Consider the following 56174-nt stretch of genomic DNA (forward strand, 5'->3'; position numbering starts at 1 on the left):
CTGGCCAATGTGCTGACCGCGTTCGAACTGCAGCGGCGGCTCAATGGCACGGATGCCGAGCTGATGTCGATCGCCGCGCATCCGGGGGCCGCCGAATCGGATTTCGCGCAGAATCTCGGGCCCGTCCTCACCTACCTGTCGCGGCCGTCGCTGCGCTGGGTGTTCCGGGTGGCCATGCAGACCGTGGAGATGGGTGCGCTGCCGATGCTGCGGGCGGCGACCGATCCCGCCGTCCAGCCCGCAGATCTGTTCGGGCCGACCGGGTTCACCAAGGGCTACCCCGTCCTGAACGCGCCCAGCGAGCAGGCGCTCGATCCGGAACTGGCGGCGCGGGTGTGGGCCGAATCCGAACGGCTCACGGGTGTCACCTACCGGTTCGGCGAATTCGGCGGCGAGACAGCGGAATAGGCCGCATTACGGCGAACGCCCCCTGGGAACTCCAGGGGGCGTGCGAGTTTCGAGCGGTCAGCGGCTCAGGTCCGGGTCCAGATCGTCGTCGGTGAGCAGGGCGCTGCCCGCGACGCGGTCGGTGGCCAGGGCGTCGAGGAAGGCGCGGGCCCACCGGTCGACGTCGTGGGTCAGGACCTGGCGTCGCATGGAGCGCATGCGCCGGCGGCGGGTGTCACGGTCGTCGTCGATCGCGCCGATCAACGCGTCCTTGACGCTGTCCAGGTCGTGCGGGTTGCACAGGTAGGCCTGCCGCAATTCGGCTGCCGCGCCGGTGAACTCGCTCAGCACGAGTGCGCCGTTGAGGCTGCCCTGGCAGGCCACGTACTCCTTGGCGACCAGGTTCATGCCGTCGCGCAGCGGGGTCACCACCATGACGTCGGCGGCCACGAAGAACGCGATCAGCTCCTCGCGCGGGATGGGGCGGTGCAGATAGTGCACCACCGGGTAACCCACCCGGGCGAACTCACCGTTGATGCGGCCCACCTGGCGTTCGATATCGCCGCGCATCTGCTTGTAGGACTCGACGCGTTCGCGGGACGGCGTGGCCAGCTGCACCATCACCGTGTCCGTGGGATCGATGCGGCCGTCGTGCAGCAGCTCCTCGAGCGCGGCGAGCCGGATGTCGATGCCCTTGGTGTAGTCGAGGCGGTCGACGCCCAGCAGGATCGTCTTCGGATTGCCCAGTTCCGCACGGATTTTCGCGGCCCGCTCCCGCACATCGCGGCGACGCGAATACTCGTCCAGTTCCGCGGAGGTGATGGAGATCGGGAACGCGCCCACCCGCACGGTGCGGAAACCCACCTGCACCACACCGAGTTTCGAACGCACGCCCACATTGCCGCGCGACGTCGGCTGCCCGGCCAGCCTCCTGGCCAGATACAGGAAGTTCTGCGCGCCGCCCGGGAGATGGAAGCCGATCAGGTCGGCGCCGAGCAGGCCCTCGACGATCTCGGTGCGCCACGGCATCTGCATGAACAGTTCCACCGGCGGGAACGGAATGTGCAGGAAGAAGCCGATGGTCAGGTCGGGGCGGAGCATGCGCAGCATCTTCGGCACCAGCTGCAGCTGGTAGTCCTGGACCCACACGGTCGCGCCCTCGGCGGCCACCTTCGCGGTGTACTCGGCGAAACGCCGATTCACCTGCACGTACGCCTGCCACCACTGGCGGTCGTAGACCGGCCGCACGATCACGTCGTGATACAGCGGCCACAGCGTCGCGTTGGAGAAGCCCTCGTAGTAATCGGCGACCTCGTCGCCCGACAACGGGACGGGATGCAGTTCCAGACCGTCCTCGACGATCGGATCGAGCTCCACGTCCGGGACGCCGGCCCAGCCGACCCAGGCGCCCTTGTTATTGCGCAGTACCGGTTCCAGTGCCGTGACCAGACCGCCGGGGCTGCGCTTCCAGCGAGTGGTTCCGTCGGGCAGGCGCTCCAAGTCGACCGGGAGCCGGTTGGCGACGACGACGAAACCGGAGCCGGAGCTATCCGGGTGCACGGGTCATTCGCCTCGCGTCGGAGCGATGCCCAGCATCGACAGCAGCATGCGGCATTCGTCGGCGTCGGTGGCGTACGCCGCCACCACGCGCTGCGCCTGGCGAGCGGTTTCGTCGGCGAGCGGCTCCAGATCGTCGTCCGCGATGTCGTTTGCGCCGGTCTTCGCGGCCATCTCATGTCCTCTCGGAGAAGTCTGCTCGGTGCGAGGAGTCCATCGTATCTGCCAGGTAAGTCGGGCTTCGCCGCTGCGTGCATTGCGAGCCCTAACCGCAACGCGACCGGGGACGAAACAATCCGTCGGCCCGGACCTATACGGTGGACGCAAAGAGAGTGGCAACACCTGATGTTAGGGGTCGCAAGCATGCCGTTGGCGACGGTGAACGGAATCTCGCTGAACTACCAGGTCAAGGGAGACCGGTCCAGAGGCACCGACGTCAAGGGGTCGGCGCCGCTGGTCGTCATGATCATGGGCACCGGCAGCGGCGGCCGGGTCTGGGAACTGCACCAGGTCCCCGCGCTGGTCGCGGCCGGATACCGGGTCTGCACGTTCGACAACCGCGGCATCGCGCCCTCCTTCGAATCGCCCGCCGGGATCACCATCGAGGACCTGGTCCGCGACACGGTCGCCCTGATCGAATTCCTCGGTGAGGGCCCGGTCTTCCTGGTCGGCCAGTCGATGGGCTCGCGAGTCGCACAAGAAGTGGCGCTCGCCCGCCCCGATCTGGTCCGCAAGGCCGTGTTCATGGCCGGACACGCCCGGCTCGACCAGTTCCAGAAAACTCTCGGACACGGCGAGCACGACCTCGACGACGCCGGCGTGCGGCTGCCCGCCAAATACGAGGCCGCCATGACCGCCCTGATGAACCTGTCCCCGGCCTCGCTGGCCGACCAGCACGCCGCCCGCGACTGGCTCGACCTGTTCGAATTCACCGGTGGCCCGGTCACCCCGGGTGTGCGGGCGCAGCGCCGCATGGACCACGATTTCGACCGCACCGCGGCCTATCGCGGCATCACCGTGCCCTGCCTGGCGCTGGGCTTCGCCGACGATCGGATGATCCCGCCCTACCTCGCGCGAGAGGTCGCCGATATCATTCCGGGTGCCCGCTACCAGGAGGTTCCCGACGCCGGGCACTTCGGCTACCTGGAGCAACCGGAGGTCGTCAATAAGATCCTTGTCGAATTCTTCGTGGCCTGAACGAAGTGCAGGTAACCGCCCAGCGGTAACGCCTGCCTTGCTAGGGTCGAATCAACGTCGGGGGCTCGTTCCAACACTGCGGTGGCTGGACGATCCGTCTACGTACCCGTACACAGCGCCAGTATCCAGTGAGGTGAAATGAGCACCAATCCCTTCGATGACGAAGACGGCCGGTTCTTCGTCCTGGTCAACGATGAGGAACAGCACTCCCTCTGGCCGGCCTTCGCCGAGGTTCCGGCGGGTTGGCGAGTCGTGTTCGGCGAGGACTCCCGCGCCGCATGCGTCGAGTACGTCGAGAAGAACTGGACCGACATGCGGCCCAAGAGCCTGCGTGACGCCATGGCGGCGGACGACGCGGCTCGTCAGGCGGCCCAGTCCTGACACTCAGCGGTTAGTCCGATACTGCGCGAACGACTTCCGAACGCGGCCGTCGATGCCACGAGCGTCGACAGGCCGCGTCCCGGTGTTCGCGGTCAGCATCGTTCCGACCGGGAAGCCGGCTTTTCCGCGCAGCCGGCCACCCCGGTTATGATGGCTCCGCTTTCCGCCTCCTTAGCTCAGTGGTAGAGCACCGCTCTTGTAAAGCGAAGGTCGTCAGTTCAATCCTGACAGGGGGCTCAGTTCGAGAGAAAGGCTCCGGCCCAGGTCGGAGCCTTTTTCACGCGCTAGCCACAGCCGGAAGGCTGGCGATTGGCCTCACTTTGGACACACTCTGCTCCAGCCGGTCGGCCAGGGCATCGAGATCGTCATCGAAAAGATCCGCGTAGACGTCCAGCGTCATCGCTGCCGACTGGTGGCCCATCATGCGTTGCACCGCCTTGACATTCGCCCCCGCCGACACGGCCAAGCTGGCGGCGGTATGCCGCAGATCGTGAGCCGTGACCCTGGGAAACGTGGGGTCCGCCTTCATGCACCGGGCGACGGCACCGGCCAGCCATGAGTCCTTGGACGCGGGCGGGCCGAGATGCTCACCCTTCCGGTTGGTCCAGAGCAGATCGTCACGGCCCTTGCCCTTGCATTCCTTCGCCAACTCATCGCCAACGAACTTGGGCATGGGCACCTGGCGGTGCTTGTGGCCCTTCAGGGTGCCCACCTCGATCTTGGTGCCGACCATGACGGCGTTGTCGATCAGGGAGATGCGGCGCTTCAGGAACTCGATGTAGCGGACCCGCAGCGCGGCCACCTCACCCCAGCGCGGCCCGCAGTAGCAGAGCAGCAGGATCAACGGCCGGTATTGCTTGGCCTGATCGGCCAGCGCGAACACCTGCTCATGCGTGAGGTAGACGTTCGGCTTGCGGTTGCGCTTGGGCAACTTCACGCCCTTGGCGGGATTCGTGATCAGCCTCCGGTCGGTCACCGCGTCGTCCAGGACCATCTTCAGCACGCGGATGGCGGTCTCGATGGTGGACGCGCTGAGCCCCTTCTTGCCGTTGCGCCCGGTCTTCGGGTCGGTGGCCAACTCCGCAACCCATGCCTTCACGTCGGTGGTCATGATGGCGTTGATCGGAGTCTTACCCCAGCGCGGTTCGACGTGGATACGCCATGCGCTGTCATAGCTGCGGTATCCCGAGGGCTTCATATGGCCCTTCTGGCGCGTGAGCCAGTCCGGGCCGAGTTCGCCCACGGTGATCTTTCCGGCAGAGGGCGGCACGTAGGAGCCGGTCACCTTCTGGACTTCCACGCTGTTGGCGAACTGCTCCGCATCCCGCTTGCGCTTGAACCCGCGCTTGCGTGTCGTCGTCCGATCGGGCTTGCGGTAGCGGACTTCCCAGAGTTCCTTGCCGCTGCCGGTTGTGTACGGGTACACCTTCGCCATCTTCTACTTCCCTCTCGTGGTGGTTGGGGCCGTGACGTGGTTTTTGAGTTCGGCGAGCATTCGCCGCGCCACCTGCCCCTTGTGTTGGGCGCTTGAGTCCTTCCCGGCGCGCTCATCGCGTTCCATGCTGAAGGTCTTGCGCCACAACGTCATTGAGTGCCGTGTCAGCTCGCCGACTGTCAGTCCTAGGGATTTCGCCGCTCGCTGGTCGGCGAGCCCGGTGCCCATCGAGACCGCTACGTCCAGCGGATCGAGCGCGCTGGCGCTGGAGATGATCCGACTTGTCGCCACCTCCACCGAAGGCAATTCGTCGGTGAGGAAGCCCCTGAGCCAGGAGGCGGGCGCGGTGAGCCCGCCATCGAGTCGGACGCTGGTGTCCCCGTCCAGGAGATCGGCAAGCCGTACCGGAACCTGCGACGCCAAGGTGAGTGCGGCGCAGTAGATCGCAACCGATGAGAGCGACGGAGTAGACCGCCCCGACTCGAAATCGCCGACCCGGCCGGTTCTCCACTGCACACCGAATACCTGTGCCGCTTGGGCGACGGCATCGAGCGTGACTCCGCGCTCGACCCGAAGTTGCCGGGCTCGGTGGCCGATGAACTGCCCGAGCGGCATGGCGTCGTCGTGACTCATCGAAACCTCTCTCGTGGTGGGGGCCGAGATAACACGGCATCACACACCATAACACCATCAAGTCACGCGAATAGACGTGACTTGACAATCTGGCTGTATTCGGTGCGTACTGGTGTCAAGTCACGAGATAAGACGTGACCCGATGGAGGGAGTTTCGATGAGTCGATCCAGCCTGCCGGGGTTGTCCGCCCTGCTCACCCCTGCCGAAGTGGGGAAGGTGCTGCACAAGACGGAGGACAGCCTGGCTCAGCTCCGGTATCGCGGGCGCGGCCCCGTGTTCGTCAAGGCTGGCCGCCGGGTCCTGTACCGGCGGGAGGACGTACTGGCGTACCTGGAAGCCAATCGCTACGAGCGTACGGATACCCCGGCGCGGAACCGCTGAACGCCGATTCGACTGAAGGCCAATGTAATTCAGATCGGAGAGGGTGAGTGACCACCGAAACGCCGCGCGGCCCCCAGCAGGAGACCGGGAGCCGCGAACACACCGAAGTGACCAGCACCGAGCCTACCGGCGGCACGGCACCGGCCGAATACTTGTGGCCCGCGCAGGTCGCCCTCATGGCCGATTTCGACCCCGACGACTACGTGGAGAAGTTCCCTGACGCAACGGTTCGGAAGGCCATCTTCACCGCGCATTTCAAGTTCGATCATGAGCGGCCGTTCACCTTTCGCGACTGTGAGGTGCCCGTGCGGGTCGGCGCGGTCGATCACCTGATCGGCGAGACTCCGAGCCGTGCCGAAGCGGCGGCCGATGCGGTCGATCTGGGACTCGATGACCCCCATGAGGTCATGGCCCGGCTGAAACGGCAGCGGGCCGAGCGGTTCCGAGACCGGGACAAGCGGAAAGCGGTGGAGAAGGCCGAGCGCGCCGCCACCATGCCGGAGATGGCCCTGTTCGATTTCGATCGGGACTTCGCCCAGTTGACCGCACCCGTGGCGCTGATTCCGGGCCTGATCGCCACAGGCTCAGCCGTCCAGGTGATCGCGGAGCCGAACGTGGGGAAGACGTTCCTGGCTCTGGGGTGGGCGTGTGATCTGGCATCGCGGGGCAGCGCGGTGGTCTATGTCGTGGCCGACGATTCCACCTACCAGTTCGTCCGGCGGGTGCTCGGGTGGTGCGCGGCGCATGACGCGCAGCCGCGCGACATCTTCCGGTACCTCCAGTTGTTCACTCGTGCAGCGCAATTCGCTGATGACACCGACATCAGTGCGCTGGCCGCCCTGGTGCGGGAGCGTGCGGCTGTCCTGGTGGTGTTCGACACCCAGCACCAGTGCTCGGAAGGGTTGGACGAGAACAGCAACAACGATTCCAGGGCGATCACGGCCGCGCTGGTCCGGCTGACCAAGCTGGGTCCGGCGGTGGCGCTGGTCCACCACACCGGGGACGGCAAGACCGGGCGCGGCGCGAAGTCGGTTCACGGCTACTTGACCACGGTCCTGTCCGTCACCGAGGTGGAGCAGGAGGGCGGGCGCTACCTCCAGGTGCGGGCGACCAAGCAGAAGAACATGGAGCGCGGTAACCCGGTGCTCTACCCGCTCGAGCGGGTAGAGATTCCCGAGGACATGCGGGCGGGAGTGATCGCCGATGCCGACGCCTGGACCCTGGTGGCCCGCACCCGGATGGACCCGTTCGACGTGGCCGGAGGCGACCGGGGCGGGCTGATTTCCGATATCCGGATGTACTGCGCTCTGGCCGCGCTGCGCAGCTCGCCGAATGCCCTGCCCGTCACCAAGGTGGCCAAGTACATGCGGGAGGCTGCCAAGCCAATGCTGGCGGCCAAGGGGCTGTTGCCCGTCGGTGGTCGCCTCCCCAAGGGCTTCACCGACCAGGCGGTGAGCACGCTGCTCATGTCCATGGCCAAGGTGCCGGAAGGGGCGGTGGAGGGTCTGGCCGCCGAGGATTCCACGACGCGCATCACCTACTACGACGCGACCGAGGCCGGTGAGGCGGAGGCGGTCCGATTGGCCGAAGCGCTCGGAATCCGGTCCGAAAACATGGAATGAGCTGCGGATATGACCACCGGTGACGGCGAGATCCGATCAGATCAGAAGACATCGGATCTGATCGGATTTGATCTGATCGGATTTGATCCGATCTCGACGGAAATGCCATCTGAGCTGCGGATATCGAATTCGGCTGAGATCCGATCAGATCCGAATTCGATCGGATTTCAGCGCCGCTCGAGACCATTGCGCGGCTCATCAAAGCCACTGGTGCACAACGTATTTAGGCCAATTCTGGACGAAATCAGATCAAGGCATTTCCTAAGAAAATCACCCTGGGAGGGACGAACTCCGTTCGCCACCCACCTCCCACCCAATGGGTCCGAAACGACGACAACGCCCGAGATCCGATCGACATCGGATCTCACCTGGCAATCGACTGGAGCCGCGCCATGACCACCCAACGGATTCGGATCACCGGGGACACCCCGGACGAACGGCTGCGCACCGTGGCCAGAGGGCGCAGCGCATCGGGCCGCGCTCCGAACGAGATTCCGACTGTCCCCACCCTGCGCGACCTTGCGCAGCCGACCGCCGTGGAGCTGGAGCGGCGGCGCATCGCGGAGACCTACGACCGATAGGCGGACCCAGGGCGACCGCCTATCGCCCTGGGGATACCGCAGCGATTTCCGAGAACAGAACGGAGTTCCATCATGCACACCCCCTACGCCCAACCGACCGCAGACGTTGGCGACTGGTTCATGCCATCCACCTGCCGCCAGTGTCCGGCCTCCGGATGCGGACCCATGTTCGACGCCATCGAGAACGACCCCATCGAGATCGTTTGGCGTGGCGGGAAAACGGTCCGCTGCACCTACCTGTGCCAGGTCTGCGGTTGCACCTGGACCGATCGTTGGCCGACCTGGGGACTGTTCGGCATCGAATTCGATACGGAGATCTGACATGCGCCTGACCAAGCCCAAGCGCATCACCGCAGGGCCGGAAGTGACCCCTGAGCCGACCCTCACCATCGCGCGGGCCGATCCGGTGACCAATGCCGAGACCGGACCCGTCCGGCCGGTGGAGGTGACGGTCACTCGGGGGCTGGTGGCTGCGCTGGACCCGGACGCAGCAGCACCACCACCGCGTCGACCCACTGACATCCGCGACCCACTGGCGCTGCGCCGCAACGAGATTCCGGAGTTCGATCCGGTCGGGCGTGTGGCTGCGATCCTGGGGGAGAAGTTTCTCCCCCGGCTGCGGGCCACCTTGTCGGCCGACGCCATCGGCGAACTGCTGGAGATCAGCGCTGACCTGGAACGGACCGCCAGGTCACTGCTCATGGAGCTGGAGCGCTGCGAACGGGCCGCCACACTGGCCGCTGAGCGATCCGAACGCCCTGGGACACACCCGAATACCCCCGACGCCATGAACGAGACGCTGCGGCAGCAGAGGGCCGAGGAGATCGCGAAGGCCGACGCCGAGCACCAGCACCTTGCCGAGCGTGTAGCCACCGCCCGGTCCGTCTGTGCTGTCGCCAGCCTGGAGTTGGATGTCCGGCCCGAGTACGACGGGAACGGAAACCGTGCAGATGCCTATCGGGTGGTCACCGCGGATTCCGATCACGCGCTGTTGCCCAGCGAATTCGATGCTGCCGCACGGGCCGCTGTGCCGACCTTCATTCGGAGTGGTACGCGGTTCTTCGTTCTCGCGGGTCCGGCCGACATGGATCGGATCGAACGGTGGTTGTCGCACAAGGGGATCGGGGGCGGCGCATGACCACCGACGACCAGCGCGCGCGGATGATTCGGGAGCAGGTTCGCATCTACACCGACATGTTGGCGGTATTCGAACCCAAGGCGGAGGCAGGGGACCGGAAAGCGCAGGCCCTGGTGAAGCGGATGCGCAAGAGCCTGGCACGGCTGGAGCCACACGTGGCCCACGGCCAGCAGGTAGCGGTGAATCCGCAGGTAGAGGAGTGATCCAATGACCAACGTTGATCCGGAAAAAACGCTGGTGGCCCAGGTGCGGCAACTGCGCGATGTGGAGGGGCTGAGCCTGACGGCCATCGCCAAGCGACTCGGGCGCGACAAGGGCGACCTGTCGCGGCTCGCGAAGGCGCACGGCATTCGGTTCGACGCCGCCAGCACGCGGGAGTTGACCGATGCGGCGATCGGGGGCGCGCGGCTGCGACGGGCGAAGATGGCCGCCGCCGCCCTTGAGATCGCCGAGGAACGGCTGAGCAAGGTCAAGGGGGCCGATGCCACCGAAGGCAAGAACCTGGCCTTGACGTTCGCGGTGCTGGTGGACAAGGCCATTGCTCTGGAGAGCCGCGAGAATGCCGAGCACACTGCGGCAGAGCACGCCGAACGGGTCGCGACGATGTTTCCGGGCATGGGGTTCTGACCGCCCATCTCGACAACCACGTCATCCCCGGATTGGGTCGAATGATCCGGGGATGACGCCCTTCTCGAGCTCGATCTCAGGGTGCGGTCGGCGGTTCGGTTTCATTCTCGATGCGCGCCCGGATGCCGTTCACCGACCGCTCGCGCGGGATGCGCTGCGGCCACAGGATCGCAGCCGTACCGACCACCAGAGGCAGCGCGAAGACCAGCACCCATCCGACCGTGAGCCACCCGCCGCTCACCGGGGGAGTTCCTTTCGGATCGGGGTGTCCCGCACGCTCACCGGCTCCACGTCTACGACGGTCACGCCCAGAGGCTCCAGGGCGGATACGTCGGCATCGAGTTCCTCGAGCTGAGTCAGGTAGTCGTCCATCTCCACGGGCCACCCGTCGCGGCCGACCACGAACCAATTCCCCTGTGTGTCCTGGAGGTAATGGACCTGAGCCTCCGTGTGCCGTATCTCGCCGTCCATCTCGCACCGCCTCCCTCTGGCCTTGGTACGCACCCGCCGCCGGGGAAGCCGAAGGGCACGGAATCGACCCGGCGGCGGGGCATTTCGAACGCTATGCGTGTCAAACCAGGCCGACCGGCTTACGGTGATTGCAGGGTGTTCACAAGGTGTTCGCAATGTGTAGACGGTCGCCATGCTCGCGGAAGGGGTGCGCGATGAACGACGCGCCCGTACAGGGGTCGGACCTCCGCGCCGCGCGGGAAGCGGCGGGGGTGGGGCTGCGGGAGTTCGCGCGCCGGACCCACTGGAGTGCGGCCTACATCTCCCAGGTGGAGCGCGGCCTACGCCCGGTGAATGCGGACATGGCCAAGGCGTACGCGGACGCGCTGGGCACCGACCCCGTACCGCCGCCGGGTGACCCCGTTCGCATCGCGCATGAGTGGTTGCTGGCAGACCCGCCGCCGGTCGAACACATGGCATCGGGGCGGCGCGTCGGGTCCAGCCTGGCCGATGAGATGGAACGGCGCGTGGTGGAGTTGCGCCGACTGGATGACGTGGTGGGCGGGACGACGCTGCACCCCGTCGTGCGGTGCGACCTGGACGCCGCGCGGGCGGTGGTGCGCGATGCCTCCCACACCCCTGAGACTCGCCGTCGTCTGCTGCGGGTGGTCGGCGAACTGTCGCAGCTGGGCGGGTGGGTCTACGCCGACGCCGGGCAGTATCAGCGGGCGCAAGGGGTGTACCTGGATGGCGTGACGGCCGCGACCGAAGCGGGAGACAGACCCCTTGCCGGGCAACTGTTCTCGACACTGAGTTACATGGTCGCCAACGTCGGAGACCCACACGACGCCGGACTCATGGCCCGCACGGCGCTGCGCGGTGCCTCTGCCGACGCGCCGCCGGTGGTGCGGGCCTTGCTCGGTGAGCGGGTGGCCTGGGCAGCGGCGAAGGCCAAGGACTCCGACGCCGCGCGGCGTGCCCTGGACCAGGTGGACGACGAATACGACCGCCGCCGACCGGGGGACACCGAACCGGACTGGACGTACTGGCTGAACCGCGACGAAATCGACGTGATGCGTGCACGGTGCGCGGTGGAGTTGGGGGACGCCGCGACGGCGGAGACCCTGCTCTCCCCAGTCGTGGAGCGGTACCCGGCAGAGCGTCGGCGTGAGGCTGCGCTGTACCGGTCCTGGCTGGCGGAGGCGTACGCGCGGGCCGGGGAGTTCGACGCCGCCCGCGCTGCCCTGGCGAAGGTCCCGGCCGACACCGGATCGGAGCGAGTGGAGAGGCGCGTGGCCGATGTGACGAGACTCTTGGTGTGAGCCCAGGGGCACCGCCGATTCGTGGCCTCACCGTGGACACAATTTGGAATCACCCCGGTTCATCTCATGTGATCTCCAGTGAGGTGTTTGCGCAGGTAGGGCATGAAAAAGCCCCCTGGTCAGGATCGTCCCGAGAGTTCAATCCTGACAGGGGGCTCGTGCACGAACGCCGGTCGAGACATCGACCGGCGTTCGTCGTATCCGGGGGTCCCGGCGCGTTCGCAGGAAACTCCCAGGGAAGGACCAGCGTTCTCGCGGGCGCGGCGCAGAATATGAGGCCATGACAGGTGTGCCTGCGCAAGGACGCGAACCCGAGGCCAGAGTGCTCGTCGTCGACGACGAGCCGATGATCGTCGAGTTGCTGTCCGTGAGCCTGCGGTATCAGGGCTTCGAGGTCGCCAGCGCCGCCAGCGGGACCGAAGGGCTGGACCGGGCCAAGACCTTCCGGCCCGACGCCATGATCATCGACGTGATGATGCCCGGCATGGACGGATTCGGGCTGCTGCGGCGGCTGCGGGCCGACGGGATCGACGCGCCCGTGCTGTTCCTGACCGCCCGCGACGACGTGGACGACAAGATCACCGGGCTGACGCTCGGGGCCGACGACTACGTCACCAAACCGTTCAGCCTCGAGGAAGTGGTGGCCCGGCTGCGGGTGATCCTGCGCCGCGCCGGACGGTCCGCTCCGGAGACCAAGTCGTCGCGGTTGCGGTTCGCCGATATCGAGCTCGACGACGACACCCATGAGGTGTGGAAGGCGGGCGAACCGGTCGCCCTGTCGCCCACCGAGTTCACGCTGCTGCGGTACTTCCTGGTCAACGCCGGCACCGTGCTGAGCAAGCCGCGGATCCTGGACCACGTGTGGCGCTACGACTTCGGCGGCGAGGTCGGCGTGGTCGAGACCTACGTGTCGTACCTGCGCAAGAAGGTCGACACCGGGCCCGATCGGCTCATCCACACACTGCGCGGGGTCGGATACGTGATGCGGGAGCCACGCGGTCGCACGGCGGCACAGTGAACGCGGCCGAGGCGGCTCGCGGACTGCGCGGCAAGATCACCGACCGGCTCGCCGCGGTCCCGCTGCGCACCACCCTGGTGCTGGCGCTGGTGTCGCTGGTCGGGTTCGGGCTGCTGGTCTCCGGGATCGCGGTCACCTCGCTCATGCGGAACGTGCTGGTCGAGCGCATCGACCGGCAGCTGTCCGACGCCGCCCACAGCTGGGCCGCGCCCGGCGCGCAACGACCCGAACCGCTGCCCACGGTGCGCGGGCGGGAACGGCCCCCGCACCTGTACTGGGTGCAGGTGCGCGACACGGCGGGACAGCCGACGCTGACCCTGACAGCCGGGGTGCAGGAGCCCGACGTGCCCGCCGACCTGGGCAACAAGCCCCGCACGGTCGGCTCGATCGGGGCCTCCGGTGAGGAATGGCGGGTGCTGCGGACCGTCAACGACCAAGGCACCAGCACCATCGCGCTGCGCATGGACGAGACGAACTCGCTGCTGGACAAGCTGATCGTGCTGCAACTGGTGATCGGCGCGCTGGTGCTGGCGGCGCTGGCCGCGGTGGCGCGCATGGTGATCCGGCGCAGTCTGCGGCCATTGCGGGAAGTCGAGGGCACGGCGGCCGCCATCGCGGGCGGCGACCTGCATCGGCGAGTTCCGGTGCGCGGCACCGACACCGAGGTCGATCACCTCTCACAGTCGCTGAACACCATGCTCACCCAGATCCAGCAGGCCTTCGCCGCCACCGAGGCGTCGGAGGAGGCGGCCCGCCGCTCCGAGGCCAAGATGCGGCAGTTCGTCGCCGACGCCAGCCACGAACTGCGCACCCCGCTCACCACCATCAAAGGCTTCTCCGAGCTGTACCGGCAGGGCGCGATCACCGAGCCGGACCTGCTCATGGACCGCATCGAACGCGAATCCAACCGGATGGGGCTGCTGGTCGAGGACCTGCTCATGCTGGCCCGGCTGGACGCGCAGCGGCCCGTCGAACGACGATCGGTGGATCTGCTCATGCTGGCCAGCGATGCCGTGCACGGGGCGCGCGCCCTGGCGGCGGCGCAGCATCCGGAAGGCCCGGAACGCAAGATCGACCTCGAAATCCGGCCCGGCCCCGGCACTCTGGAGATCCTCGGCGACGAGACGCGGCTCCGGCAGGTGCTGGCCAACCTGATCAACAACGCGCTCGTGCACACCCCGCCGGACGCGGAGGTGGCCGTGCGGCTCACACCCGCCGCGAGCGAGGTGCTGATCGAAGTGGCCGACACCGGGCCGGGACTGGCGGCCGAGCAGGCCGAGCGCGTGTTCGAGCGGTTCTATCGCACCGACGTGTCGCGCAGCCGGGTCAGCGGCGGGACGGGGCTGGGACTGTCGATCGTGCAGGCGCTCGTGGCGGCGCACGGGGGAGCGGTGTCGGTGACGAGCGCGCCGGGGGAGGGCACGACGTTCACCGTGCGGCTGCCGCGCGCGGAGACGTAATGGCGGGTGCGCGCTCCGGGCGCGCACCCGATCGGGTCACTCCGGGACGTTCGCGCCGTAGCCGAGATCGCGCAGCGCCTGCTTGATCATGGTCTGGGCCTCGTCCAGGGATTCGGGGCTGGGCCGCGGGTCGGCGCCGGAGATGTCGAAGTTGCCCATCGAGAAGGCCGGGAACACGTGCACGTGCAGGTGCGGCACCTCCAGTCCGGCGATGAGCAGGCCCGCGCGCGGGGCGTCCCAGGCGGCGCGCACGGCCTGGCCGATCTTCTGGGCGACACCGGTCAGGCGGGCCATGGTGCCCGGATCGACGTCCTGCCACTGGTCGATCTCCTTGCGCGGCACCACCAGGGTGTGCCCCTGCGTCACCGGGGCGATCGTGAGGAAGCCGACGAATTCGTCGTCCTCCCAGACGAACCGGCCCGGCAGCTGACCGTCCATGATTGCGGAGAAAACAGAAGCCATGCTCCATATATTGCCCTCCGCTTCGCTCCGGGCGGGTTCGGGGCGCTGGAGGTCTCGTTCTTCCCTCCCTCCGCTCCCCCGCTTCGCTCCTCCGCTCCGGTCAGTCCAGAACGAGACGCGCCCCGAACCTGTGGGCGGGTCTCGTGAACAGTTGCTGGACCGCTATCGGGTGGGTGGGCGCGGCCCCTTAAGCTGTTCGCCGTGCGCGTACTCGTCATCGGTTCCGGAGCCCGTGAACATGCCCTCGTCCTGGCACTGCGCAAGGACCCGGCGGTGACCGCGGTCTACGCGGCGCCCGGCAATGCCGGCATCGCCCAGCATGCCGAGGTGCGGGCGGTCGACGCCTCCTCCGGCGACGAGGTGGTGGCGCTGGCTCAGGAGCTGGCCGCCGACCTCGTGGTGGTCGGGCCCGAGGTGCCGCTGGTGCTCGGTGTGGCCGACGCGGTGCGCGCGGCCGGGATCCCGGTGTTCGGCCCGTCGGCCGCCGCCGCGCGGATCGAAGGCTCGAAGGCGTTCGCCAAGGACGTGATGAACGCGGCCGGCGTGCGGACCGCGCACAGCGAGATCGTGGATCACCCGGGCGAATTGGATGCGGCGCTGGACCGTTTCGGCCCGACCTGGGTGGTCAAGGACGACGGGCTGGCCGCGGGCAAGGGCGTCGTGGTGACCCCGGACCGTTCGGTCGCCCGTGAGCATGGCGCCGAACTGCTCGAGCAGGGCCACCCGGTGCTGCTGGAGTCGTTCCTCGACGGCCCCGAGGTGTCGCTGTTCTGTCTGGTCGACGGTGAGACCGTGGTGCCGCTGCTGCCCGCCCAGGACCACAAGCGGGTCGGCGACGGCGACACCGGCCCCAACACCGGCGGCATGGGCGCGTACACGCCGCTGCCGTGGCTGCCCGAAGCCACCCTGCAGGCCATCGTCGACGACGTGGTCAAGCCTGTCGCCGCCGAGATGGTGAAGCGCGGAGTGCCGTTCAGCGGCCTGCTCTACGCCGGCCTCGCCATCGGCCAGAACGGCCCCGCCGTGGTCGAATTCAACTGCCGCTTCGGAGATCCCGAGACCCAGGCGGTGCTGGCCATGCTGGACAGCCCGCTCGGTGAACTCCTGCACGCCACCGCCACCGGCACCCTCGACCAGGTCGCCGCGCCGCGCTGGAAGGACGGCGCGGCCGTCACCGTGGTGCTGGCCGCCGAGAACTACCCGGCCCGCCCGCGCAGCGGCGACGTCATCACCGGCGCCGAATCCACCGGCACCGGAGTCGAATCCGAGGTGCTGCACGCCGGTACCGCGCAGCGTGAGGACGGCGCGCTGGTGTCCGCGGGCGGCCGCGTGCTGGCCATCGTCGGCCAAGGCGCCGACCTGGTCGAGGCCCGCAAGAACGCCTACGAGCGCCTCGCCGGAATCAAGCTGCCGGGCGGCCACTTCCGCACCGACATCGCGCTGGCCGCCACCGAGGGCCGCATCACGGTGCCGACCGCGAACTGAATCCCGCTCGCCGCGGCCGACTCTCGTGCCGTGACTGACGAAAGAACGCCCGCCCGAACCCGGTTCGGTCGGGCGTTCTCGTATTCGGCTGGAGCCCAGCCATATTCCGTGCCTCGGGCCTGTATATCAGCCGAGGACGATGCCGCGTTGGGCGAGCCAGGGTTGGGGGTCGACGTGCTGGCCGTTGATGACGATCTCGAAATGCAGGTGGGGGCCTGTGGAGTCGCCGCGGTTGCCGATGCGGGCGATCTGCATGCCCGCCGGGACGCGTTCGCCGACGGAGACCGAGAAGTCGTACATGTGGCCGTAGATCGAGATGGCGCCGTCGTCGTGGCGGATGCGCACCCAGAGGCCGAAGCCCTGGGCCGGGCCCGCGTCGATGACCGTGCCCGCCGCGACCGCGTAGATCGGTGAACCCAGCGGGGCGGCGATATCGATGCCCGCGTGGAAAGTGCCCCAGCGCGCGCCGAATCCGGAGGTGAACAGGCCCTTCGCGGGCAGCGCGAAACCGCCGACCCCCGGGAGCACGAATCCCGGCGGCAGAGTCGCGTCCGGAGACGGGGTCAGCCAGGGCTGCGGCTGACCGGCCACGGCCGCGGCCGCCTCGGCCTTGGCGCGTTCCAGGGTCGCCGCCGCGGCCGCCGAGACCACGGCCTGCTCGCGCAGGTGTTCACCATTGTTGATGGCGTCCATGTACCGCTTCGACGATTCCCGCGTGGCCTGGATCTGCAACGGATACTGCACCGGAATGCGCACCGCCACACCGGGACTCACCGCGGCGTCGGTGGGGATCAACCCCAGCGCCCCATCCGCGCTCGCGAACACGAGTACCGCCGTCATCCCCCCGATCAGCACCCGATGCTGAATACTCCACGCCCGCACCACCGGCCACTGCCGCCGTGCCTCGGCCCGCCCCCGCTGCCCCAACTCGACAGCTTCGCCCCAGGAGCGTGGCCGCCGCGACCACAACTCGACGGCCCGCGCTCGCACGATCGGCGCGAACACCCGCAGATACGCGATCACCCGCTCGACGAGCTGAACCACCCACAGCCCGGCCCGCTTCGAAGCCTTACGGACCGGCGACGGTCTTTCACCGCCCGGCAGTGACCGCAGCCCGGGGGTGTATGTCTCGGTGGCCGGAAAGCGGCCACGCTGCCCACCCCGGTCCACGTCCGTGTTCGGTGGCTCGCCGCTCTCGGTTGCGGGCCGAAGGTCGGTGGTGGCCTCGGCGCGCCGGAGCATGCGGCGCATCGCGGCCCCCGCCCGGAGTGGCTGACGGCCGCGGCCTTCCGAGGATTCGTCCGGTGCGGGTGAGGTGGGCTGGGGTGGGGTGGTGTCCGGGGTGTTCCCGGTGGTTGCTGGTCCCCCCTGCACAGCGGCCTCCTCAGGCATTCGCACGACCGTTCCCGGACAGCCGGGGGAGCGGGTGCTCTACCGTCTGTCGGGTGCGTATCGAATCTCGCCGGTCGACCATTCCACCTTTTTACGTGATGGACGTCTGGAAAGCAGCAGCTGAACGGGCTCGGACCCATGGCGACGTGCTGGTGCTGGCCGCGGGGCAGCCTTCCACGCCCGCTCCGGAGGCGGTTTTGCGGGCCACCAAACAGGCCATGGATTCCGAATTGCTGGGTTATACCGAGACATTCGGGGTTCTGGCGTTGCGGGAGGCCATCGCCGAGCACCATCGGAGCACCTACGGGGTGCGGGTGGAGGCGGACGATGTCGTGGTCACGACCGGGTCGTCCGGTGCGTTCACGCTGCTGTTCCTGGCCGCGTTCGATGCCGGGGACACCGTGGTGGTGGCCCGGCCGGGGTATCCGGCCTACCGGAACACGCTGACCGCGCTGGGCTGTGACGTGGTGGAGCTGGACTGCGGTCCGGAGACCCGGTTCCAGCCGACCGTGGCCATGCTGGAGGCGCTGCCCGAGCCGCCCGCGGGGTTGATCGTGGCCAGCCCGGCCAATCCGACCGGCACCATGATCGCGCCGGAGGAGCTGGCGGCGCTGGCCCGCTGGTGCGACGAGCACGGGACGCTGCTCATCTCGGACGAGATCTATCACGGCATCGTCTACGACGACACGGAACCGACCTCCTCCGCGTGGGAGACCTCGCGTGAGTCCGTCGTGATCGGCTCGGTGTCGAAGTACTTCTCGATGACGGGTTGGCGGCTGGGCTGGATGCTGGTGCCGCAGTCACTGCGTCCGGCGTTGCAACGGCTCGCCTCGAACATGACCGTATGCCCTCCAGCTATTTCTCAGTTTGCGGCGGTGCATGCGTTCGGTCCGGAAGCCAAAGCCGAACTGGACGGTCATGTGAAACGCTATGCGGCAAATCGCCAGCTGCTGCTGACGCGCCTGCCGAAGCTCGGAATCACCGACCTGGCCCCCGCCGACGGCGCGTTCTATGTTTACGCGGATATCGCGCACCTGACCGATGATTCGATGCGCTGGTGCACCGAGGTGCTCGACGCGACGGGTGTGGCACTCGCCCCCGGCATCGACTTCGACACCCGCCACGGCCATCACACCGTTCGCTTCTCGTTCGCCGGAGCCGCCGCCGACATCGAAGAGGCACTGGACCGGTTGGAACGGTATTTGGCCTGATCTGCCAAGAGGATTGAGCGCGGTGGGCAAAATGAACACAGCGCCGCTGATGACTGGCACGATTGCACCGTGACCACTGCGACGACTCCGAAAGGCGAACGGCGTCGCCATGCACTGGTTTGTGCCGCCGCCGAGCTACTGCTCGAGGGTGGCTTCGAGGCGGTCCGGCACCGCTCGGTGGCGACCCGGGCGGATCTGCCGCTCGCGTCGACCACCTACTACTTCGAATCGCTGGAGGATCTGATCGCGCGGGCGGTCGAATTCTCCGGCACCGCCGAACTCGAGGCCATGCGCCGCCGGGTCGGCGAGGTGACGCATCGCCGCCGCGGCGCGGAGGCGACGGTCGAACTGGTGCTGGACCTGTTGGTGGGCCCCGAGATTCAGGACGAGGACGCGCGCGGCCAGTTGATCGCCCGCTACGAACGTTCCGTCGCCTCGGCCCGCCACCCCGAACTACGGGAGGTCCAGCTGCGACTACGCGCCCAGCTGGACGAACTGCTGACCGATGTCCTGCGTCGGTCCGACCGGGTGGTCCGCCCGGAACAGACCCGCCGTCTGGTGGCGGTAGTCGATGGGGCGGTGGTGACCGCGCTCGGTGAGTTCGACCCCCAACCCCGCCGCATGGCACGCGGGGCGCTCTTGGAGATCATCGACATCGTCGCCCCACCGGCTTAACCCGCAGCACACAGCCGGTAAACTGGCACAACGTGAGTCTTGTGCCGAACGTCCTCGCCACCCGTTACGCCAGCCCCGAGCTGGTTCACCTCTGGTCGCCCGAGAACAAGATCGTGCTCGAGCGGCGGCTGTGGCTCGAGGTTCTCCGGGCGCAGGCCGAGCTGGGGATCGATGTTCCGGCCGGTGTCGTCGAGGACTACGAGCGGGTCATCGATCAGGTCGATCTGAAGTCCATCGCCGAGCGCGAACGGGTCACCCGCCACGACGTGAAGGCGCGGATCGAGGAGTTCAACGCGCTCGCCGGGCACGAGCACGTGCACAAGGGCATGACCTCCCGCGACCTCACCGAGAATGTGGAGCAGCTGCAGATCCGGCTCTCGCTGCAGCACGTGTACCGCCACGGCGTGGCCATCGCGGCGCGGCTGGCCGAGCGCGCTGCCCAGTACCAGACCCTGGTGATGGCGGGCCGCTCGCACAACGTGGCCGCGCAGGCCACCACCCTCGGCAAGCGATTCGCTTCCGCCGCAGACGAATTGCTCATCGCGCTGACCCGGCTGCGGGAGCTCATCGACCGCTACCCGCTGCGCGGCATCAAGGGCCCGATGGGCACCGCCCAGGACATGCTGGACCTGCTCGGCGGAGACCCGGCCAAGCTGGCGCAGCTGGAGCAGAAGGTGTCCAAGCACCTGGGCTTCGCGAACGTCTTCACCAGCGTCGGCCAGATCTACCCGCGCTCGCTGGACCACGACGTGATCTCCGCGCTGGTGCAGGTGGGCGCGGGCCCGTCCTCGTTCGCGCACACCATTCGCCTGATGGCGGGCCACGAGCTGGTCACCGAGGGCTTCCAGCCCGGCCAGGTCGGCTCCTCGGCCATGCCGCACAAGATGAACACCCGCTCCTGCGAGCGCGTCAACGGCCTGCAGGTGGTGCTGCGCGGCTACGGCTCGATGGCCGCCGAACTGGCGGGCGCGCAGTGGAACGAGGGCGACGTGTTCTGCTCGGTGGTGCGCCGCGTCGCGCTGCCGGACGCCTTCTTCGCCATCGACGGCATGATGGAGACCTTCCTGACCGTGCTGGCCGAATTCGGCGCCTACCCGGCCGTGGTGGACCGCGAGCTCAACCGCTACCTGCCGTTCCTGGCCACCACCCGCATCCTGATGGCGGCGGTGCGCGCTGGCGTGGGCCGCGAGACCGCGCACGAGGTCATCAAGGAGCACGCGGTGGCGGTGGCGCTGGCCATGCGTGAGCAGGGCCGCGAGCCCGATCTGCTGGACCGGCTGGCCGCCGACGACCGGATGCCGCTGGACCGCGCCGCCCTGGACGCGGCGCTGGCCGACCGGTCCGCCTTCATCGGCGCGGCCGAGGCGCAGACCGCCGAGGTGATCGCCCAGGTGCAGAAGCTGGTGGACGCCGACCCGGAGGCGGCGCGCTACACCCCCTCGCCGATTCTGTAGGGGTACAACAACTCTCGCCCCCGGTTCCGGTATGGAGCCGGGGGCGAGCGCATGTCCGGGGTGGTCGGGGGATCCGTTTGCCCGGTGGTCGGGGGAGCCGAGGCGGGTGGCGGCACGCTCTCTAGGCTGCGGACATGAATCCTTACACGATCTTCGCCGATATCGTCGCCGGCCGGGCCCCGTCCTCGACGGTGTACGAGGACGAGGATTGCCTGGCGTTCATGGACATTCGGCCGGTGACGCCGGGCCATGTGCTGGTGATTCCGAAGGTGCCGGCGCGGAGTCTGGCGGAGCTGGATCCGGCGATGGGCGGCAAGTTGTTCCAGGTGGGGCAGCGGATCGCGGCGGGTCTGCGGGAGTCCGAGGTGGGCTGCGACGGCGTGAATTTCTTCCTGGCCGACGGGGTGACGGCGGGTCAGGAGGTGTTCCACGTGCATCTGCACGTGATTCCGCGCACTCCGGGGGACGGTTTCGGGTTGCGGGCGCGCCCGACGTCCCCGGCGCGCGCGGACCTGGATTATCTGGCGGGATCTATCAAGGGGGCGCTGGCTCGAATCGCCGCGAGTTCATAGCGGCAGTGCATTACCATATCCGAACCGTCTGGTTTGCCAAGGACACGCCATAACCGCATTCCCCGACGTCACGCGAGTTTCTCGAGTTACGTTGGATTGCGATTGTGGTGGGCTGATGGAGGTGGGGAATGCGCAGAAGAGCCGTTGCCGCAGCTGTTTTGGCAATTGCCGCAGGCTTGCTCTATCCGGCGGCCGCGCCACCGACCATCGCCCGCGCCGCCGAGGTGGTCCGGGTCGACGAGCTGAGCCCCACCCGTTCGGCGCTGTTCATCGACTCCGTGGCAATGGGCCGCACGATCCAGGTGCAGGTGCTGCATCCGTCCGGCGGCGGCGAGCGTCCCACCTACTACCTCCTCGACGGCCTCGATCCAGGCGCCGTCCAGAGCACCTGGACCAATGCCACCGACGCGGAGCCGTTCTTCCAGGGCAAGAACGTGAACGTGGTGCTGCCGATGGGCGGCCAGGCCAGCTACTACACCGACTGGGTGTCCGACGATCCGCGCTTCGGCCGCTACAAGTGGGAAACCTTTCTGACGCAGGAACTTCCGCCGATCATCGACGGGTATTTCGCCGGTAACGGCGTGAATGCCATCGGCGGCCTGTCCATGGGCGGGATCGCGGCGTTCGTGCTGGCGGTGCGGCATCCGGAGATGTATCGGGCGGTGGCGGGCTACAGCGCCTGCCCGGACACCACCATCGCGCAGGGCGCCATGATGTTCTCGGTGGCCAATCGCGGCGGGAATCCGCTGAACATGTGGGGCGCGCCTGGCGGTCCGGTCTGGACCGACCACAATCCGGCGGTGCTGACCGAGGCGTTGCGCGGCAAGACCATCTTCCTGTCCACCGGCACCGGCCTGCCCGGTCCGCACGAGCTGGAGATCAAGCCGCAGTTGCCGGAGAACATCTTCTTCGGCGGTCCCATCGAATTAGGGGTGGACGCCTGTGTCACCGCGTTCGAACAGCGGTTGCGTTCGTTGAACATTCCGGCGCGGGTGGAACATTCACCGGTGGGCACGCATTCGTGGTCGTACTGGCAGGACACGCTGCACAATTCCTGGCCGACCATCAGCGGGGCGATAGGGGCCTGAACAATTTCCCTGCCCGGGATCGAACGGCGTTGTGCCCGGCTCGCTTCGAGCCGGGCACGGTCGAATCAGGCTCCGGGCCGGTTGAATTCGCCGTCCTTGGCGCCGGCGACGAAGGCCTCCCACTCGCCGGGAGTGAAGATCAGCACCGGACCGTCCGGAGTCCGGGAATCCCGTAATCCGATGTTCCCGCTGGCCAGGAAGGCGATCTCGACGCCGTCGGCGCTGTCGTCCCCGCGCCGCCACACCACGTCGGCTTCGATCACGCGGTTCTTCGCTTCCACTGTCGCCTCCCCTGTGCGCAGACCAGCAGGACTGGTCGGTGATGTAGATCGCACTCATCATGCCAGTGTTTGTGAAGGGTTCGGATCGGATATTCCATCTTCTGTCAGCGGAAGGAGGTATGTGGTGCGCACGCCATGGTCCCCGCAACGCGCAGCCCCGGTCTCCGACAGCTGTGCGGTGGTTCCCGAGCGGTTCTCGGTGGAATTGGCCCACAGCATCCTGCGGATCCACCGAAGTTGCCCCACCGATCAATGCGCTCGCCGGAAGGCGGCCGTTTTCTACCTGTACGAGCAGCGCGTGACGGCCCTGCCGAGGCAGCGCCGCGCCCGTTGACCCCCACCGCGGGGGTTCCCCACTAAGTTGGTCCCATGGCTTTGGACAGTGGGAGCACGACGTCAATCAGCGGCGCGGTGGTGGCGCCGATCGCCAAGCGGGTGCCGACGGAGCGCGTGCACCACGGGGACGTCGTCATCGAAGAGTACGAGTGGCTGCGGGACAAGGAGAACCCCGAGGTCATCGCGTATCTGGAGGCGGAGAACGCCTACACCGAGGCGCAGACCGCCGAGCTGGGCCCGCTCCGGGAGAAGATCTTCGAGGAGATCAAGGGGCGGACCCAGGAGACCGACCTGTCGCTGCCCACCCGCATGGGCGACTACTGGTACTACTCGCGCACCTTCGAGGGCAAGCAGCACGGTGTGCACTGCCGCTGCCCGATCGCCGACTCGGACGACTGGACCCCGCCCAAGCTGGAGGCCGACGTCGAGATCCCGGGCGAGGAGATCGTGCTCGACTCCAACGAGCTGGCCGAGGGCCACGACTTCTTCGCGCTCGGCGCGTACTCGCTGAGCCACGCCGGTGACATGCTCGCCTACTCGGCCGACACCCTCGGCAACGAGCGGTACACGCTGCGCATCAAGAACCTGCGCACCGGTGAGCTGCTGGCCGACGAGATCCCGAACATCGCACCCGGCGCGACCTGGTCGCTGGACGGCACCCACGTCTTCTATCAGACCCTCGACGACTCCTGGCGGCCCGACAGCGTGTGGCGGCACCGGCTGGGCACCGAGCAGTCCGCCGACGTCCGGGTCTTCCACGAGCCGGACGAGAGCTTCTGGGTCAGCATCGGCGCCACCCGCTCGGAGCAGTTCCTGGTCATCATGACCGGTTCCAAGATCACCACCGAGAACTGGATCCTGGAGGCGGACAACCCCGAGGGCGAGTTCCGGGTGCTCATCCCGCGCCGCGAGGGCGTGGAGTACTCGGCCGAGCACGCCGTCATCGGCGGCGAGGACAAGCTGCTCATCCTGCACAACGACGTGGTGGACGGCGCGAAGGCGGTCAACTTCGTGCTGGCCGAGGCCCCGCTGGCCGATCCCGCCGCCATGAAGATCCTGATCCCGCACCGCGACGACGTGCGGCTCGAGGACATCGACGCCTTCGCCGACAAGCTGGTGCTGAGCTACCGCCGCGAGGCGCTGCCCCGGGTCGCGGTGTGGCCGCTGACCGCCGACGGTTACGGCGAGCTGAAGGACATCGACTTCGACCTGGCCCTGTTCTCGGCCGGGCTGAGCGCGAACCCGGAGTGGGAGCAGCCCATGCTGCGCATCGGGCTCACCTCCTTCATCACCCCGACCCAGGTCTTCGACTACGTGCCCGAGACCGGTGAGCTGCTGCTGCGCAAGGAGCAGGTGGTGCTCGGCGGCTACGACGCCGACGAGTATGTGCAGCACCGGGATTGGGCGGTGGCAGCGGACGGCACCCGGGTGCCGATCTCGCTGGTGATGCGGAAGGACGCGGTCGCGGAGCCGAAGCCGTTGCTGCTCTACGGGTACGGCTCCTACGAAGCGGCCATCGACCCGTACTTCTCGGTGGCGCGGCTGTCGCTGCTGGACCGCGGCATGGTGTTCGCGGTGGCGCACGTGCGCGGCGGCGGTGAGATGGGCCGGCTCTGGTACGAGCACGGCAAGACCCTCACCAAGAAGAACACCTTCACCGACTTCGTTTCCGTCGCACGGCATCTGGTGGATTCCGGGGTGACCGGGCCGGACCGCATGGTGGCCGACGGCGGCAGTGCGGGCGGCCTGCTCATGGGCGCGGTGGCGAACCTCGCCCCCGAACTGTTCGCGGGCATCCTGTCCAACGTGCCGTTCGTGGACCCGCTGACCTCCATCCTCGACCCCTCCCTGCCGCTCACCGTCACCGAGTGGGACGAGTGGGGAAACCCGTTGGAGGACAAGGAAGTCTACGAGTACATGAAGTCCTACTCGCCGTACGAGAACGTCACGGCCCAGGACTACCCGGCGATCCTCGCCATCACCGGTCTCAACGACACCCGCGTGCTCTACGTCGAGCCCGCCAAGTGGGTGGCCAAGCTCCGCGCCACCAAGACCGGCGACTCGCAGCTGCTGCTGAAGACCGAGATGAGCGCCGGCCACGGCGGCGTCAGCGGCCGCTACGAGAAGTGGAAGGAAGTCGCCTTCGAGTTCGCCTGGGTGCTGGACACCGTGGGCGCGAGCGGCGCGTAGGTCACTTCTTCTTTTTCTTTCGCTTGGTCCTCGCGGCGGCCATCAGGTCCGCCGTGGGGACGGCGGGCTCGGCGCTGTGGGTGAAGCCGCCGGCCTCCTCGCGCGTGAGCGAGGTGCGCATCGGGTGCTTGTCGAGCACCTTCAGGCTGCGGGCCAGGTCCGCGAGCAGCAGGTCGGCCATGTCGTGGGTGAAGCCGTGGCGCAGCACCGCGCGCAGGATGGTCTCGTCCTGGCGGTCGGCGGGCAGGGGGTAGGCGGCGATCAGCCAGCCGCGGGTGCGCAGGCGATCGGACAGGTCGTAGAGGTTGAGCGTCGAGTCGCCCGCGACCTTCCAGGAGACGGCGGTGATGCCGCGGCGCGGGTCGGAGTCGTGGATGAGTTCGAACGGCCCGATCTCGGTGAGCCCCTTGGCCAGATGCTGTCCGGCGTTGTAGATGGCGGTCTGCACATTGTGGTAGCCGATGCGGCCGAGCCGGATGAAGTCGTAGTACTGGGTGACGGCCTGCCCGCCGGGGCGGGAGAAGTTCAGGTTGAAGGTGGGCATATTGCCGCCGAGGTAGTCGACGTTGAAGATGAGTTCCTCGGGCAGGTCCGCCTCGGTCCGCCAGATCGCCCAGCCCGCGCCCAGCGGCGCGAGTCCGGTCTTGTGGCCGGAGGCGTTGATGGACTTGACCCGGGGGAGCCGGAAATCCCAGCTGATCTCGGGTGCGCAGAAGGGGGCGAGGAAGCCGCCGCTGGCCGCGTCGACGTGGATCGGGATGTCGAGGCCGGTCTTCTCCTGTAGCGCGTCGAGCGCGTCGCTGATGCCCTCGACATCCTCGAACAGGCCGGTGAAGGTCTGGCCGAAGGTCGGCACCACCATGATGGTGTTCTCGTCGCAGTGGGCGGCGACGTCGTCGGGGTGCATGGTGTAGCGCTCGCCGCGCAACGGGACCTGCCGGATCTCCACGTCGAAGTAGCGGGCGAACTTCTCCCAGCACACCTGCACCGGACCGCACACGAAGTTGGGGAGGCCGGTGCCGCCGCGTTTGCGCCAGCGGAACTTGGCGGCCAGTCCGCCCAGCATGGCGGCCTCGCTGGACCCGGTGGTGGAGGTGCCGAGGGTGCCCATCGGGTCGGGGGAGTTCCACAGGTCGGCCAGCATGTGCACGCAGCGCTGCTCGAGTTCGGCGGTCTGGGGGTATTCGTCCTTGTCGACGATGTTCTTGTCCAGGCATTCGTTCATCAGCCGCCGGGCCTGGTCGTCGACCCAGGTGGTGCAGAAGGTGGCCAGGTTCATCCGGGAGACGCCGTCGAGCAGCAGTTCGTCGTGCACGATCTGGTAGGCGACCTGCGGGAACGTCTCGTGCTCGGGGAACCCGCGGTGTGGCGCGGCGCGTTTGATGCCGGGCATCGCGAAGACGTCGTCGGGTTCGAGAATGCCGGTCATGGGGCTCCGATCTCGCGCACGCAGAGGTTTGCCGCATCGATGGTAGCCAGCTCTGCTCATCGAAACTGGTTCTGCAAGCTACCGTTTCGTAATCGGTAGATAGTTGCTGAAAGGTTACTATTCAGCGCGGTGGCGGGGAACGGTTCGGTGGAGTGACTGGAAAGGGGATTTCTGGCCGTGTGGTGCCAATTCGCCATGACGATCCTCTACTACCCGAGCCTGTTGGCTTATATGGCAAGCACTTCCTACCTGAAGAGTGTCGGCGACCTGAAGACTGGTGACACGGTCGATTCCGACGACCACCACTGACCACGGGAGGACGCCCATGACCAGTACCGTTGAAACCGAGGACGATTCGACGACGGCCGCTCTGCGCGCGGCCGTGAAGGAACTCATGCCGCGGGCGAAAAGCGATCTCGCCCAGCTCGTCTCGTTCAAGTCGGTGTACGACGCCCGGCAGTTCCCGATCGAGGAATGCGAGAAGACCGCGAAGTGGGAGGCCGACGCCTTCCGGGCGGAGGGCCTCACCGATGTCGGGCTGTACGAGACGCCCGACGGCAGCAAGTCCGTGGTCGCGCGCAGCGAGACCCCCGCGGGCGCGCCGACGATCATGCTGTACTGCCACTACGACGTGCAGCCGCCGCTCGACGACGCCGCCTGGCAGACCCCGGTCTGGCAGCTCACCGAGAGGAACGGCCGCTGGTACGGGCGCGGCGCCGCCGACTGCAAGGGCAATATCGTCATGCACCTGACCGCGCTGCGGGCGCTGCGCAAGGTGTACGGCGACGACTTCCCGGTCGGGCTGGTGCTGGTGTCGGAGGGCTCCGAGGAGCAGGGCACCGGCGGCCTGGAGGAGTTCGTGCCCGGCAATGCCGACCTGCTGCGCGCCGACACCCTGCTGATCTGCGACTGCGGCAACTTCGCGGTCGGCGTCCCCACCTTCACCCAGACCCTGCGCGGCAATGTGAACGTGGTCGTCACCGTCGAAACCCTGTCCGGCCCCATGCATTCCGGCATGTTCGGCGGTCCGGCCCCCGACGCGCTCGCGGCCATGATCCACCTGCTGGCCACGCTGCGCGACGCGGACGGCAACACCACCGTCGACGGCCTGCGCAACGACCAGGTGTGGGAGGGCCACGACTACCCGGAGGCCCAATTCCGTTCCGACGCCGATGTTCTCGACGGTGTCGACCTGCTCGGCAGCGGCAGGGTGGCCGACATGCTGTGGGCGCGACCGGCGCTGACCGTGCTCGGCATGGACGTCCCGGCCGTGGTCGGCTCCTCGGCGGCCATCCAGCCCAAGACCCGGGCGCGGCTCAACCTGCGGATCCCGCCGGGCACCAAGCCGGACGAGGCGCTGAAAGCTCTGACCGCACACCTGAAGTCGCACGCGCCGTGGCACGCGAAGGTGACCGTCCAGACCGAGGCCACCGGCTCGCCGTTCGTCGGCAGCACCGACGGCCCGGCGCGGCAAGCCATGTCGTCGGCCATGGAGGCCGCCTACGGCCGGCCCGCCACCACCGAGGGGCAGGGCGGCTCGATCCCGCTGTGCAATGTCTTCGCCGACACCTATCCGGAGGCCGAGATCATGCTCATGGGCGTCGAGGAACCCAAGTGCCTGATCCACGCGCCGAACGAGAGCGTCGATCCGACGGAGATCGAGAACATGGCCCTCGCCGAGGCGCTCTTCCTGGCTTCCTACCGATAGCGCGGGTCAGCGGTAATTTTTTCGCGTTCCGCCGTGCGGGTGCTCGAGTCGGTGAACACTGAACTGGTCATTTCGGTCAGAGAAGGGAAGGTTCGCCGACTCGAGGGAGCCAGCATGAAGCACGGCAGAACCCCGGCCACCACGGCCGCGTTTCTCACCACCGTCACACTGTCATCGCTGTTCATCACCTCCGGCACCACCACGGCCGCCCCGGAAGACGTCACCGTCACCGCGAGCCTGGCCGACAGAACCGCCTCGATCACACTCGACAACGGCAGCTTCGCCGTCGAGAACGGCACTCTGGTCATCCGCGAGCCGGGCGGGCAGGTCGTCCGCACCCTCGCGCTGTACTACAAGGTCGACGACCTCCGGTACCCGATCCGAGCCCTGGTCTCCGACCAGTCGGTCGAGCTGACCCCGGAATCCGATCCCGGCCAGGCCATCCTCGACCCCACCCCCGGCGCCCTGCCGCTGCCCGACACCCAGCAGCAGCAACAGGACAGGTTCGACACCACCGTCGCGCAGGGCGCGGCCATCGGCGCGCTCGCCGGCGGCATCCCGGGGGCGGCGGCGGGCTGTGCCCTCGGCGCGGGGCCAGGCGCGGGCGTCGGAGCCATCGCGGGCGGCGTGCTCGGGTTCATCGCGGGCATCATCGCGGCCGCGCTGCTGGCGCCGGTCATCGTCTCCGGTGAGATGGTGCTGGTGCCCGGATTCGCGGAGGCCGGCGCGGCGCTCGGCGTCGCGGGCGGCGCGATCACCGGCACCGTCGGCGGCTGCACCCTGGGCGCGGCCATCATCGGCGGCGCGAGTGCCCTGGTCGGCGCTCTGGTGGGCGCCGGGGTCGGCGCGGCGGTCGCGCAGTTCACCACGAATCCGCCTCCGCCGCAGTAGTTTCCATGAACTCGCGCCGCCGGGCGGTGGCCGCTCCCGCCCGGCGGCGCGGAATCAGAATTCGGCGTTGTCCTCGGGTTCCACGACCCGGAATTCGGTATTGGCCGGACCCATTTCGGCCAGCCGACCGAAATAGATGCCCTGTGCCGCGGGCTCGATGATCCCGTAGTGGATGGGGAAGGCGATGCGGGGATTTACCGCCCGCAGGTAATCGACGGCCTCGCTGATACGCATCCACGGTGCGACGGCGGGAATGGCGAGAACGCCGACGGGTGTCGGCGGAACCCACAGTGAATCACCGGGGTGGACGAGTTGAGATGGATCTTCCGCGGTGCCGAGTTGGAAGACAGTGTTGTCTATTACCGGGATCTCCGGGTGGATGACCGCGTGCCGGCCACCGCCGCCAGTAATTTGGACGTCACCGACTTTCAGTACATTTCCGGCATGAACCGCCTCCCAGGGCTCACCCCGCTGCAGCGCGGTCTGCGGGTCCGACAGGAGCCTGGCCTGCGGATTCGCCTCGATCAGGGCCCCGATCCGGTTCGAGTCGATGTGGTCGGGGTGCTGATGGGTGACCGCGATCGCGTCCAATCCGGTGATGCCCTCGAATCCGTGCGAGAAATTGCCCGGATCGAATAGGATCTTCGCGCCGTTCAGTTCCACCAGAATGCAGGAATGTCCGAAATGGGCTATGCGCATGGGACAACGGTAGCCCCGCAGCGGCCTGGCACGCTCCGTCAGTCGCCCCGGGTCGCGGCCGACCCCTGTGTGGCGCAGGCCACGGACGGTCAGCCCCGGCGCGGCCCGCGCCGCCCCCGCCAACTACGCTGATCAGCGATACCCCCCGCTCGGCCCGGCATGCCCGGACCGAGCGCCGCCCCACCAGCTGAGGAGCAACGCGTGGCACGTGTCGTGGTCGAGGTGATGCCGAAGGCCGAGATCCTGGATCCGCAGGGACAGGCCATCGTCGGAGCGCTGGGGCGTCTCGGGCACCCCGGGATCTCGGATGTGCGGCAGGGCAAGCGATTCGAGCTGGACGTCGCCGACGACGTCAGCGACGCCGATCTCGAGCAGATCGCCGAAACGCTGCTGGCCAACGTCGTGATCGAGGACTGGAAGGTCGTCCGGCTGTGAGCGCCCGCATCGGTGTCATCACCTTCCCGGGCACGCTCGACGACGTCGACGCCGCCCGGGCCGTGAAACTGGCCGGATCCGAGCCCGTTTCGCTGTGGCACGCCGATGCCGACCTCAAGCAGGTCGACGCGGTCGTCGTGCCCGGCGGGTTCTCCTACGGCGACTACTTGCGCGCGGGCGCCATCGCCTCGATGGCCCCTGTCATGGGCGAGGTCATCAAGGCCGCCGAGCAGGGCATGCCGATCCTGGGCATCTGCAACGGCTTCCAGATCCTCTGCGAGGCGGGCCTGCTGCCGGGCGCGCTGACCCGCAACGAGGGCCTGCACTTCGTCTGCCGCGACCAGTGGCTGACCGTCGAGCAGACCGACACCGCCTGGACCACCCGCTATGAGCCGGGCGCCCAGATCCTCATCCCCGTCAAGAACGCCGAGGGCCGCTTCCAGGCGTCCGCCGAGGTGCTCGACGAGCTCGAGGGCGAGGGCCGCGTGGTCTTCCGCTACGCGGGCGGCAACCCCAACGGGTCGCAGCGCGACATCGCGGGCATCACCTCCGCGAACCGTCGCATCGTCGGCCTGATGCCGCACCCCGAGCACGCCACCGAGCCGCTCACCGGCCCCAGCGACGACGGCCTGGGCCTGTTCCTGTCCGTGCTGGACAGCCTGGTCTCCGCGTAATCACGCGAACAAACGAATAACTAGATCCCGTCGAGGATCTCGAAGTCGATACCGCCCGCCCTGGCCAGCCAGGTCGGGCGGATCGCTTGTCGGCCCTCGAATCCGAGCTCGCCCCACGGGGTTTCGATGACCGGACGGTCCGCGATCGCGGACTGGATCCGTCGCACGTCCAGGGAACCGGCCAGCTCCGCCATGCCGCGCAGGGTGTGGATGGCCTCGTAACTGGTGTTGCTGAAGTTCGTCAGGGAGGGCGCGAAGCCCCCGTGTAGTCGGCGGTAGCGGTTCTGCCGCTCCCGGTCGTGCGGGCCGTTCACGAAGAATCCGGACGGCACGAACAGATTGTGGTTCGCGCCGCCGCCCGCGGCCAGCAGCACGTTCTCGTCCACCGCCGGGCTCACCCGGACCTGCTGCGCGGTCCGGCCCGCGCGGGTGAACTGCACATTGAAGCGGGCCACGTCCGCGCCCACCAGCAGCACGATCACGCCGTCCGCCTGATCCAGTCGCGGATCGTCGAGGAAGTCCCGGAAATCGTGGGTGTTCATGGGCACGAACACCTCCAGTGGGATCAGCTCCGGATCCGTGAGCGCGGCCCGCACCGCCGCCGCCGTGCGCCGCGGCCACACGTAGTCGTTGCCGATGATCGCCCAGCGGCGCGCGTCGCAGGAGCGGCGCAGCCAGTCCAGGGCGGGCAGGATCTGATGCTGCGGGTCCGCGCCGATCATGAACAGGCCCGCGGGGGCCGATGCCGAGTCCATGCCCTCGTGATCGGTGGCGAACAGATAGGGCACCCGTCCCGCGGTCACCCGCTCCACCGCCCGCCGCACCGCCGAGGTGTGCCATCCCGTGACAGCCCGCACCAGGCCGGTGGCCAGCAGCGCGGACACCTCCGCCGCCACCACGGGCGGTTCCCGGCCCCCGTCTATGTGGGTGACGCGCAATTCTCTTCCGAGAATTCCGGTACCGGAGTTGATTTCTTCCAACGCCAGAGAAATGGCCGCCTCACAGGAAGGCCCGAAGATACCGCCGGGACCCTGCTGCGGAACTATGTTGATGATCTCGAAGACGTTCTCGGGATTCCCGTCGAACGGGGACATCGGTTACCCTTCCCCTCGTTCAAGCGGTTTTCTGACGGGCGGGAAATATGGCGACAATTCTAGGTGGATTTTCTACCTTGCATGGAGCCCTCCGGGCTGCCGAGCGGAGTTGGCTTCGTCACCTGGACGCCGCGCTGTGCGCGCGGCGGCTGACCGCCGACCAGTGGTGCATGCTCACCAATCTCTCCGCCGACATCGGCATCACCATGAGTGAACTGGCGTCGCGGGCCCAGCTGGCCCCGTCCTCGGCCACCCGGCACGCCGATCACCTGGCCGAGCGCGGACTCATCTTCCGGGTCGCCGCGGCCGACGACCGCCGCCGCATCCTCATCGGATTGAGCCGCCGCGGCGAGGAACTCGTCGCCGAGGTGCGCGCCGAGGAGGCCCGCGCCGAGGCCGAGATGCGCCGCAGTCTCGGCAACGACGACTACCTCGAGCTGGTCCGCCTGCTGGGCCGCGTCGCCGAAGCCCCGCTGCCCGGGTAGCTCCCGGCTGCCCGCCGTGGGCTCGGGTCGGCGGATAAGCTCGAGGCCATGCCTGTTGCCGAGACCACCGCGACCGCCGCCGGCCTGTGTGCGTTCATCGATGCCTCCCCGTCGCCGTTCCACGTTTGCCGCACTGTCGCAGCGGAACTCGACGACCACGGCTTCACCCGGCTCTCCGAATCGGCGCCCTGGCCTTCCGGCAGCGCGGGCCGCTACTACGTGGTGCGCGGCGGCTCCCTGGTCGCGTGGGCGGACGGCGGACCCGGCGCGCCCGCCGGGCAGGCCACGCCCTTCCGCGTGGTCGGCGCGCACACCGACAGCCCCAACCTGCGGGTGAAGCAGCACCCGGACACGGCCGTCGCGGGCTGGCAGATGGTCGGGCTGGAACCCTACGGCGGCGCCTGGCTCAACTCCTGGCTCGACCGCGACCTCGGCATCTCCGGGCGGATCTCGGTGCGCGACGGAAACCTGGTGCGGGAGCGGCTGATTCGCATCGACGAACCCCTCCTGCGGGTGCCGCAACTGGCCATCCACCTCTCCGACGACCGGCGCGGGGTGCAGCTGGATCCGCAGCGGCACGTGAACGCGGTGTGGGGGATCGGCGGCGAACCGCGCTCCTTCCTGGCGTTCGTCGCCGAACGCTCCGGCATCGAGCCCGAGGCGGTGCTCGGCTGGGAACTCATGACCCATGATCTGGCGCCGTCCACGCTGATCGGCCGCGACCGCGACCTGGTCAGCGCGCCCCGGCTCGACAATCAGGGCACCTGCTACGCCGGCCTGCGCGCCTTCCTGGCCGCCATCGCCGAACCCGGTGCGGCCGTGCCGGTGCTGGCCATGTTCGACCACGAGGAGGTCGGCAGCCAGTCCGATCGCGGCGCGCAGTCCGACCTGCTGCCCACCGTGCTGGAACGCATCGTGCTCACCCGCGGCGGCGGCCGCGCCGAATACCTGACGGCGCTGGCCGGTTCGATCTGCGCGTCCGGCGACATGGCGCACGCCACCCACCCCAACTACCCGGACCGGCACGAGCCCCTGCACCGCATCGAGGTGAACGGGGGACCGGTGCTCAAGGTCAACCAGAACCTGCGCTACGCCACCGACGCCACCGGCGCGGGCGCCTTCGCGCTGGCCTGCGCGCAGGCCGATGTCCCGCTGCAGCGCTACGTGCACCGGGCCGACCTGCCGTGCGGCTCCACCATCGGGCCGATGACCGCGGCCCGCACCGGCATGCCCACCGTGGATGTCGGTGCGGCCCAGCTGGCCATGCACTCGGCGCGCGAAATGATGGGCGCGGCCGACGTGGCCGCCTACGCGGCGGCGCTCGCGGCGTTCCTGACGCCGGAAGCCGTCGGCTGATCCACCGTCCGAAACGAAGGGCCGCCCGCACAATTCGTGCGGGCGGCCCTTTCGTCGTTTCGGGGTACTAGGCCTTCGACAGTTCGGCGTCGGCCGCCGCGGCCTTCGGGTGATAGGTCAGCGCCGCCACCACGAACACGATCAGCGTGAACAGCACGTAGCTGTTGCCCACGATCTGCTGCCACCAGTTCCAGGTCAGCTCGCGGTCGTGGTCGTGCGGGAGCAGCCACATCGGGCCGATCGCGAACATCACCACGGCCGCGCCCACCGCGCCCAGGAACCACGGATTGCGGCGGCCGCGCGAGATCGCGTCGGCGGCCACGATCAGCGCGGGCGCGATCCACACCCAGTGATGCGACCAGGAGACCGGCGAGACCAGCAGCACCGCCGCGGCATTCACCATCAGCGCGGCCACATTCGAGCCCGCGTCCAGCAGCCGCTTCATCCACAGCGCGGCCAGGGCCACCGCGGCCACCGACAGCACCAGCCAGATCAGCGTGGACATCGAGGTCGAGTAGCCGAGCCGGAACACGAAGCCCTTGATCGACTGATTGCCCGCGTACCAGGGCGGGCCGATACGGCCGGTGTCGGCCAGCGTGTGGAACCAGTACTCCGGCGAATCGTGCGGGAACAGCACGAAACCGACCGCCACCGCGCCGATGGCGGACACGATGAGCGTGATCGCGCCCTTCCAGTCCTTGCGCAGCAGGAAGTAGAGGAGATAGCCGCCGGGGGTCAGCTTCACCGACACCGCGATGCCGATCAGCATGCCGCGCGGCCAGAAGGTCTTGCGCGCCAGGCAGTCCAGCGCCACCGCGGCCATCAGCACCAGGTTGATCTGGCCGAATCCATAGGTCTGGCGGATCGGTTCCAGCAGCTGCAACAGCGCGACCGCGCCGATCACGATCGCCACGCGGGTCTGCCAGGCCAGGGTCGGGCGGATCCGGTCCAGCACCACCCACAGGGTCACGCCCAGCGAGGCGATCGACACCGCCAATACCGCCCATTCGGCGACGGCCAGCGGCATCAGGGCCAGCGGCGCGAAGAACAACGCGGCCAGCGGGGGATAGGTGAACGGCAGTCCGAGTCCGTAGACCGGCGGCATCGGGCCGTACAGATCCTTGCCGTCGAGCCAGGCCCGCGCACCGTTGCGGTACACCTGCAGGTCGATGTATCCGTGCCAGAGCTTGGCCTGATAGCTGATGAAAGCGGACACCGCGAACAGTGCGACCGCGACGAGGAGCAGCTCTCCCTGCCGCCGAGTCAGCCCAGCAGGCGTGGTCACGGGTTGTTCGGTCGGATCCGCGACCCCGGATCGATCGTTCACCGCCACAGAGTAACGGGTGACCGCCCTCGCCCCGGGCAGCGGTCCAGGGCCGGGAAGTGGCGGTCATCACAGCGTGGCGGTGTTGTTCTCGTCCGCTGTAGTGACAACTGATTTCGCGCCGATGCGGGTAACTCCCTGGGCACGCCCAGAATCGGTTCGGAAATCGACCGCCGGTCCGCATGTGGGACCGGTTACGGCCCGTTCGCCGGGCGCTGAAGTCACGGGGAGGCGGAGGAGGCGGCGTCAAGCGCGGAAAACCCAGGCAATAGACTCGGTTCGTATCTCGCCGACATCCAGCAACGCGGGCATTCGCTTCCGACCTGCCCGGCCGAAAGGACTCTGGTATTCCCGTGACCAGCCACGTCGATACCGTCAGCAACGCCGCGGCCACCTCGGACCACCCGCAGCCCTACAAGGAACTCGGCCTCAAGGACGACGAGTACGCCCGGATCAAGGAGATCCTCGGGCGCCGTCCCACCGACGCCGAGCTCGCCATGTACTCGGTGATGTGGTCGGAGCACTGCTCCTACAAGTCCTCCAAGGTGCACCTGCGCTACTTCGGTGAGACCACCACCGACGAGATGAAGAAGTCGATGCTCGCGGGCATCGGCGAGAACGCCGGCGTGGTCGACATCGGCGACGGCTGGGCGGTCACCTTCAAGGTCGAATCGCACAACCACCCCTCCTACGTGGAGCCCTACCAGGGCGCGGCGACCGGCGTCGGCGGCATCGTGCGCGACATCATGGCCATGGGCGCGCGCCCGATCGCGGTGATGGACCAGCTGCGCTTCGGTGCGGCCGACCACCCCGACACCCGGCGCGTGGTCGACGGCGTCGTCCGCGGCGTCGGCGGCTACGGCAACTCGCTGGGCCTGCCGAACGTGGGCGGCGAGACCGTGTTCGACTCGTCCTACCAGGGCAACCCGCTCGTCAACGCGCTGTGCGCGGGCGTCATGCGGGTCGAGGACCTGCACCTGGCCTTCGCCTCCGGCCAGGGCAACAAGATCATCCTGTTCGGCGCGCGCACCGGCCTCGACGGCATCGGCGGCGTGTCCGTGCTCGCCTCGGACACCTTCTCCGGCGACGAATCCGGCTCCGGCCGCAAGAAGCTCCCCAGCGTCCAGGTCGGCGACCCGTTCGCCGAGAAGGTCCTCATCGAGTGCTGTCTCGAGCTGTACCACGCCGGACTCGTGGTCGGCATCCAGGACCTCGGCGGCGCCGGCCTGTCCTGCGCCACCTCCGAACTGGCCGCGGCCGGTGACGGCGGCATGCTGGTCGACCTGGACCAGGTCCCGCTGCGCGCCGCCGGCATGACCGCCGCCGAGATCCTGTCGAGCGAATCGCAGGAGCGCATGTGCGCGGTCGTCACCCCCGAGAACGTGGACGCCTTCATGGCTGTCTGCCAGAAGTGGGACGTCAACGCCAATGTCATCGGTGAGGTCACCGACGGCGACCGCCTGGTCATCACCTGGCACGGCGAGACCGTCGTCGACGTGCCGCCGCGCACCGTCGCCCACCAGGGCCCGGTCTACGAGCGCCCGGTGCAGCGGCCCGCGGATCAGGATGCGCTGAACGCGGATTCGGCCTCGCGCCTGAACCGCCCGCAGACCGGCGACGAACTGCGCGCCACCCTGATGAAGATGCTGGCCAGCCCGCAGCTGTGCTCGCGCAAGTGGATCACCGAGCAGTACGACCGCTACGTGCGCGGCAACACCGTGCTCGCCGAGCACGCCGACGCCGGCGTGGTCCGCATCGACGAGGAGTCCGGCCGCGGCATCGCCCTGGCCACCGACGCCTCCGGCCGCTACACCAAGCTGGACCCGTACACCGGCGCGCAGCTGGCGCTGGCCGAGGCCTTCCGCAATGTCGCCGTCACCGGCGCCGTCCCGAAGGCCGTCACCAACTGCCTCAACTTCGGTTCGCCGGAGGACCCGGGCGTCATGTGGCAGTTCCAGCAGGCCGTGCGCGGTCTCGCGGACGGCTGTGCGGCCCTGGGCATTCCGGTCACCGGCGGCAATGTGTCGTTCTACAACCAGACCGGCCAGACCGCCATCCTGCCGACCCCCGTGGTCGGCGTGCTCGGCGTCATCGACGATGTGCACCGCCGCATCCCGACCGGCCTGGGCACCGAGCCGGGCGAGACCCTGATCCTGCTCGGCGAGACCCACGACGAGCTCGACGGCTCCATCTGGGCGCAGGTCGAGCACGACCACCTCGGCGGCCTGCCCCCGAAGGTCGACTTCGCCCGCGAGCAGCTGATCTCCGAGATCCTGGTCTCCGGCTCCCGCGACGGCATGGTCTCCGCCGCCCACGACGTCTCCGAAGGCGGCCTGATCCAGACCGTCGTCGAGGCCGCCCTGGCCGGTGAAACCGCCTGCCGCATCATCCTTCCCGAGGGCGCCGACCCGTTCGTCACCCTCTTCTCCGAGTCCGCCGGCCGCGTCCTGGTCGCCGTCCCCCGCTCGGAGGAAACCCGCTTCACCAAGATGTGCGACGCCCGCGGCCTCCCCTGGGCCCGCATCGGCGTCGTCGACGACGGCTCCGACTCCGTCGAGGTCCAGGGTCTGTTCAAGGCCACCCTCGACGAGCTCCGCGCCGCCCACGAGGGCACCCTTCCCGCCCTCTTCGGCAACGCCGACCACTGAGTCGACAGTGACGACGAGAGCCCGCCGGATGCTTCCGGCGGGCTCTCGCCATATTTGCTTGCGGGACAGCTCGATCGAGTCGCCGCCGCGGCGCGGACCTAGTGGAACAGACTGCTCAGCAGCGGGCCGATCACCGGAATCGAGCTCGCGCTACCGGTTCCGGTCGTCGGCGGCGTCGTGGTCGGCGGAGTCGTCGGTGTGCAGCTCGCTCCGGCGGGAGCGCTCTGGACCACGTGGACGTTGGGGATCATGGAATCGATGATCGCGTTGGGGCCGAGCACCGAGTCGTAGGCGAATGCCCCGAGGCTGGTATCGCCCGCATAGGTGGGCGCCCAATTCACGGTCATGCCCTGGCCCGCCACATACGGCAGGGTGGCGATGGTGGTGGTCGTGCCCTGCGGGGCGGGCGCCCAGACGAACGTGATGCTCGAGTAGCCCGCGGCCTGGGCCATCAATGCCGTGGCATCGGTGGCGGACAGGCTGATCGTGTAGGTGGTGCCGACGCAGTAGGCCTGCGAGGCCTGCAGCTGCAGGGTGTTCACCACGCCCGCCGACGCGGTCGTCGCTGTCGCGACCGCGGCCGCCCCCACCGCTGCCATGGCAGCGAACCCGATGCTCGAACGGCCCAGGATCGACTTCTTCATGCTTTGTACTCCCCTAACCAAACCCCTTGGAGATCAAGGGGGACGGCCAGCGTATCCGCTCGGGGCGACAATCTAGTTGATCTTGAAAGGGTCGTGTTCGGCCATCAGTTTCTCCATCCGGGCCTCGTCGATGCGCTGGTGCACCTTCGACGATTCATGCTGGTCGCGAATGACTTTCGCGAGTGTGAAGCTGCTGCTGACCAGGAACAGCATGGCCATCAGGAGGAAGCCGCGCTGCCAGATGTCGAGGGGGAGGTAGGCGATGCCGATGATCAAGGCGCAGAAGCTGATTCCGAAGGCGATCGCGGCCTGCGCCAGAAACGCCGTGGTGGACTTGGTCTGTGCGCTGGGGTTGCTCATGAATCCGAGTGTGGCTGTCGCGCCGTCGAATCGACCGAGTACATCTACTCGAGCCGGGTCGGTAGAAGCCGTGTCCGACACGCCCGGGTGATGGCCCCTCTCACACGTGGGGCTCCCCGGATTCGGGCCGGTTGCGTCCATACTTGACGGGTGCTGGACTCCGCCGACGCCCTGACCCGGTTGCGCTCACGCGCCGCCGTGGTCGCGCGACGGGCGGAGGACATCATCGACCTCAACCACACGGGGTTGGTGGTGGCGACCATCTTCTTCGCGTGGTCGGTGACGCCCTCGCTGGTGCCGCGAGATTGGTTGTTCCAGGGCCTGATCTCGGGGCTCAACGCCGCCATCGGGTACGGCGTCGGATGTGTTCTGCAATGGGCGTTCCTGCGGTGGGCGCGGCCACGGATTCCGGTCGAGGCGCCGCCCGAATGGGTGCGCTACCTGGTGAAGGTCACGGTGGTCGTGGCGTGTGCCCTGGTGGCCGCCTACATGCTGGTGCTGTCGGCGGACTGGCAGCGCGAGATCACCAGCCTCATGAACATGGAGGGCACCACCCGCGCCGCGTATCTGCGTACGGGTGGACTGAGCGTGGCGGTCGGCGCGCTCGTCGTCGCCGTCTACCGGACGCTGCGGGAGGCGGTGCGGTTCCTGGCTCGGCTGCTCAGCCGGTGGGTAAAGGTGCCGCCCGCGCTCGCGCCCGCCATCGGGGCGCTGCTGCTGACCGTGCTGATCGTGACCCTGTTCAACGGCGTCGCCACCCGGGCCTTCTTCGCGGTCGCCAACTCGGCGTTCAGTGTGCGCAATGACAAGATGAGCGACTTCGCGGTGCAGCCGGTGAAGCCGGAGCGTTCCGGGAGCCCGGCCTCACTGGCCAAGTGGGAGACGCTGGGGTCGGAGGGGCGGTGGTTCGTCTCGCACGGACCCGATCCGGTATTGATCAGCGCCGTCACCGGAAAGCCCGCGCGCGAACCGATTCGGGTGTACGTGGGACTGAAATCGGCGACCCAGGACATGCGCGAGGAGGACATGGCCGTCGCCGAACTCGAGCGCACCGGGGCCTTCGACCGCAAGGTGCTGGTGCTGGCCACCACCACCGGGACCGGCTGGGTGAACGGGGAGGCGGCCGCCGCGCTCGAATACATGTGGGGCGGCGACACCGCGATCGTGGCCTCGCAGTACTCGTATCTGCCGAGCGTGCTGTCGTTCCTGGCGGACCGTGAGAAGGTCGCGGCCAACGGGCGCACCATGTTCGACGCGGTGTACCGGGCCTGGTCGCAACGGCCGGCCGACCATCGGCCCAAGCTGCTCGTGTACGGCGAGAGCCTCGGCTCGCAGGGCTCCGAGTCCGCCTTCGATGGGCTGGCCGATCTGCGCTCCAAGGTCGACGGCGCGCTGTGGGTGGGGCCGCCCAACTCGAATCGACTGTGGCGGCAGTTCGTTCAACGCCGCGACCTGGGCACCCGCGAAGTGGATCCGATCTACGCCGACGGGCTGGTGGTCCGGTTCGCCGCCACCGCCGAGGATTTGAACCGGCCCTCACCGGAGTGGCGCAAACCGCGCATCGCCTACCTGCAGCATCCGTCCGACCCCATCGTGTGGTGGTCGTCGGATCTCATCTTCTCCCAACCGGATTGGCTGTCCGAACCGCGCGGCGCGGACGTGTCCTCGCAGATGCGGTGGTGGCCGTTCGTCACCTTCTGGCAGGTCGTCGCCGACCTCACCAACGCCCAGGGCGTCAGCGACGGGCACGGCCACCGGTACGGCTCCCTGGTCCTCGACGGCTGGGCCGCCGTCGCCGCGCCGCCGGACTGGACGCCGGTCCTCGGGGAACGCATCCGCACCCAGATCGAGCTCGCGGAGGCGTACGAGCGGGCGGTCAAGTAGCGTGCGCGCCCGGGCTCACGCGCTGCTGCATCCGAAAGCCCTGGCCGCCATGGTGATACCGCTGGCCTGGAGCAACTACCTGCTCCCGGCCCTGCGCCTGGACCTGCGCGGCCGCACCGCCGCCAACACCGGCTACGCGCTCGCGTACACCCTCGTCTTTCGGGGAGACCCGAACTTCCTGTCCCGCCGCGGCATCCGGTCCGGTGCTGTCGCCGCGGCCACCGTGCTGTCCGGCTACGCTGCGGCCCTTGCCATTCCGGCCGCCCGCCGCCACCTCGCCGGACTGGCCGACCGCGGCCCCGGCGTCTCCACCCTGGAATGGACCGCCCTGCACATTCCCGGCGGCACCGTCCTGACCGAGGAACTCGTCTACCGCGCCACCCTGACGCCGCTGCTGGAACGCTCGGCGGGCGAGATCGGAACCGGTGTGGGCGCACTGGTTTTCGGCCTCTCCCACATCCAGCCCGCCCGCGCCGCCGCCGACCCGATCACCGGCACCGTCGCCCTCACCGCGGGGGCGGGGCTGGTGTTCGACCTGCTGCGCCGCCACACCGGCAGCGCCGCCGCCCCGGCCCTGCTGCATCTGGCCCTGAACGCGGGCGGAGCCCTCGCCCCTCGACTGGCCCGCCGCCTCGCGCAGTAGCCTCACGGCATGGCGCGACGAGGTGCGGTGGATCCGGCGGAGGTGCGAGCGGCGGTCGCCGCGGTGGGGGAGTGGCTGCGCGACGACTCCGCGCCCGCGCCCGCCCGCACCGAGATCGCGGCGGCCGTCCGCGGCACCGCCCGGGCGCTCGCGGCCGACGCCCCCGGTCACTCGGTCGAGGTGCGGGTTCCGCCCTTCGTCGCCGTCCAATGCATCGAGGGCCCCAGGCACACCCGCGGCAATCCGCCCAATGTTGTCGAAACAGATGCTCGGACTTGGCTGTTGCTGGCGACCGGTCTGCTCGACTTCACCGCCGCGGTGGAGTCGGCCGCCCTCACCGCCTCCGGGAGCCGCGCGGGCGAGGTCGCGCGCTGGCTGCCGGTCGTCCCGCTCTGACCGCTACGCCGCCGCGTCCGGCAGGGTCGCGGGCTTGCGTTCCAAGCCTTTCCGGTCGTAGAAGCGCGTGATGAACAGGCCGAACACCACGCCGATGGCCAGGCCCAGCAGCGCCATCCAGACGCCGCGGGTCAGGCCGGCCTGCCCGTCGCCGAAGAAGTAGAGGATCGAGCGGGTGCCCAGGAACACCTGGTGCATGGGCTCGAACTTCGCCAGCCAGCCGAAGTACTTCGGGGTCGCCTCGATCGGGATGGTGCCGCCCGAGGACGGCAGGCCCAGGATGATGAACACGATCAGGTTGATGATCAGGCCGGCGGTGCCGATCGCGGCCAGCGTCGAGGCGCAGGTGAAGCCGACGGCGGTGATCACCAGCGCGCCGTAGAGGAAAAGCAGGAGCGGTTTGTCGATCGGCATGCCGAGCAGCGACGCGATGCCCTCCAACGTCCCCGACACCACCACCGCCATCACCGCGATCGCCGACCACTTGATCAGCAGGGTGCGCACCCGGGAGATGGACGCGCGCGGATAGTGCACGTACCAGGGACCCCACTCGGTCGGCAGGAAGCCGAGGGCGGAGTCGATGAGCTGGTGGATGATCATCGCGCCGACCATGCCGACCAGCAGGAGCAGCAGGCTGTAGAAGAAGGCGGTGAGCCCCTCGCCGGAACCGCCCGGGAGCGGCCGGAACTGCTCGGTCACGATGTCCAGCGGCTGCGCCAGCACCAGCCGGGTGGCCGCGGACAGTTCGGTCGGGGGCGCGCCCGGCGGCGGAGTCAGCTGCTTGATGACCTGATCGGTCAGCTGCTTGCCGACCTCGGAGTTCACCTGGGTGAGAGCTTGCTCACCGAACTTCTGCACCACCGCGGTCGCGAACGCGCCGGTGCGCGGATTGGTCTGCAGCGTCAGCGCCGGCTTGGAGATCTCGCCCGGCACCACGCTGCCGACCCCGAGGATGCCGAGCCGTTTGGAGAAGTCGCTGGGAATGATGATGGTGCCGTACACCCGCGCCGACTGCATCTGCAGCTGCGCCTCGTTGATGCCGAGCACCCGCAGATCGATCTTGTCCGCCGGGACCGCCTTGGTGAGCCCGTCCGCGACCTGATCACCGAAGTTCACGTGCTGGACCTGATCGCCGGTCTTCAGGTCGTCGCCGACATCCTGGTTCACCAGAGCGATCGGGAAATCGTGCAGATTCTTCTCCGGGTCCACGACGTAGTCGAGATACATGACACCCAGCAGCGAGGCCAGCAGCGTGACCACCACGATCGGGAAAGCCCACCGGATCGGGCTCAGATGCCTGCGTCGTGGACCGGTTTCCGCGCGACCGGTGCTGTCGGTGCTCGCCACCGTCGCACGCTAACAGCAAACCGCCTGCCATCTCCGTTATCCCAACGGCGGGTTGCCTTGCGGTTACCCGTAGAATGGCTCTCGCCCCCAGCCCGCCGAACAGGGAGCAAACGGTGAATCTCCCCGCCTCCGCCACGACCGTTGATCAGGACGAGAACGAACCGCGCGAAGAGTGTGGTGTGTTCGGTGTCTGGGCACCGGGCGAAGATGTGGCAAAGCTCACGTATTACGGACTATACGCATTGCAGCATCGCGGGCAGGAGGCGGCGGGCATCGCGGTCGCCGACGGCTCGCAGGTGCTGGTATTCAAGGATCTCGGCCTGGTCAGTCAGGTCTTCGACGAACAAACCCTGGCCGCCATGCCCGGCCACGTGGCCGTCGGCCACTGTCGTTACTCCACAACCGGTTCCACCACCTGGGAGAACGCGCAGCCGATCTTCCGCACCACCGCGGTCGGAACCGGAATCGCGTTGGGCCACAACGGAAACCTGGTCAACACCGCCGAATTGAGCGCCCGCGCACGGGAACTCGGTCTGGTCACCGGCCGCCTGGCCGGCGGTATGGCCGCCACCTCCGACTCCGACGTGATGACCGCGCTGCTCGCGCACGCCGCCGCCGACAAGAGCATCGAGCAGGCCGCCATGGAGCTGCTGCCGACCCTGCAGGGCGCGTTCTGCCTCACCTTCATGGACGAGCACACCCTCTACGCCGCCCGCGACCCGCACGGGGTGCGCCCGCTGTGTTTGGGTCGCCTCGACCGCGGCTGGGTGGTCGCCAGTGAGACCGCCGCCCTCGACATCGTGGGCGCCTCGTTCGTCCGCGAGATCGAGCCGGGCGAACTGCTCGCCATCGACGCCGACGGCGTGCGCTCCCTGCGCTTCGCCAACCCCACCCCCAAGGGCTGCGTCTTCGAATTCGTGTACCTGGCCCGCCCCGACTCCACCATCTCGGGCCGTTCGGTGCACGCCACCCGCGTCGACATCGGCCGCCGCCTGGCCGCCGAACACCCCGTCGAGGCCGACCTGGTCATCCCGGTCCCGGAATCCGGCACCCCGGCCGCCGTCGGCTACGCGCAGGGCTCCGGCGTCCCCTACGGCCAGGGCCTGATGAAGAACGCCTACGTGGGCCGCACCTTCATCCAGCCCAGCCAGACCATCCGCCAACTCGGAATCCGGTTGAAGCTCAACCCGCTTCGCGAGGTCATCCGCGGCAAGCGGCTCATCGTGGTCGACGACTCCATCGTGCGCGGCAACACCCAGCGGGCGTTGATCCGCATGCTGCGGGAGGCGGGCGCCTTGGAGATCCACGTCCGGATCGCCTCCCCGCCGGTCAAGTGGCCCTGCTTCTACGGCATCGACTTCGCCTCGCGCGCGGAGCTGATCGCCAACGGCGCGGGCCCCGACGGCATCGAGGGCGAGAGCCTCGACGACATGGTGGAGGGCGTGCGCCGCTCCATCGGCGCGGACAGCCTCGGCTACATCTCCCTCGACAGCATGGTCGCCGCCACCGAACAGCCGCGCTCGCGGCTGTGCTGCGCCTGCTTCGACGGCGAGTACCCGATCGCGCTGCCGGTGGAAACCGCCATCGGCAAGAACGTGCTCGAGGGCATGCTGTCCGGCACCACCGAAACCGAGCTGCTGGCCGACAACGCCAACGCCTCGGCGCTGAGTCGCCCCTAGCGCTCAGCGCTGAGTGGCCACCGCGCAAGCGGTCTCGGCGCCCGCTCGCGCAATCGCGAACGGGCGCCGTGGCTTTCCCGTGACTACCCGCCCGCACGCATAACGGGTGGACGGTCGCAACGCCGTGCGCCTCCGGTGCGCAACGGCGCTCCTGCTAGCGTGAGCAGGCATCTATCCGACGATTCGGCTTGGAGCTCTCCCCGACAATGACTGAACAGACCCCCAGTGGTGCCGGTGCCTCGTATGCGGCGGCCGGCGTCGATATCGAAGCCGGTGACCGCGCAGTCGAGCTGTTCGCGCCCCTGGCCAAGAAGGCCTCCCGCCCCGAAGTGCAGGGCGGTCTCGGCGGCTTCGCAGGACTGTTCGCACTGAAGGGCGGCTACAAGGAGCCCCTGCTCGCCGCCTCCACCGACGGCGTCGGCACCAAGATCGCGGTCGCGCAGGCGCTCGACAAGCACGACACCGTCGGCCTCGACCTGGTCGCCATGGTCGTCGACGACCTGGTGGTCTGCGGCGCCGAACCGCTGTTCCTGCAGGACTACATCGCCGTCGGCAAGGTGGTCCCGGAACGCGTCGCGCAGATCGTCTCCGGCATCGCCGAGGGCTGCGTCATCGCCGGCTGCGCCCTGCTCGGTGGCGAGACCGCCGAACACCCGGGCCTGATGGGCGTGGACGACTACGACCTGTCCGCCACCGGCGTGGGCGTCGTCGAAGCCGACGCCGTGCTCGGCCCGGACCGTGTCCGCCCCGGCGACGTCGTCATCGGCATGGGCTCCTCGGGCCTGCACTCCAACGGCTACTCGCTGGCCCGCAAGGTGCTGCTCGACATCGACCGCATGTCCCTCACCGGGCACGTCGAGGAATTCGGCCGCACCCTCGGCGAGGAACTGCTCGAGCCGACCAAGATCTACGCCAAGGACTGCCTGGCCCTGATCGCCGAGACCGACGTGCGCACCTTCTGCCACGTGACGGGCGGCGGCCTGGCCCAGAACCTGGCCCGCGTGCTCCCCGCCGGACTCGTCGCCGAGCTCGACCGCGGCACCTGGAACCCGGCCCCCGTCTTCAAGATGATCGCCCAGCGCGGCCGCGTCGAGCGCCTGGAGATGGAGAAGACCTTCAACATGGGCGTCGGCATGGTCGCCGTCGTCGCGCCCGAGGACGCCGACCGCGCGCTGGCCGTCCTCACCGCCCGCCACATCGACTGCTGGACCCTCGGCACGGTGAAGAAGGCCAAGGACGCCGACGCCGCCCGCGTCGCGCTGGTGGGCGACCACCCGCGCTTCTAGCAGACAGAGAACGGCCCCGGCACTCGCGAGAGTGCCGGGGCCGTTTGTCTTTTCGCCGGTAGGAAGGGGGACCGGCAGTAGTTGTTCGCCGCGGATGCTCAGCGAATGGCTCCGACCTCGGGGCATATCGACGTGCTAAAGGGGAAGGCCATAGTGGGCCTCCCCCTTACACGGCGAAAATCCGAGGTCAGCGACGCCAGTCGTCGTAGTCGTCTTCGTCCCAGCCCGCACGCGAGTCCTTCGCGTCGTGCTCGTCGGAAAGCACAGCACCACTCAGCTGCGTGTCGGAGGGACTCCCCGACAGTTCGCGCTGAAGGCTCGTGAAGTCGGTCGACGGTGAGCTGTACTTGAGCTCACGTGCAACCTTGGTCTGCTTTGCCTTAGCCCGGCCACGGCCCATGGCTGACCCCCTCGCGTCACTGCGGGGCGGCCTGGGGTGGGTTTGGCGGCCCCGTTCGAATTAATACTCTTCCTGACGAACACTTTAGCGTGTGTCAGGCGGTCGCGCTTCCAGGAGTGGGGGATAAACGTCCCGGGGCCGGGACCGGCGACGACCGGGCGATCCTGAAAACCCTGCCGACCGGCTACGACAGGACGCCGGGAATCGCTCGAATGATGCCGACGCGAGCTCCGCCGCCCAGCACCGCGGGCGTTGCCAGCTCAGCGTGCGCATCGGTCCACTCGACCCCCATACGCTGGAGAATGGCCAGCGTCAGCGGAAGCCGCGCGCGATCGGCGCCGTCATCGATCTTGTACGCGAAGGCCGAACCGTCCGGCAGCGCACCCGCGTGCACACCGTCCGCGCCGATCTTGCACACCAGTCCCGGCGTCGCGGACATAACGCGAAAATCGGGGCCGTCCGTGCCGGAAATCACTCGCGGATGGGTCCGGATCGCGTCCGCGACACGGCGTTCCGGCGCACCCTCGGGCGCGGTGGCGAACGCCGCGTAGGCGCGGGCCAGATTCACCAGCGACACCGGCACGATGGGCAGGCCGCACCCGTCGATACCGAGATCGGTTTCCGGCTCACCGGTCACCTCGGCCACGGTGTCCAGCACCGCCTGCTGCAACGGGTGCCCGACCTCGAGGTAGCCGCGGGTCGGCCAGTCGTTGATCGCGCAGGTGGCGAGCATGGCGGCATGTTTGCCGGAGCAGTTCATGAAGATCCGTCGAGCCGCCTTGTCACGGTCGGCGCCGGCCAGCACCCGGGCCCGGGCCTGCTCCTCGAACGGCAGATCCGGCGGGCACTCCAGATCGTCCTCGGTGAAACCGAAGCGGTCCAGCAATCGCTGCACCAGCTCCACGTGATCCGGCTCGCCGAAATGCGAGGCGGTGGCGATGGCCAGCTCGGCGTCGTCCACCGGTTCGAAACCGTTGCGCAGCAGGGTGAGCGCCTGCAGCGGCTTGTTGGTGGAGCGCGGGAAGATCGGGCCGTGCACCGCACCCACCTCGACCAGCGGCTCACCGTCGGGGCGCAGCACCACCGCGGAACCGCGGTGCACGCACTCGCGGAAACCGGACCGCACCACCTCGACCAGATCGACGCTCATCGGTGCCCCTTCGCTGTCATCGGGCCGCCGCGGTGTGGCGGCGGCGGTGACGGTCGATCTGCATGCGGACGTCGTCGGAGATGGTGGGCTCGGCGGATTCCAGCAACTCCAGGCGCCCGGGGTCCGCGCCGGTGAACAGATCGCGGACGGTGACCCCGTGCTCGGGCACGTGCACCACCCGCACCTCGTCGCCCGCGCTGATCCCGCCCTCGGTCAGAACTCGCAGGTAAGCGCCCGTGTTCGCCTGTGCCGTAAAGCGTTTCACCCACTGCGGCTCACCGGCGCGCCACTGGAAGGTGGCGCACGGGACCCGCGGCGCGGACACCTCGAGCAGGGTGTCGCCGATGGCCCAGCGCTCACCGATCACCGCGTCACTCACGGGGAGCCCGGCGATGCGCAGGTTCTCGCCGAACCAGCCCGCCGCGAGGTCGCGGCCCAGTTCGGCGGACCAGCCCCGCGCGTCCTCCTCGGCGTAGGCGTAGACGGCCTGGTGGGTGCCGCCGTGATGCTTGGTGTCGCACACGTGGTCGCCGTCCAGGCCGAGGGCCCGGACCGGAACCCGGTGCGGCACCGGACGTTTGTCGATGGCGGTGCGGCCCACCTTCGAGGACTTGGCGGGCACCTCGAGTTCGGCGTGCACGACGCAGACGGCCAGCACCCGGCCGACGGGGGTGACGATCATCGGCCGCGCAGCTTCTCGACGGCGAGCCGCCCGGCCTGCGGTTCGTCGTGCGTGGGCATCGAATCCGCGTCGATGGCCGCCGCGCACGGGCCGGCCACCAGTTCGGTGTCCACCGGGATGGTGCGTTTGATCAAGGCCAGCGCGATCGGGCCGAGCTCGTAGTGGTCGATCACCGTGCCGAGCGTGCCGACCGCGCGGCCACCCGCCGTCACCGGATCACCGGACGCCGGACGGGAATCCGCCGAGCCGTCCAGGTGCAGCAGCACCAGGTGCCGGGGCGGCTTGCCGAGATTGTGCACCCGCGCGACCGTCTCCTGGCCGCGGTAGCAGCCCTTGTTCAGGTGCACGGCGCCGTGTTCGGCGGGGCCGCCGATCCAGTTCACCTCGTGCGGGATGGTGCGGTCGTCGGTGTCCAGGCCCAGGCGGGGGCGCAGGGCGGCCACCCGCAGCGCCTCGAACGCCCACAGGCCCGCGGCCGCCGCGCCCGCGTCGCGCAGCTTGGTCCACCAGGCGGCGAGCTGGTCGCGGGGGACCAGCAGGTCGAAGGAGTCGGCGGTGGGCCAGGGCATGCGGCGCAGGAAGCCCCCGCCGGGCAGCGGGACCGCGCGGTAGGTGTCGGGCAGGGCGGGCACGCCCAGGGCGTCGACGAGGTCGGCCGCGGCCGGGCCCAGCAGGCTCAGGACCGCGTGGTCGTTGGCGTCGACGGGCTTGGCGTCGGCCCAGAACACCATCTTCTGCAGGAAGCTCAGCAGGTCGGGTCCGCGGGCTCCCTCGGTGTCGATCCACACCGTGCCGTCGAGTTCGGTGAGCACGAAGTGGTTCAGCACGCGGCCGTTGAGATCGAGGTCCAGGTTCTCCGCGGACTCTCCGTCACCGAGATTCGCGACGGCTTGGCTGGAGATGGTGTGCAGCCAGCTCAGCCGTTCCTTGCCGGTGATCGAGAGCACGAACCGGTGGGAGCGATCCACCACCGCGACCCGCTCCGCCGCCGCGCGCTGCTCCCCGAAGGGATCGCCGTAATGCCACGCGACCGCGGCATCCGGTGACTCCGGCAGACCCGCGACAGCCCCTGGAACCTGCAAGATCGGACTGGCAACCGAGGAGGACACGACTCCACCCTAGCGGCTCGCGGCGACAGGCCTCGGGCGCACGGCTCGGGAACGGGCCCCGGACCGATGTCGTCCCGGAGACGCGCCGGTGGCGCATTTGGGCAGGTTTGAAACGCGAGCACCGCTTCCAGCAGGTCGTGGCAGGTGGCTTGACGGGCCGGGTGGCACAGTATGGCACCCAGGACCCGTCGACTCCCCTAGGCTCATCACATGGTGGAACGGGTTCTGGTGACACTCGACGGCGCGATCCGGGATCCGGACGCGCCGTTGTTGTATGCGGACGATATCGGTGCGTTGCGGGGCGACGGCGTCTTCGAGACGGTGCTGGTGCGCGACGGTGTGCCGTGCGCGCTGGAAATGCATCTGGCGCGGCTACGGCGTTCGGCGGAGGCGCTGGATCTGCCCGCGCCGGACCTCGAGGCGTGGCGGTTCGCGGTCGAGTTGGCCGCCGAGGAATGGGGCAAGGACCGCGAGGGCACCCTGCGGATGGTCCTGACCCGCGGACGTGACAGCGATCACGGCGGAGCCGGCCAACGTCCGGCGAACAAGACCGGCGATCTGGCCGGAGCCGAACCCGCCACCACCGGTTACGTTTTCGTGGTCGGCGTCCCCGCGCGGGTGGAAAAGGCGCGCACCGAAGGCGTTTCGGTGATCACCCTCTCCAAGGGCATCTCCATCGACCTGGCGCAGAACGCGCCGTGGCTGCTGATGGGCGCGAAAACCCTGTCGTACGCGACGAATATGTCCGCGCTGCGCTTCGCCCAGCGGATGGGCGCCGACGACGTCATCTTCACCAGCACCGAGCACCGCGTCCTCGAGGGTCCGCGCTCGACTGTGGTCGTGCAGCGCGACAACCAGCTCATCACCCCGCCCGCCCGCAACGGCGTCCTGCCCGGCACCACCCAGCGGGCGCTGTTCACACAGGCGGAGAAGGCGGGCTGGGAGTGCCGCTACGAGCCGCTGTTCACGGCCGACCTGATCACCGCCGACGCTGTGTGGATGCTGTCCTCGATCACTCTGGTCGCGCGGGTCAATTCGCTGGACGGACTGCGCATGTCGCCGCCGGAGAACGCGGCCGAGATCGTGGAGATGGTGAACCGCGGCATCGCGCTCCCCGGGAGCCTCGCCGACTGGTAGTCCCGATCACGTTCCAGCAAATATCGGGCTCACTGTGGCGAGGCATACGTTGATCCGCGCCTCCCGACGCGTAGTCTCTATTACTACGTCATGTCGTAGATCGGCAGGGAGGTCGGATGAGCGTCGTAGATCTGGCGCGCTGGCAGTTCGGAATTACCACCGTCTATCACTTCATCCTGGTGCCGCTCACCATCGGCCTCGCACCGCTCGTCGCGGGCATGCAGACCGCGTGGGTGATCACCGGTAAGGAGCACTGGCTCAGGCTCACAAAGTTTTTCGGCAAACTGTTCCTGATCAACTTCGCCCTCGGCGTCGCCACGGGCATCGTGCAGGAATTCCAGTTCGGCATGGGCTGGAGCGAATACTCCCGCTTCGTCGGCGACGTGTTCGGCGCCCCGCTGGCCATGGAGGCGCTGGTCGCCTTCTTCATGGAATCGACCTTCCTGGGCCTGTGGATCTTCGGCTGGACCCGGCTGCCGAAGAAGGTGCACCTGGCGTGCATCTGGCTGGTCGCCATCGGCACCAACGCCTCCGCCTACTTCATCATCGCCGCCAACTCGTTCATGCAGCACCCGGTCGGCGCGGAGTACAACCCGGAGACCGGTCGCGCCGAACTGCACAGCATCTGGGCGGTGCTCACCAACAACACCACCCTCGCCGCCTTCCCGCACGTCATCGCCGGAGCCTTCCTCACCGCGGGCACCTTCGTGGCGGGCATCGCCGGCTGGTGGATGGTGCGCAATGCCCGAAAAGCCAAGGCGGAAGGCAACGACGCGCTCCTCGAGGACGCCCGCACCATGTGGCGGCCGAGCGCGCGCATGGGCCTGTACGTCGTGCTCATCGCCGCGGTGGCGCTGATCTTCACCGGTGACATCCAGGGCAAGCTGATGTTCAAACAGCAGCCCATGAAGATGGCGTCCGCCGAATCGCTCTGCCACACCGAGACCGATCCGGACTTCTCCGTGCTGACCGTCGGCACCCACAACAACTGCGACAGCGTGGATCACCTCATCGAGGTGCCCTACGTGCTGCCGTGGCTGGCCACCGGCGAATTCACCGGTGTCACCCTGCAGGGCGTCAAGGACCTCCAGGTCGAGTACAACCAGAAGTTCGGCGTCGGCGACTACCGGCCCAACCTGTTCGTCACCTACTGGTCCTTCCGCGCCATGATCACCTGGATGGCCGGCTCGATCCTGTTGGCGCTGGCCGGATTCTGGGTCACCCGCCGCGGCCGGGTCCCGGACCAGACCTGGTTCAGCTGGCTGTCGCTGATCGCGATCGCCACCCCGTTCCTGGGCAATATCTCCGGCTGGATCTTCACCGAGATGGGCCGCCAGCCCTGGGTCGTCGCACCCAACCCGACCGGCGACCAGCACATCCGGATGACGGTGCAGCAGGGCGTCTCCGGGGTCTCGGCGGGCACGATCCTCACCTCGCTGATCGTGTTCACCGCGCTCTACGGACTGCTGGCCATCGGATGGTTCTATCTGATGCGCCGCTACGTGATCGCCGGACCCGAACAGGCATCCACCCCGGACACCCCGAAGATGACCGGGGAGCCCGTCGAGAAGCTTTCCTTCGCCTACTAGGAGCCGAGGATGAGTCTCCCTGAATTCTGGTTTCTGCTGATCGCGGTCCTGTTCACCGGCTACTTCGTGCTGGAGGGCTTCGACTTCGGCGTCGGCATGCTGATGCCGATCATCGGGCGCGGCGACGAGCAGAAGAAGCGCACCGTGCTCAACACCATCGGACCGGTGTGGGACGGCAACGAGGTGTGGCTGCTCACCGGCGGCGGCGCCATGTTCGCCGCCTTCCCGGAGTGGTACGCCAGCCTGTTCTCCGGGTTCTACCTGGCGCTGCTGCTCATCCTGGTCGGGCTGATCGCGCGGGCCTGCGCCATCGAATGGCGCGGCAAGATCAATGACCCGCGCTGGCGCACCTGGTGCGACATTGGTATCGGCCTGGGCTCCTGGATCCCCGCACTGGCCTGGGGTCTGGCCTTCGCGAACATCGTGCACGGGGTGAAGCTCAACGAGCGCAAGCAGATCGAGGGCAACTTCTTCGACCTGCTCAACCCCTACGCCTTGCTCGGCGGGCTGACCACGCTGCTGCTGTTCATGCTGCACGGCGCGCTGTTCATCGCCCTCAAGACCGGCAACGAGGTCCGCGACGACGCGCAACGCATCATCCGCGTGCTCTTCGTGCCCACCGCCGTCGTGGTGGCCGCCTTCGGCGTCTGGACCCAGCTCGCCCACGGGCACGGCTGGACCTGGATTCCGCTGGCGCTGGCCGTGATCGGACTGCTGGTCGCGGGCTTCGCCGCGAGCCAGGGGCGCGACGGCTGGGCGTTCACCGGCACCGCGATCACCATCGCGGCCGCCACCGTGCTGCTGTTCGGGTCGCTGTTCCCGAATGTGCTGCCGTCCACCATCAACGACGCGTTCAGCCTCACCGTCGATGGCCGCGACGGCACCGTCGCCGCCTCCTCCACCCACTACACGCTGGTGGTGATGAGCTGGGTCGCGGTGGCGCTGGTCCCGGTCGTGCTGGTCTACCAGACCTGGACGTACTGGGTGTTCCGCAAGCGGCTCACCATGGAACAGATCCCGGCCCCGATCGGGCTGCCCATGGAATCCGCGAAGAGCTGAACCCGGGGCGCGCCGCCCCCGGAAGAACTTGGGCGGCGCGTCTTTTCGCAGAGGAGATCGACCATGGCACGACCGGTGGACCCGCGGCTGTGGCGGCACGCCCGCTCCGCGCGCCGGTATCTCGGACTCAGCGTGGGACTCTCGCTGATCACCACCGGATGCATCGTGATCGGGGCGCTCGCCCTGGCCCGGGTGCTCGCGGGGGTCGTCACCGAACCGGAACACCGCCGGATCGGTTCGTGGACGGTCGAATTGGCGGTGTTCGCGGCCGCCGTGCTGTGCCGGGTGGCCGCCACCTGGTGGCAGTCCCGGCTCGCGCACCGGGCCGGGGCGCAGGTCGTGGCCGAACTCGAGACCGCCGCCCTGGCGGCCGGGGCCCAGCTCCCGCCGCGCGAACTGGAGAGCCGCCGTACCGAACTCGCGGTCGTGGTCGGCTCCGGGCTCAGCGGGCTGCGGGCCTACCTCGCGGGGTATCTGCCCGCCCTGATCCTGGCCGCCCTCGTGCCCCCGGTGGTGCTGGCCGTCATCGCCGTCCACGACTGGGTGTCCGGCGCGATCATCGCCGTCACGCTGCCGCTGATCCCGATCTTCATGATCCTCATCGGGCTGCTCACCCAGGGGAAGTCCGCGGACACCCTGGCCGCGACCACCCGGCTGTCGGATCAACTGCTGGACCTGTTCGCGGGCATGCCCACCCTGCGCGCCCTCGGCCGCGAGACCGCCAAGGGGCCGGCGCCGCAGGATGATTCGGCCCGCAGCATGGCCGGACGCGTCCGCGAACTCGGCGACGCCCTGCATCGGCGCACCATGGCCGCGCTGCGTCTGGCCTTCCTGTCCTCGATGGTGCTGGAGATGCTCGCCACCCTGTGCGTGGCCCTGGTCGCCGTGTCCATCGGCATGCGACTGGTCTTCGGCCACATGGGCCTCTACGCCGGGCTGCTCGCCCTGATCCTCGCCCCCGAGGTGTACCTGCCGCTGCGCGCCGTCGGCGAACGCTTCCACGCCGCCCAGGACGGAATGGCCGCGGCCGAACGGGCTTTCGCCATCCTCGAACCCGACGCCGACGCCGCGCCCGCGGCCCCCGCCGGAACCGTGCGTCGAAACCTGCTCGGCCACATCGAGATCCGGGACCTCGGCATCACCGCCCGCGACGGCAACGCGCCCGACGGCCTCACCGCCACCCTCCAGCCCGGCGAGGTCGCCGTCCTCACCGGCCCCAACGGCTGCGGCAAATCGACCGCCCTGCAAGCCGTCCTGGGCCTCCTCGCCCCCGACACGGGCACGGTCACCGTCGACGGCACCCCCGTCCCCGAGCTGGACCCCGACGAATACTGGTCCTCCATCGCCTGGCTCCCGCAACGCCCGGTCCTGCTCCCCGGCACCCTGCGCGCCAACCTCGAACTCCTCGGACCCCCGTCCGGGGACGACCAGATCGACGCCGCCTGCGCCGCCACCGGTTTCGACGCCGTCCTCGACACCCTCCCGGACCGCTGGGACACCGTCGTCGGCGCCGGCGGCGTCGGCCTGTCCCTCGGCCAGCGGCAGCGCCTGGCCCTGACCCGTACCCTCGCGGCCCCCCGCTCGATCCTGCTCCTCGACGAACCCACCGCCCACCTCGACGACGCCGCCGAGGCCACGGTGCTCGCGGCCCTCACCGCCCGTGCCCGCGCCGGCGCCACCGTCGTCGTGGTCGCCCACCGGGCCTCGGTCCTCGCGGTCGCCGACCGCATCGTCGAAGTCCGCGCCACGCGAACGACACTCGACGACCCGGAGGCGAGTGTCACCGGATCGGGCCGGGAGGTGTCGACGCGATGAGGGCGGTCATGGCCGACTTCCGGCGGATCCGGGAACTCCTCGAACTGTCGCGGGCGCGTATGGCGCTCTCGGTCGGCTGGGGCGTGCTCGCGCTCGGCAGCGGGCTCGGACTGGCCGCGCTCGCGGCCTGGCTGATCGCCCGGGCCTGGCAGATGCCGCCGGTCCTGGACCTGAGCCTGGCCGTGGTGACCGTTCGGGCACTGGGCATCTCGCGAGGGTTGTGCCGGTATCTCGAGCGGCTCGCCACCCACGACGTCGCGCTGCGGGCCATGAGCACGGCACGGACCACCACCTATCGCACGCTGGCCGGCGCGAACATCTGGCGGCCGCGACGGACCGGCACGACCGGTGCCGCGAGTCTCGGAGCAGTGGACGAGGCGGGCGGTTCCACCGGTTCGCCCCGGACCGAAGCCGAGACCCGGCACGGGGATCCGACCCAGTTGCGCCGGGGCGAACTGCTCGGGCGAGTGATGAGCGATATCGACGACCTCGGAGCCGTGGTGGTGCGGGCGTTCGTGCCGATCGCGGTGGCGGTGATCCTGTCCCTGCTCGCGGTCGGACTGCTGGCGAGCATCTCGGTGCCCGCGGCGGTGATTCTGGCGGTGGCGCTGGCGGTGTCGGGGATCGTCGCGCCCTGGCTGTCGGCGCGGGCGGCCGAAGAGGCCGAACTGGCGGTGCGGGCCGACCGCACCGAGTTCACCGCCGAGGCGCTCACCGTGCTGGATCACGCACCCGAATTGCGGGTCGCGGGACGGCTTTCCGAAGCGGTCGGCGCGGCCACCGCGGCGGGGCGGCGCGCGGTCGCGGCGGAGGACCGGGCGGCGGCGCACGGCGCCTGGGCGGCGGCGGTGCTGCCGCTGTCCATCGGGGCCAGCGTGCTGGGGGCGCTGCTCATCGGGATCGTGTTGTACGGCG

The 56174-nt window shown here is 68.7% G+C and carries 57 protein-coding genes and 1 tRNA gene (2 of these 58 cut by a window edge); 38 read left to right on the forward strand and 20 right to left on the reverse strand.

Features of this window, described 5'->3' with window-relative positions; translation table 11 throughout:
- Window positions 1-408, forward strand: the 3' portion of a protein-coding gene (locus ACQP06_RS02950) for an oxidoreductase (protein WP_433670290.1). Its footprint begins 558 nt before the window's first position; the window shows 408 of its 966 coding nt (coding positions 559-966); its start codon lies beyond the left edge, outside the window; it ends in the stop codon at window positions 406-408.
- Between the two features lie 57 nt (window positions 409-465).
- Here the strand turns inward: ACQP06_RS02950 and ACQP06_RS02955 are convergent, their stop codons facing one another.
- Window positions 466-1947 carry an alpha,alpha-trehalose-phosphate synthase (UDP-forming) gene (locus ACQP06_RS02955; protein WP_433670292.1) on the reverse strand — a complete coding sequence of 494 codons (1482 nt, stop codon included), beginning with the start codon at window positions 1945-1947 and terminating at the stop codon, window positions 466-468.
- A 3-nt stretch (window positions 1948-1950) separates the two neighbouring features.
- Window positions 1951-2118 (reverse strand): hypothetical protein, encoded by a 168-nt coding sequence (locus ACQP06_RS02960; RefSeq protein ID WP_167659823.1) that lies wholly within the window; start codon window positions 2116-2118, stop codon window positions 1951-1953.
- Window positions 2119-2307: 189 nt separating this feature from the next.
- Between ACQP06_RS02960 and ACQP06_RS02965 the strand changes: the two genes are divergently transcribed.
- From ACQP06_RS02965 to ACQP06_RS02975, 3 genes are all read left to right on the forward strand, one after another.
- Complete coding sequence (locus ACQP06_RS02965; protein ID WP_433670294.1) at window positions 2308-3141, forward strand: alpha/beta fold hydrolase; 834 nt, start codon at window positions 2308-2310, stop codon at window positions 3139-3141.
- Window positions 3142-3279: 138 nt separating this feature from the next.
- Window positions 3280-3522, forward strand: coding sequence for an MbtH family protein (locus ACQP06_RS02970; RefSeq protein ID WP_019931522.1), 243 nt, complete (start codon window positions 3280-3282; stop codon window positions 3520-3522).
- 165 nt (window positions 3523-3687) lie between these two features.
- Window positions 3688-3759 (forward strand) — tRNA-Thr (locus tag ACQP06_RS02975).
- A gap of 40 nt (window positions 3760-3799) precedes the next feature.
- Here the strand turns inward: ACQP06_RS02975 and ACQP06_RS02980 are convergent.
- Together ACQP06_RS02980 and ACQP06_RS02985 are read right to left on the reverse strand one after the other, a co-directional pair.
- Window positions 3800-4957: a tyrosine-type recombinase/integrase gene (locus ACQP06_RS02980; RefSeq protein WP_433670296.1), complete on the reverse strand. Its 1158-nt coding sequence runs from the start codon at window positions 4955-4957 to the stop codon at window positions 3800-3802.
- Window positions 4958-4960: 3 nt separating this feature from the next.
- The gene (locus ACQP06_RS02985) at window positions 4961-5590 is read right to left on the reverse strand and encodes a helix-turn-helix domain-containing protein (RefSeq protein WP_433670298.1); all 630 of its coding nucleotides are present in this window, start codon (window positions 5588-5590) and stop codon (window positions 4961-4963) included.
- 157 nt (window positions 5591-5747) lie between these two features.
- Between ACQP06_RS02985 and ACQP06_RS02990 the strand changes: the two genes are divergently transcribed.
- From ACQP06_RS02990 to ACQP06_RS03020, 7 genes are all read left to right on the forward strand, one after another.
- Window positions 5748-5972, forward strand: coding sequence for a helix-turn-helix domain-containing protein (locus ACQP06_RS02990; RefSeq protein WP_433670300.1), 225 nt, complete (start codon window positions 5748-5750; stop codon window positions 5970-5972).
- Window positions 5973-6019: 47 nt separating this feature from the next.
- Window positions 6020-7594: an AAA family ATPase gene (locus ACQP06_RS02995; protein ID WP_433670302.1), complete on the forward strand. Its 1575-nt coding sequence runs from the start codon at window positions 6020-6022 to the stop codon at window positions 7592-7594.
- A gap of 392 nt (window positions 7595-7986) precedes the next feature.
- On the forward strand, window positions 7987-8175 hold the full coding sequence (locus ACQP06_RS03000; protein WP_433670304.1) for a hypothetical protein: 189 nt from the start codon (window positions 7987-7989) through the stop codon (window positions 8173-8175).
- A gap of 165 nt (window positions 8176-8340) precedes the next feature.
- A complete protein-coding gene (locus ACQP06_RS03005; RefSeq protein ID WP_433670305.1) occupies window positions 8341-8496 on the forward strand; it encodes a hypothetical protein in 156 nt (51 codons plus the stop codon).
- Between the two features lies 1 nt (window position 8497).
- Complete coding sequence (locus ACQP06_RS03010; protein WP_433670306.1) at window positions 8498-9313, forward strand: hypothetical protein; 816 nt, start codon at window positions 8498-8500, stop codon at window positions 9311-9313.
- Window positions 9310-9516 carry a hypothetical protein gene (locus tag ACQP06_RS03015; RefSeq protein WP_433670308.1) on the forward strand — a complete coding sequence of 69 codons (207 nt, stop codon included), beginning with the start codon at window positions 9310-9312 and terminating at the stop codon, window positions 9514-9516. The genes ACQP06_RS03010 and ACQP06_RS03015 overlap by 4 nt, the downstream gene beginning before the upstream one ends.
- A 4-nt stretch (window positions 9517-9520) precedes the next feature.
- Entirely contained in the window at window positions 9521-9940 is a 420-nt protein-coding gene (locus ACQP06_RS03020; RefSeq protein WP_433670309.1) for a hypothetical protein, read from the forward strand.
- A 76-nt stretch (window positions 9941-10016) separates the two neighbouring features.
- On the opposite strand, the gene ACQP06_RS03025 is transcribed toward ACQP06_RS03020, so the two are convergent.
- Together ACQP06_RS03025 and ACQP06_RS03030 are read right to left on the reverse strand one after the other, a co-directional pair.
- Window positions 10017-10181, reverse strand: a complete 165-nt coding sequence (locus ACQP06_RS03025) for a hypothetical protein (RefSeq protein WP_433670311.1) — start codon at window positions 10179-10181, stop codon at window positions 10017-10019.
- Complete coding sequence (locus ACQP06_RS03030; protein WP_433670313.1) at window positions 10178-10411, reverse strand: hypothetical protein; 234 nt, start codon at window positions 10409-10411, stop codon at window positions 10178-10180. The genes ACQP06_RS03025 and ACQP06_RS03030 overlap by 4 nt, the downstream gene beginning before the upstream one ends.
- Window positions 10412-10566: 155 nt before the next feature.
- Between ACQP06_RS03030 and ACQP06_RS03035 the strand changes: the two genes are divergently transcribed.
- The 3 genes from ACQP06_RS03035 (at window position 10567) to ACQP06_RS03045 (ending at window position 14190) form a co-directional block, all read left to right on the forward strand.
- Window positions 10567-11712 carry a helix-turn-helix domain-containing protein gene (locus ACQP06_RS03035; protein WP_433670315.1) on the forward strand — a complete coding sequence of 382 codons (1146 nt, stop codon included), beginning with the start codon at window positions 10567-10569 and terminating at the stop codon, window positions 11710-11712.
- A gap of 280 nt (window positions 11713-11992) precedes the next feature.
- On the forward strand, window positions 11993-12730 hold the full coding sequence (locus ACQP06_RS03040) for a response regulator transcription factor (RefSeq protein ID WP_357282717.1): 738 nt from the start codon (window positions 11993-11995) through the stop codon (window positions 12728-12730).
- Window positions 12727-14190, forward strand: coding sequence for a sensor histidine kinase (locus tag ACQP06_RS03045; RefSeq protein WP_433670316.1), 1464 nt, complete (start codon window positions 12727-12729; stop codon window positions 14188-14190). The genes ACQP06_RS03040 and ACQP06_RS03045 overlap by 4 nt, the downstream gene beginning before the upstream one ends.
- A 36-nt stretch (window positions 14191-14226) precedes the next feature.
- On the opposite strand, the gene ACQP06_RS03050 is transcribed toward ACQP06_RS03045, so the two are convergent.
- A complete protein-coding gene (locus ACQP06_RS03050) occupies window positions 14227-14652 on the reverse strand; it encodes an HIT family protein (RefSeq protein WP_433670318.1) in 426 nt (141 codons plus the stop codon).
- 201 nt (window positions 14653-14853) lie between these two features.
- Between ACQP06_RS03050 and purD the strand changes: the two genes are divergently transcribed.
- A complete protein-coding gene (gene purD / locus ACQP06_RS03055; protein WP_357089695.1) occupies window positions 14854-16137 on the forward strand; it encodes a phosphoribosylamine--glycine ligase in 1284 nt (427 codons plus the stop codon).
- A 126-nt stretch (window positions 16138-16263) separates the two neighbouring features.
- Here the strand turns inward: purD and ACQP06_RS03060 are convergent, their stop codons facing one another.
- Window positions 16264-17250 carry a M23 family metallopeptidase gene (locus tag ACQP06_RS03060; RefSeq protein WP_433673223.1) on the reverse strand — a complete coding sequence of 329 codons (987 nt, stop codon included), beginning with the start codon at window positions 17248-17250 and terminating at the stop codon, window positions 16264-16266.
- A gap of 332 nt (window positions 17251-17582) precedes the next feature.
- Between ACQP06_RS03060 and ACQP06_RS03065 the strand changes: the two genes are divergently transcribed.
- The 5 genes from ACQP06_RS03065 to ACQP06_RS03085 all read left to right on the forward strand — a co-directional run bounded on the left by ACQP06_RS03065 (window position 17583) and on the right by ACQP06_RS03085 (window position 22529).
- Complete coding sequence (locus ACQP06_RS03065; protein WP_433670319.1) at window positions 17583-18740, forward strand: pyridoxal phosphate-dependent aminotransferase; 1158 nt, start codon at window positions 17583-17585, stop codon at window positions 18738-18740.
- A gap of 69 nt (window positions 18741-18809) precedes the next feature.
- Window positions 18810-19415, forward strand: coding sequence for a TetR/AcrR family transcriptional regulator (locus tag ACQP06_RS03070; protein WP_357089689.1), 606 nt, complete (start codon window positions 18810-18812; stop codon window positions 19413-19415).
- Between the two features lie 32 nt (window positions 19416-19447).
- Window positions 19448-20869 carry an adenylosuccinate lyase gene (gene purB / locus ACQP06_RS03075; protein WP_379276342.1) on the forward strand — a complete coding sequence of 474 codons (1422 nt, stop codon included), beginning with the start codon at window positions 19448-19450 and terminating at the stop codon, window positions 20867-20869.
- A 134-nt stretch (window positions 20870-21003) separates the two neighbouring features.
- Window positions 21004-21441, forward strand: coding sequence for an HIT family protein (locus ACQP06_RS03080; RefSeq protein ID WP_433670321.1), 438 nt, complete (start codon window positions 21004-21006; stop codon window positions 21439-21441).
- A 128-nt stretch (window positions 21442-21569) separates the two neighbouring features.
- A complete protein-coding gene (locus tag ACQP06_RS03085; protein WP_433670323.1) occupies window positions 21570-22529 on the forward strand; it encodes an alpha/beta hydrolase in 960 nt (319 codons plus the stop codon).
- A 65-nt stretch (window positions 22530-22594) separates the two neighbouring features.
- Here ACQP06_RS03085 and ACQP06_RS03090 read toward each other — a convergent pair whose 3' ends face one another.
- Window positions 22595-22810, reverse strand: a complete 216-nt coding sequence (locus ACQP06_RS03090; RefSeq protein ID WP_433670324.1) for a DUF397 domain-containing protein — start codon at window positions 22808-22810, stop codon at window positions 22595-22597.
- A gap of 369 nt (window positions 22811-23179) precedes the next feature.
- Here ACQP06_RS03090 and ACQP06_RS03095 point away from each other — a divergent pair, with 369 nt between their 5' ends.
- Window positions 23180-25336, forward strand: a complete 2157-nt coding sequence (locus ACQP06_RS03095; protein ID WP_433670326.1) for a S9 family peptidase — start codon at window positions 23180-23182, stop codon at window positions 25334-25336.
- Window position 25337: 1 nt separating this feature from the next.
- Here ACQP06_RS03095 and ACQP06_RS03100 read toward each other — a convergent pair whose 3' ends face one another.
- Window positions 25338-26765: a glutamate decarboxylase gene (locus tag ACQP06_RS03100; RefSeq protein WP_433670327.1), complete on the reverse strand. Its 1428-nt coding sequence runs from the start codon at window positions 26763-26765 to the stop codon at window positions 25338-25340.
- Window positions 26766-27090: 325 nt separating this feature from the next.
- Between ACQP06_RS03100 and ACQP06_RS03105 the strand changes: the two genes are divergently transcribed.
- Both ACQP06_RS03105 and ACQP06_RS03110 read left to right on the forward strand, forming a co-directional pair.
- Entirely contained in the window at window positions 27091-28473 is a 1383-nt protein-coding gene (locus tag ACQP06_RS03105) for a dipeptidase (RefSeq protein WP_433670329.1), read from the forward strand.
- A 114-nt stretch (window positions 28474-28587) separates the two neighbouring features.
- Window positions 28588-29364, forward strand: a complete 777-nt coding sequence (locus ACQP06_RS03110; RefSeq protein WP_433670331.1) for a hypothetical protein — start codon at window positions 28588-28590, stop codon at window positions 29362-29364.
- 54 nt (window positions 29365-29418) lie between these two features.
- Here the strand turns inward: ACQP06_RS03110 and ACQP06_RS03115 are convergent, their stop codons facing one another.
- Entirely contained in the window at window positions 29419-30063 is a 645-nt protein-coding gene (locus ACQP06_RS03115; RefSeq protein ID WP_357089660.1) for an MBL fold metallo-hydrolase, read from the reverse strand.
- A gap of 201 nt (window positions 30064-30264) precedes the next feature.
- Between ACQP06_RS03115 and purS the strand changes: the two genes are divergently transcribed.
- On the forward strand, window positions 30265-30498 hold the full coding sequence (gene purS, locus ACQP06_RS03120; protein ID WP_357089657.1) for a phosphoribosylformylglycinamidine synthase subunit PurS: 234 nt from the start codon (window positions 30265-30267) through the stop codon (window positions 30496-30498).
- Window positions 30495-31172 (forward strand): phosphoribosylformylglycinamidine synthase subunit PurQ, encoded by a 678-nt coding sequence (purQ, locus tag ACQP06_RS03125; RefSeq protein ID WP_379105899.1) that lies wholly within the window; start codon window positions 30495-30497, stop codon window positions 31170-31172. Before purS ends, purQ begins: the two co-directional genes overlap by 4 nt.
- Window positions 31173-31192: 20 nt before the next feature.
- Here purQ and ACQP06_RS03130 read toward each other — a convergent pair whose 3' ends face one another.
- Window positions 31193-32266 carry a substrate-binding domain-containing protein gene (locus ACQP06_RS03130; protein ID WP_433670333.1) on the reverse strand — a complete coding sequence of 358 codons (1074 nt, stop codon included), beginning with the start codon at window positions 32264-32266 and terminating at the stop codon, window positions 31193-31195.
- Between the two features lie 77 nt (window positions 32267-32343).
- Here ACQP06_RS03130 and ACQP06_RS03135 point away from each other — a divergent pair, with 77 nt between their 5' ends.
- Complete coding sequence (locus tag ACQP06_RS03135; RefSeq protein WP_433670334.1) at window positions 32344-32751, forward strand: MarR family winged helix-turn-helix transcriptional regulator; 408 nt, start codon at window positions 32344-32346, stop codon at window positions 32749-32751.
- 48 nt (window positions 32752-32799) lie between these two features.
- Complete coding sequence (locus tag ACQP06_RS03140) at window positions 32800-34107, forward strand: M18 family aminopeptidase (protein ID WP_433670336.1); 1308 nt, start codon at window positions 32800-32802, stop codon at window positions 34105-34107.
- 67 nt (window positions 34108-34174) lie between these two features.
- Here the strand turns inward: ACQP06_RS03140 and ACQP06_RS03145 are convergent, their stop codons facing one another.
- Window positions 34175-35434, reverse strand: coding sequence for a glycosyltransferase 87 family protein (locus tag ACQP06_RS03145; RefSeq protein ID WP_433670338.1), 1260 nt, complete (start codon window positions 35432-35434; stop codon window positions 34175-34177).
- 350 nt (window positions 35435-35784) lie between these two features.
- Between ACQP06_RS03145 and purL the strand changes: the two genes are divergently transcribed.
- Window positions 35785-38079, forward strand: a complete 2295-nt coding sequence (gene purL / locus ACQP06_RS03150; RefSeq protein ID WP_433670340.1) for a phosphoribosylformylglycinamidine synthase subunit PurL — start codon at window positions 35785-35787, stop codon at window positions 38077-38079.
- Between the two features lie 98 nt (window positions 38080-38177).
- Here the strand turns inward: purL and ACQP06_RS03155 are convergent, their stop codons facing one another.
- Both ACQP06_RS03155 and ACQP06_RS03160 read right to left on the reverse strand, forming a co-directional pair.
- Window positions 38178-38723, reverse strand: a complete 546-nt coding sequence (locus ACQP06_RS03155; RefSeq protein ID WP_433670342.1) for a hypothetical protein — start codon at window positions 38721-38723, stop codon at window positions 38178-38180.
- 72 nt (window positions 38724-38795) lie between these two features.
- On the reverse strand, window positions 38796-39083 hold the full coding sequence (locus tag ACQP06_RS03160) for a YiaA/YiaB family inner membrane protein (RefSeq protein ID WP_357089635.1): 288 nt from the start codon (window positions 39081-39083) through the stop codon (window positions 38796-38798).
- Between the two features lie 150 nt (window positions 39084-39233).
- Between ACQP06_RS03160 and ACQP06_RS03165 the strand changes: the two genes are divergently transcribed.
- From ACQP06_RS03165 to ACQP06_RS03175, 3 genes are read left to right on the forward strand one after another with little or no spacing between them, the layout of a single operon-like run.
- Window positions 39234-40967: an alpha/beta hydrolase gene (locus ACQP06_RS03165; RefSeq protein ID WP_433670344.1), complete on the forward strand. Its 1734-nt coding sequence runs from the start codon at window positions 39234-39236 to the stop codon at window positions 40965-40967.
- Window position 40968: 1 nt separating this feature from the next.
- Window positions 40969-41610, forward strand: coding sequence for a CPBP family glutamic-type intramembrane protease (locus ACQP06_RS03170; protein ID WP_433670345.1), 642 nt, complete (start codon window positions 40969-40971; stop codon window positions 41608-41610).
- 9 nt (window positions 41611-41619) lie between these two features.
- Window positions 41620-42006 carry a sterol carrier family protein gene (locus tag ACQP06_RS03175; protein WP_379276309.1) on the forward strand — a complete coding sequence of 129 codons (387 nt, stop codon included), beginning with the start codon at window positions 41620-41622 and terminating at the stop codon, window positions 42004-42006.
- A gap of 3 nt (window positions 42007-42009) precedes the next feature.
- Here the strand turns inward: ACQP06_RS03175 and ACQP06_RS03180 are convergent, their stop codons facing one another.
- The gene (locus ACQP06_RS03180; RefSeq protein WP_433670348.1) at window positions 42010-43353 is read right to left on the reverse strand and encodes a YhgE/Pip domain-containing protein; all 1344 of its coding nucleotides are present in this window, start codon (window positions 43351-43353) and stop codon (window positions 42010-42012) included.
- Window positions 43354-43427: 74 nt separating this feature from the next.
- Here ACQP06_RS03180 and purF point away from each other — a divergent pair, with 74 nt between their 5' ends.
- Window positions 43428-45032 (forward strand): amidophosphoribosyltransferase, encoded by a 1605-nt coding sequence (gene purF, locus ACQP06_RS03185; protein ID WP_433670350.1) that lies wholly within the window; start codon window positions 43428-43430, stop codon window positions 45030-45032.
- A gap of 206 nt (window positions 45033-45238) precedes the next feature.
- A complete protein-coding gene (gene purM, locus ACQP06_RS03190; protein ID WP_357089620.1) occupies window positions 45239-46318 on the forward strand; it encodes a phosphoribosylformylglycinamidine cyclo-ligase in 1080 nt (359 codons plus the stop codon).
- 187 nt (window positions 46319-46505) lie between these two features.
- Here purM and ACQP06_RS03195 read toward each other — a convergent pair whose 3' ends face one another.
- From ACQP06_RS03195 to ACQP06_RS03210, 4 genes are all read right to left on the reverse strand, one after another.
- Window positions 46506-46718, reverse strand: a complete 213-nt coding sequence (locus ACQP06_RS03195) for a DUF3073 domain-containing protein (RefSeq protein WP_213558229.1) — start codon at window positions 46716-46718, stop codon at window positions 46506-46508.
- A 184-nt stretch (window positions 46719-46902) separates the two neighbouring features.
- Window positions 46903-47868, reverse strand: a complete 966-nt coding sequence (locus ACQP06_RS03200) for an asparaginase (protein WP_433670352.1) — start codon at window positions 47866-47868, stop codon at window positions 46903-46905.
- Between the two features lie 16 nt (window positions 47869-47884).
- Window positions 47885-48550, reverse strand: coding sequence for an MOSC domain-containing protein (locus tag ACQP06_RS03205; protein ID WP_433670354.1), 666 nt, complete (start codon window positions 48548-48550; stop codon window positions 47885-47887).
- Complete coding sequence (locus tag ACQP06_RS03210; RefSeq protein ID WP_433670356.1) at window positions 48547-49659, reverse strand: YgfZ/GcvT domain-containing protein; 1113 nt, start codon at window positions 49657-49659, stop codon at window positions 48547-48549. Before ACQP06_RS03210 ends, ACQP06_RS03205 begins: the two co-directional genes overlap by 4 nt.
- A 210-nt stretch (window positions 49660-49869) precedes the next feature.
- Between ACQP06_RS03210 and ACQP06_RS03215 the strand changes: the two genes are divergently transcribed.
- The 5 genes from ACQP06_RS03215 to ACQP06_RS03235 form a co-directional block, all read left to right on the forward strand.
- Window positions 49870-50796, forward strand: a complete 927-nt coding sequence (locus ACQP06_RS03215; protein ID WP_433670358.1) for an aminodeoxychorismate lyase — start codon at window positions 49870-49872, stop codon at window positions 50794-50796.
- Window positions 50797-50912: 116 nt separating this feature from the next.
- A complete protein-coding gene (locus ACQP06_RS03220; protein ID WP_404204293.1) occupies window positions 50913-52385 on the forward strand; it encodes a cytochrome ubiquinol oxidase subunit I in 1473 nt (490 codons plus the stop codon).
- A gap of 9 nt (window positions 52386-52394) precedes the next feature.
- Entirely contained in the window at window positions 52395-53444 is a 1050-nt protein-coding gene (gene cydB / locus ACQP06_RS03225) for a cytochrome d ubiquinol oxidase subunit II (RefSeq protein ID WP_433670360.1), read from the forward strand.
- Window positions 53445-53507: 63 nt separating this feature from the next.
- Window positions 53508-55259 carry a thiol reductant ABC exporter subunit CydD gene (gene cydD, locus ACQP06_RS03230; RefSeq protein ID WP_433670362.1) on the forward strand — a complete coding sequence of 584 codons (1752 nt, stop codon included), beginning with the start codon at window positions 53508-53510 and terminating at the stop codon, window positions 55257-55259.
- Window positions 55256-56174 carry the 5' portion of an ATP-binding cassette domain-containing protein gene (locus ACQP06_RS03235; protein ID WP_433670364.1) on the forward strand. It continues 803 nt past the right edge of the window, so only the first 919 of its 1722 coding nucleotides appear in the window; it begins with the start codon at window positions 55256-55258; its stop codon lies beyond the right edge, outside the window. Before cydD ends, ACQP06_RS03235 begins: the two co-directional genes overlap by 4 nt.

It is taken from the genome of Nocardia sp. CA-136227, from assembly GCF_050955695.1.
Classification (GTDB): Bacteria; Actinomycetota; Actinomycetes; order Mycobacteriales; family Mycobacteriaceae; genus Nocardia.

Coding starts and splice junctions, on each gene's coding strand:
- ACQP06_RS03080 (WP_433670321.1), top strand. CDS start 21,004: ATGAATCCTTACACGATCTTCGCCGATATCGTCGCCGGCCGGGCCCCG.
- ACQP06_RS03130 (WP_433670333.1), bottom strand. CDS start 32,266: ATGTCCCCGTTCGACGGGAATCCCGAGAACGTCTTCGAGATCATCAAC.
- ACQP06_RS03035 (WP_433670315.1), top strand. CDS start 10,567: ATGTGTAGACGGTCGCCATGCTCGCGGAAGGGGTGCGCGATGAACGAC.
- ACQP06_RS03110 (WP_433670331.1), top strand. CDS start 28,588: ATGAAGCACGGCAGAACCCCGGCCACCACGGCCGCGTTTCTCACCACC.
- ACQP06_RS02965 (WP_433670294.1), top strand. CDS start 2,308: ATGCCGTTGGCGACGGTGAACGGAATCTCGCTGAACTACCAGGTCAAG.
- ACQP06_RS02980 (WP_433670296.1), bottom strand. CDS start 4,957: ATGGCGAAGGTGTACCCGTACACAACCGGCAGCGGCAAGGAACTCTGG.
- cydD (WP_433670362.1), top strand. CDS start 53,508: ATGGCACGACCGGTGGACCCGCGGCTGTGGCGGCACGCCCGCTCCGCG.
- ACQP06_RS03085 (WP_433670323.1), top strand. CDS start 21,570: ATGCGCAGAAGAGCCGTTGCCGCAGCTGTTTTGGCAATTGCCGCAGGC.
- ACQP06_RS02985 (WP_433670298.1), bottom strand. CDS start 5,590: ATGAGTCACGACGACGCCATGCCGCTCGGGCAGTTCATCGGCCACCGA.
- ACQP06_RS02960 (WP_167659823.1), bottom strand. CDS start 2,118: ATGGCCGCGAAGACCGGCGCAAACGACATCGCGGACGACGATCTGGAG.
- ACQP06_RS03105 (WP_433670329.1), top strand. CDS start 27,091: ATGACCAGTACCGTTGAAACCGAGGACGATTCGACGACGGCCGCTCTG.
- ACQP06_RS02990 (WP_433670300.1), top strand. CDS start 5,748: ATGAGTCGATCCAGCCTGCCGGGGTTGTCCGCCCTGCTCACCCCTGCC.
- ACQP06_RS03095 (WP_433670326.1), top strand. CDS start 23,180: ATGGCTTTGGACAGTGGGAGCACGACGTCAATCAGCGGCGCGGTGGTG.
- ACQP06_RS03220 (WP_404204293.1), top strand. CDS start 50,913: ATGAGCGTCGTAGATCTGGCGCGCTGGCAGTTCGGAATTACCACCGTC.
- ACQP06_RS03195 (WP_213558229.1), bottom strand. CDS start 46,718: ATGGGCCGTGGCCGGGCTAAGGCAAAGCAGACCAAGGTTGCACGTGAG.
- cydB (WP_433670360.1), top strand. CDS start 52,395: ATGAGTCTCCCTGAATTCTGGTTTCTGCTGATCGCGGTCCTGTTCACC.
- ACQP06_RS03205 (WP_433670354.1), bottom strand. CDS start 48,550: ATGATCGTCACCCCCGTCGGCCGGGTGCTGGCCGTCTGCGTCGTGCAC.
- ACQP06_RS03005 (WP_433670305.1), top strand. CDS start 8,341: ATGTTCGACGCCATCGAGAACGACCCCATCGAGATCGTTTGGCGTGGC.
- ACQP06_RS03155 (WP_433670342.1), bottom strand. CDS start 38,723: ATGAAGAAGTCGATCCTGGGCCGTTCGAGCATCGGGTTCGCTGCCATG.
- ACQP06_RS03030 (WP_433670313.1), bottom strand. CDS start 10,411: ATGGACGGCGAGATACGGCACACGGAGGCTCAGGTCCATTACCTCCAG.
- ACQP06_RS03115 (WP_357089660.1), bottom strand. CDS start 30,063: ATGCGCATAGCCCATTTCGGACATTCCTGCATTCTGGTGGAACTGAAC.
- purM (WP_357089620.1), top strand. CDS start 45,239: ATGACTGAACAGACCCCCAGTGGTGCCGGTGCCTCGTATGCGGCGGCC.
- ACQP06_RS03175 (WP_379276309.1), top strand. CDS start 41,620: ATGGCGCGACGAGGTGCGGTGGATCCGGCGGAGGTGCGAGCGGCGGTC.
- ACQP06_RS03050 (WP_433670318.1), bottom strand. CDS start 14,652: ATGGCTTCTGTTTTCTCCGCAATCATGGACGGTCAGCTGCCGGGCCGG.
- ACQP06_RS03015 (WP_433670308.1), top strand. CDS start 9,310: ATGACCACCGACGACCAGCGCGCGCGGATGATTCGGGAGCAGGTTCGC.
- ACQP06_RS03140 (WP_433670336.1), top strand. CDS start 32,800: ATGCCTGTTGCCGAGACCACCGCGACCGCCGCCGGCCTGTGTGCGTTC.
- ACQP06_RS03010 (WP_433670306.1), top strand. CDS start 8,498: ATGCGCCTGACCAAGCCCAAGCGCATCACCGCAGGGCCGGAAGTGACC.
- ACQP06_RS03200 (WP_433670352.1), bottom strand. CDS start 47,868: ATGAGCGTCGATCTGGTCGAGGTGGTGCGGTCCGGTTTCCGCGAGTGC.
- ACQP06_RS03100 (WP_433670327.1), bottom strand. CDS start 26,765: ATGACCGGCATTCTCGAACCCGACGACGTCTTCGCGATGCCCGGCATC.
- ACQP06_RS02970 (WP_019931522.1), top strand. CDS start 3,280: ATGAGCACCAATCCCTTCGATGACGAAGACGGCCGGTTCTTCGTCCTG.
- ACQP06_RS03160 (WP_357089635.1), bottom strand. CDS start 39,083: ATGAGCAACCCCAGCGCACAGACCAAGTCCACCACGGCGTTTCTGGCG.
- ACQP06_RS03020 (WP_433670309.1), top strand. CDS start 9,521: ATGACCAACGTTGATCCGGAAAAAACGCTGGTGGCCCAGGTGCGGCAA.
- ACQP06_RS03215 (WP_433670358.1), top strand. CDS start 49,870: ATGGTGGAACGGGTTCTGGTGACACTCGACGGCGCGATCCGGGATCCG.
- purF (WP_433670350.1), top strand. CDS start 43,428: ATGGCTCTCGCCCCCAGCCCGCCGAACAGGGAGCAAACGGTGAATCTC.
- ACQP06_RS03000 (WP_433670304.1), top strand. CDS start 7,987: ATGACCACCCAACGGATTCGGATCACCGGGGACACCCCGGACGAACGG.
- ACQP06_RS03040 (WP_357282717.1), top strand. CDS start 11,993: ATGACAGGTGTGCCTGCGCAAGGACGCGAACCCGAGGCCAGAGTGCTC.